This is a genomic window from Pseudomonas sivasensis (genome assembly GCF_021391435.1).
Lineage (GTDB): Bacteria > Pseudomonadota > Gammaproteobacteria > Pseudomonadales > Pseudomonadaceae > Aquipseudomonas > Aquipseudomonas sivasensis.
The window spans coordinates 115,344-171,827 of record NZ_CP090029.1 but is presented as its reverse complement, the minus strand read 5'-3'; the positions used below and the strand labels follow the sequence as shown (position 1 = coordinate 171,827).

Annotated in this window: 50 protein-coding genes and 1 pseudogene (2 of these 51 running past the window's edge); 23 read left to right on the top strand and 28 right to left on the bottom strand. The window is 60.9% G+C overall.

Going from position 1 to position 56,484, the window contains the following annotated elements:
* On the bottom strand, positions 1-427 hold the start of the coding sequence (locus LRO94_RS00755; protein ID WP_032885182.1) for a bifunctional alpha/beta hydrolase/class I SAM-dependent methyltransferase. The gene continues 1,328 nt to the left of window position 1, outside the view; only the first 427 of its 1,755 coding nucleotides appear in the window; its start codon is at positions 425-427; its stop codon lies beyond the left edge, outside the window.
* 10 nt (positions 428-437) lie between these two features.
* Complete coding sequence (locus LRO94_RS00750) at positions 438-1,055, bottom strand: CDP-alcohol phosphatidyltransferase family protein (RefSeq protein ID WP_032885184.1); 618 nt, start codon at positions 1,053-1,055, stop codon at positions 438-440.
* Positions 1,056-1,375: 320 nt separating this feature from the next.
* Here LRO94_RS00750 and hflK (LRO94_RS00745) point away from each other — a divergent pair, with 320 nt between their 5' ends.
* The 8 genes from hflK (LRO94_RS00745) to cfaB all read left to right on the top strand — a co-directional run bounded on the left by hflK (LRO94_RS00745) (position 1,376) and on the right by cfaB (position 10,527).
* Positions 1,376-3,280: a protease modulator HflK gene (gene hflK / locus LRO94_RS00745; RefSeq protein WP_179179727.1), complete on the top strand. Its 1,905-nt coding sequence runs from the start codon at positions 1,376-1,378 to the stop codon at positions 3,278-3,280.
* A 9-nt stretch (positions 3,281-3,289) separates the two neighbouring features.
* A complete protein-coding gene (hflC, locus tag LRO94_RS00740) occupies positions 3,290-4,279 on the top strand; it encodes a protease modulator HflC (protein ID WP_371260679.1) in 990 nt (329 codons plus the stop codon).
* Positions 4,276-5,310 carry a protease modulator HflK gene (gene hflK / locus LRO94_RS00735; protein WP_179179728.1) on the top strand — a complete coding sequence of 345 codons (1,035 nt, stop codon included), beginning with the start codon at positions 4,276-4,278 and terminating at the stop codon, positions 5,308-5,310. The genes hflC and hflK (LRO94_RS00735) overlap by 4 nt, the downstream gene beginning before the upstream one ends.
* On the top strand, positions 5,307-7,193 hold the full coding sequence (locus LRO94_RS00730; protein ID WP_099601796.1) for a cation-translocating P-type ATPase: 1,887 nt from the start codon (positions 5,307-5,309) through the stop codon (positions 7,191-7,193). The genes hflK (LRO94_RS00735) and LRO94_RS00730 overlap by 4 nt, the downstream gene beginning before the upstream one ends.
* Before the next feature lie 117 nt (positions 7,194-7,310).
* Positions 7,311-7,562 (top strand): BufA2 family periplasmic bufferin-type metallophore, encoded by a 252-nt coding sequence (gene bufA2 / locus LRO94_RS00725; RefSeq protein WP_032884507.1) that lies wholly within the window; start codon positions 7,311-7,313, stop codon positions 7,560-7,562.
* 69 nt (positions 7,563-7,631) lie between these two features.
* The gene (bufB, locus tag LRO94_RS00720; RefSeq protein ID WP_032884506.1) at positions 7,632-8,477 is read left to right on the top strand and encodes an MNIO family bufferin maturase; all 846 of its coding nucleotides are present in this window, start codon (positions 7,632-7,634) and stop codon (positions 8,475-8,477) included.
* Positions 8,468-9,256, top strand: a complete 789-nt coding sequence (locus LRO94_RS00715; RefSeq protein WP_095185256.1) for an HvfC/BufC N-terminal domain-containing protein — start codon at positions 8,468-8,470, stop codon at positions 9,254-9,256. Before bufB ends, LRO94_RS00715 begins: the two co-directional genes overlap by 10 nt.
* A gap of 86 nt (positions 9,257-9,342) precedes the next feature.
* Positions 9,343-10,527, top strand: a complete 1,185-nt coding sequence (gene cfaB / locus LRO94_RS00710; protein WP_032884504.1) for a C17 cyclopropane fatty acid synthase CfaB — start codon at positions 9,343-9,345, stop codon at positions 10,525-10,527.
* A 138-nt stretch (positions 10,528-10,665) separates the two neighbouring features.
* Here the strand turns inward: cfaB and cls are convergent, their stop codons facing one another.
* Positions 10,666-12,105: a cardiolipin synthase gene (gene cls, locus LRO94_RS00705; RefSeq protein ID WP_095185255.1), complete on the bottom strand. Its 1,440-nt coding sequence runs from the start codon at positions 12,103-12,105 to the stop codon at positions 10,666-10,668.
* A 130-nt stretch (positions 12,106-12,235) separates the two neighbouring features.
* Here cls and LRO94_RS00700 point away from each other — a divergent pair, with 130 nt between their 5' ends.
* Positions 12,236-12,757 carry a DUF3617 domain-containing protein gene (locus LRO94_RS00700; RefSeq protein ID WP_032884502.1) on the top strand — a complete coding sequence of 174 codons (522 nt, stop codon included), beginning with the start codon at positions 12,236-12,238 and terminating at the stop codon, positions 12,755-12,757.
* Here the strand turns inward: LRO94_RS00700 and LRO94_RS00695 are convergent.
* The 7 genes from LRO94_RS00695 to folE2 are packed head-to-tail and all read right to left on the bottom strand — an operon-like array spanning position 12,754 to position 18,373.
* Positions 12,754-14,091, bottom strand: coding sequence for a dihydroorotase (locus LRO94_RS00695; protein ID WP_179179729.1), 1,338 nt, complete (start codon positions 14,089-14,091; stop codon positions 12,754-12,756). The two genes, LRO94_RS00700 and LRO94_RS00695, sit on opposite strands and share 4 nt — an antisense overlap.
* Before the next feature lie 3 nt (positions 14,092-14,094).
* Positions 14,095-14,655: a gamma carbonic anhydrase family protein gene (locus LRO94_RS00690; protein WP_032884500.1), complete on the bottom strand. Its 561-nt coding sequence runs from the start codon at positions 14,653-14,655 to the stop codon at positions 14,095-14,097.
* Positions 14,652-15,065, bottom strand: a complete 414-nt coding sequence (hisI, locus tag LRO94_RS00685) for a phosphoribosyl-AMP cyclohydrolase (protein ID WP_122764001.1) — start codon at positions 15,063-15,065, stop codon at positions 14,652-14,654. The genes LRO94_RS00690 and hisI overlap by 4 nt, the downstream gene beginning before the upstream one ends.
* Positions 15,062-15,940 carry a metal ABC transporter substrate-binding protein gene (locus tag LRO94_RS00680; protein ID WP_032884498.1) on the bottom strand — a complete coding sequence of 293 codons (879 nt, stop codon included), beginning with the start codon at positions 15,938-15,940 and terminating at the stop codon, positions 15,062-15,064. Before LRO94_RS00680 ends, hisI begins: the two co-directional genes overlap by 4 nt.
* An 11-nt stretch (positions 15,941-15,951) precedes the next feature.
* On the bottom strand, positions 15,952-16,818 hold the full coding sequence (locus tag LRO94_RS00675; protein ID WP_032884497.1) for a metal ABC transporter permease: 867 nt from the start codon (positions 16,816-16,818) through the stop codon (positions 15,952-15,954).
* On the bottom strand, positions 16,818-17,486 hold the full coding sequence (locus tag LRO94_RS00670) for a metal ABC transporter ATP-binding protein (protein ID WP_032884496.1): 669 nt from the start codon (positions 17,484-17,486) through the stop codon (positions 16,818-16,820). The genes LRO94_RS00675 and LRO94_RS00670 overlap by 1 nt, the downstream gene beginning before the upstream one ends.
* Positions 17,483-18,373 carry a GTP cyclohydrolase FolE2 gene (gene folE2 / locus LRO94_RS00665; protein WP_032884495.1) on the bottom strand — a complete coding sequence of 297 codons (891 nt, stop codon included), beginning with the start codon at positions 18,371-18,373 and terminating at the stop codon, positions 17,483-17,485. The genes LRO94_RS00670 and folE2 overlap by 4 nt, the downstream gene beginning before the upstream one ends.
* 128 nt (positions 18,374-18,501) lie before the next feature.
* On the opposite strand from folE2, the gene LRO94_RS00660 reads away from it, so the two are divergent.
* Positions 18,502-19,713 (top strand): N-acetylmuramoyl-L-alanine amidase, encoded by a 1,212-nt coding sequence (locus tag LRO94_RS00660; RefSeq protein ID WP_179179730.1) that lies wholly within the window; start codon positions 18,502-18,504, stop codon positions 19,711-19,713.
* Here the strand turns inward: LRO94_RS00660 and LRO94_RS00655 are convergent.
* Positions 19,710-20,078: a glutamine synthetase gene (locus LRO94_RS00655; RefSeq protein WP_179179731.1), complete on the bottom strand. Its 369-nt coding sequence runs from the start codon at positions 20,076-20,078 to the stop codon at positions 19,710-19,712. The genes LRO94_RS00660 and LRO94_RS00655 overlap by 4 nt on opposite strands.
* A 127-nt stretch (positions 20,079-20,205) precedes the next feature.
* On the opposite strand from LRO94_RS00655, the gene dksA reads away from it, so the two are divergent.
* From dksA to LRO94_RS00635, 4 genes are read left to right on the top strand one after another with little or no spacing between them, the layout of a single operon-like run.
* Positions 20,206-20,610 carry an RNA polymerase-binding protein DksA gene (dksA, locus tag LRO94_RS00650; RefSeq protein WP_032884492.1) on the top strand — a complete coding sequence of 135 codons (405 nt, stop codon included), beginning with the start codon at positions 20,206-20,208 and terminating at the stop codon, positions 20,608-20,610.
* A gap of 27 nt (positions 20,611-20,637) precedes the next feature.
* Positions 20,638-21,843 (top strand): zinc metallochaperone GTPase ZigA, encoded by a 1,206-nt coding sequence (gene zigA, locus LRO94_RS00645; RefSeq protein ID WP_032884491.1) that lies wholly within the window; start codon positions 20,638-20,640, stop codon positions 21,841-21,843.
* The gene (locus tag LRO94_RS00640; protein WP_179179732.1) at positions 21,843-22,487 is read left to right on the top strand and encodes a DUF1826 domain-containing protein; all 645 of its coding nucleotides are present in this window, start codon (positions 21,843-21,845) and stop codon (positions 22,485-22,487) included. Before zigA ends, LRO94_RS00640 begins: the two co-directional genes overlap by 1 nt.
* A gap of 44 nt (positions 22,488-22,531) precedes the next feature.
* Positions 22,532-23,494 (top strand): CobW family GTP-binding protein, encoded by a 963-nt coding sequence (locus tag LRO94_RS00635; RefSeq protein ID WP_179179733.1) that lies wholly within the window; start codon positions 22,532-22,534, stop codon positions 23,492-23,494.
* Here the strand turns inward: LRO94_RS00635 and LRO94_RS00630 are convergent.
* Positions 23,488-23,883: a DUF3301 domain-containing protein gene (locus tag LRO94_RS00630; RefSeq protein ID WP_032884488.1), complete on the bottom strand. Its 396-nt coding sequence runs from the start codon at positions 23,881-23,883 to the stop codon at positions 23,488-23,490. The two genes, LRO94_RS00635 and LRO94_RS00630, sit on opposite strands and share 7 nt — an antisense overlap.
* A 117-nt stretch (positions 23,884-24,000) precedes the next feature.
* On the opposite strand from LRO94_RS00630, the gene pdxY reads away from it, so the two are divergent.
* Positions 24,001-24,873, top strand: coding sequence for a pyridoxal kinase PdxY (gene pdxY, locus LRO94_RS00625; protein ID WP_032884487.1), 873 nt, complete (start codon positions 24,001-24,003; stop codon positions 24,871-24,873).
* Between the two features lie 128 nt (positions 24,874-25,001).
* Here the strand turns inward: pdxY and LRO94_RS00620 are convergent, their stop codons facing one another.
* Positions 25,002-25,487, bottom strand: coding sequence for an acyl-CoA thioesterase (locus LRO94_RS00620; RefSeq protein ID WP_003177014.1), 486 nt, complete (start codon positions 25,485-25,487; stop codon positions 25,002-25,004).
* Positions 25,488-25,778: 291 nt separating this feature from the next.
* Here LRO94_RS00620 and LRO94_RS00615 point away from each other — a divergent pair, with 291 nt between their 5' ends.
* Positions 25,779-27,542, top strand: coding sequence for a cation:proton antiporter (locus LRO94_RS00615; RefSeq protein WP_032884486.1), 1,764 nt, complete (start codon positions 25,779-25,781; stop codon positions 27,540-27,542).
* 74 nt (positions 27,543-27,616) lie between these two features.
* Here the strand turns inward: LRO94_RS00615 and LRO94_RS00610 are convergent, their stop codons facing one another.
* The 3 genes from LRO94_RS00610 to uvrD all read right to left on the bottom strand — a co-directional run bounded on the left by LRO94_RS00610 (position 27,617) and on the right by uvrD (position 31,410).
* The gene (locus LRO94_RS00610; RefSeq protein WP_017739032.1) at positions 27,617-28,024 is read right to left on the bottom strand and encodes an SMI1/KNR4 family protein; all 408 of its coding nucleotides are present in this window, start codon (positions 28,022-28,024) and stop codon (positions 27,617-27,619) included.
* 143 nt (positions 28,025-28,167) lie between these two features.
* Complete coding sequence (locus tag LRO94_RS00605) at positions 28,168-29,037, bottom strand: Tim44 domain-containing protein (RefSeq protein ID WP_032884485.1); 870 nt, start codon at positions 29,035-29,037, stop codon at positions 28,168-28,170.
* A gap of 189 nt (positions 29,038-29,226) precedes the next feature.
* Entirely contained in the window at positions 29,227-31,410 is a 2,184-nt protein-coding gene (uvrD, locus tag LRO94_RS00600) for a DNA helicase II (protein WP_095185244.1), read from the bottom strand.
* Between the two features lie 279 nt (positions 31,411-31,689).
* Between uvrD and LRO94_RS00595 the strand changes: the two genes are divergently transcribed.
* The 3 genes from LRO94_RS00595 (at position 31,690) to LRO94_RS00585 (ending at position 36,012) form a co-directional block, all read left to right on the top strand.
* A complete protein-coding gene (locus LRO94_RS00595) occupies positions 31,690-34,563 on the top strand; it encodes an EAL domain-containing protein (protein ID WP_032884483.1) in 2,874 nt (957 codons plus the stop codon).
* A gap of 161 nt (positions 34,564-34,724) precedes the next feature.
* The gene (gene hexR, locus LRO94_RS00590; RefSeq protein WP_003177007.1) at positions 34,725-35,591 is read left to right on the top strand and encodes a transcriptional regulator HexR; all 867 of its coding nucleotides are present in this window, start codon (positions 34,725-34,727) and stop codon (positions 35,589-35,591) included.
* Between the two features lie 223 nt (positions 35,592-35,814).
* Entirely contained in the window at positions 35,815-36,012 is a 198-nt protein-coding gene (locus LRO94_RS00585) for a PA3496 family putative envelope integrity protein (protein WP_081797576.1), read from the top strand.
* Here the strand turns inward: LRO94_RS00585 and LRO94_RS00580 are convergent.
* On the bottom strand, positions 35,942-36,916 hold the full coding sequence (locus LRO94_RS00580) for a LysR family transcriptional regulator (protein ID WP_179179734.1): 975 nt from the start codon (positions 36,914-36,916) through the stop codon (positions 35,942-35,944). The two genes, LRO94_RS00585 and LRO94_RS00580, sit on opposite strands and share 71 nt — an antisense overlap.
* A 194-nt stretch (positions 36,917-37,110) precedes the next feature.
* Between LRO94_RS00580 and LRO94_RS00575 the strand changes: the two genes are divergently transcribed.
* Both LRO94_RS00575 and oadA read left to right on the top strand, forming a co-directional pair.
* Positions 37,111-38,526 (top strand): acetyl-CoA carboxylase biotin carboxylase subunit, encoded by a 1,416-nt coding sequence (locus LRO94_RS00575; protein WP_003213442.1) that lies wholly within the window; start codon positions 37,111-37,113, stop codon positions 38,524-38,526.
* Between the two features lie 11 nt (positions 38,527-38,537).
* A complete protein-coding gene (gene oadA / locus LRO94_RS00570; RefSeq protein WP_122763995.1) occupies positions 38,538-40,346 on the top strand; it encodes a sodium-extruding oxaloacetate decarboxylase subunit alpha in 1,809 nt (602 codons plus the stop codon).
* A gap of 60 nt (positions 40,347-40,406) precedes the next feature.
* On the opposite strand, the gene LRO94_RS00565 is transcribed toward oadA, so the two are convergent.
* The 3 genes from LRO94_RS00565 to LRO94_RS00555 form a co-directional block, all read right to left on the bottom strand.
* A complete protein-coding gene (locus LRO94_RS00565) occupies positions 40,407-41,717 on the bottom strand; it encodes an autotransporter outer membrane beta-barrel domain-containing protein (protein WP_179179735.1) in 1,311 nt (436 codons plus the stop codon).
* A 162-nt stretch (positions 41,718-41,879) separates the two neighbouring features.
* Complete coding sequence (locus LRO94_RS00560) at positions 41,880-42,650, bottom strand: amino acid ABC transporter permease (RefSeq protein ID WP_032884479.1); 771 nt, start codon at positions 42,648-42,650, stop codon at positions 41,880-41,882.
* On the bottom strand, positions 42,647-43,468 hold the full coding sequence (locus tag LRO94_RS00555) for an ABC transporter substrate-binding protein (RefSeq protein ID WP_032884478.1): 822 nt from the start codon (positions 43,466-43,468) through the stop codon (positions 42,647-42,649). Before LRO94_RS00555 ends, LRO94_RS00560 begins: the two co-directional genes overlap by 4 nt.
* A gap of 112 nt (positions 43,469-43,580) precedes the next feature.
* On the opposite strand from LRO94_RS00555, the gene LRO94_RS00550 reads away from it, so the two are divergent.
* Complete coding sequence (locus LRO94_RS00550; RefSeq protein ID WP_095185240.1) at positions 43,581-44,477, top strand: homocysteine S-methyltransferase family protein; 897 nt, start codon at positions 43,581-43,583, stop codon at positions 44,475-44,477.
* A gap of 3 nt (positions 44,478-44,480) precedes the next feature.
* Here the strand turns inward: LRO94_RS00550 and LRO94_RS00545 are convergent, their stop codons facing one another.
* The 3 genes and pseudogenes from LRO94_RS00545 to LRO94_RS00535 form a co-directional block, all read right to left on the bottom strand.
* Complete coding sequence (locus tag LRO94_RS00545; RefSeq protein WP_032884476.1) at positions 44,481-45,155, bottom strand: GNAT family N-acetyltransferase; 675 nt, start codon at positions 45,153-45,155, stop codon at positions 44,481-44,483.
* Positions 45,156-45,165: 10 nt separating this feature from the next.
* Positions 45,166-45,612 (bottom strand): GNAT family N-acetyltransferase, encoded by a 447-nt coding sequence (locus tag LRO94_RS00540; protein WP_032884475.1) that lies wholly within the window; start codon positions 45,610-45,612, stop codon positions 45,166-45,168.
* Positions 45,609-46,246: pseudogene (locus tag LRO94_RS00535) on the bottom strand (FMN-binding negative transcriptional regulator). Before LRO94_RS00535 ends, LRO94_RS00540 begins: the two are co-directional and overlap by 4 nt.
* 87 nt (positions 46,247-46,333) lie before the next feature.
* Here LRO94_RS00535 and pdxR point away from each other — a divergent pair.
* Positions 46,334-47,929, top strand: coding sequence for a MocR-like pyridoxine biosynthesis transcription factor PdxR (pdxR, locus tag LRO94_RS00530; protein WP_032884473.1), 1,596 nt, complete (start codon positions 46,334-46,336; stop codon positions 47,927-47,929).
* Here pdxR and LRO94_RS00525 read toward each other — a convergent pair.
* The 5 genes from LRO94_RS00525 to LRO94_RS00505 form a co-directional block, all read right to left on the bottom strand.
* Entirely contained in the window at positions 47,884-52,527 is a 4,644-nt protein-coding gene (locus LRO94_RS00525) for a dermonecrotic toxin domain-containing protein (RefSeq protein WP_179179736.1), read from the bottom strand. The two genes, pdxR and LRO94_RS00525, sit on opposite strands and share 46 nt — an antisense overlap.
* 166 nt (positions 52,528-52,693) lie before the next feature.
* A complete protein-coding gene (locus tag LRO94_RS00520; RefSeq protein ID WP_032884471.1) occupies positions 52,694-53,785 on the bottom strand; it encodes a polyamine ABC transporter substrate-binding protein in 1,092 nt (363 codons plus the stop codon).
* Positions 53,782-54,816 carry a histone deacetylase family protein gene (locus LRO94_RS00515; RefSeq protein ID WP_032884470.1) on the bottom strand — a complete coding sequence of 345 codons (1,035 nt, stop codon included), beginning with the start codon at positions 54,814-54,816 and terminating at the stop codon, positions 53,782-53,784. The genes LRO94_RS00520 and LRO94_RS00515 overlap by 4 nt, the downstream gene beginning before the upstream one ends.
* Positions 54,817-54,953: 137 nt before the next feature.
* Positions 54,954-55,946, bottom strand: coding sequence for an AraC family transcriptional regulator (locus tag LRO94_RS00510; protein ID WP_032884469.1), 993 nt, complete (start codon positions 55,944-55,946; stop codon positions 54,954-54,956).
* Between the two features lie 105 nt (positions 55,947-56,051).
* Positions 56,052-56,484, bottom strand: the final stretch of a protein-coding gene (locus LRO94_RS00505) for an asparaginase (RefSeq protein ID WP_032884468.1). Its footprint extends 545 nt past the window's final position; the window shows 433 of its 978 coding nt (coding positions 546-978); the start codon falls outside the window, past its right edge; it ends in the stop codon at positions 56,052-56,054.

The following is a 56,484-nucleotide window of genomic DNA, read 5'->3' as shown; positions in this document are numbered from 1 at the left end:
TGAACGCTGGCGAGGCGAGCACCAACGCGCGGATTTTCGGCGCGTAATCGTGCACCCATGTAGCCGCGATTACCGCACCGACGCTTTGGGCGATGACAGCGAAGTTTTCCTCTTCGATGCCGTAGGTGGCGCCGATATGGTCACAAAAGGTTTGCACGTCGCGGGCGCTGGTGGCGAAGCTGGGGCTGTCACCGCGCTCGCCGGGGGATTGGCCGTGGCCGCGGGCGTCCCAGGCGAAGAAGTCGAACTGGGGCAGGTTCAGCTCATCGACCAGATGGGCGATGCGGCCCGAATGCTCGTGGCCGCGATGGAACAGCACGATCGCCTGGCGTGGCTCGCCATCCGCAGGGGAAGTGGCCGGCCAGTGTCGGTAAAAAAGCTCGACGCCATCATGGGTACTGAAGGTGTGTGCTTGCTGTTCGCGCATCGCAAAATCCTTATGCAGAAGGGGAAGGGGTTTCTTTCAGGCCTTGGCGTACGCGGTTGACCAGGGTGTAGGCGAGCAGGGCGGCGACCAGCCACATCACCGTGTCGACCCAACCTGCGCCGAGCCAGCCCAGCGCTACACCGGTGGCCAGCACGCCGAGTACAAACGCCCGATCACTTTTGCCCATCGGCCCGTCGTAGCGCCGTGAAGCGCCGACCATGGGCCCGAGCACACCGGCGTATTCGCTGAATACCGCCAGCAATGCCACCAAGAGCACCGGCGCCAGGCTCACGCCCGGGATCAGTGCAAAGGGCAGGATCAGCGCGCTGTCGGCGATCACGTCGCAGAGTTCATTGAGGTAGGCGCCCAGGCGCGACTGCTGGCCGAATTCACGGGCGAGCATGCCGTCGATGGCATTAAGGGCCATGCGCGCAATCATCCACAGCGGGATCAACGCAAACAGCCACAGGTGTTGGGCGAAGCTGGCAATCAGCAGGCCCACCAGCAGAGAAATCACTCCGGCCAGAACGGTGATTTGATTGGCGGTGGTGCCGTTGTCGTAGAGGCGCTGCACGAGAGGACGCAGCAGGTTTTGAAAACGCGGTTTGAGCTGATAGATCGAAATCATGGGGGGTGACGCTTCCTTGTCCGTGAGCCCGCGAAAAACTGGCTTGGAGTGTGCCGATTAATCATGAGATCTACCAGTGATGGCTCGTGTTTATGGGGGTTTAGTCACGCTCTGGAGAGCACTGAGAAACAAATGTAGGAGGGGGCTTGCTCCCGATGGCGATGGATCAGCCAGCACAGGCACCAACTGACAGGTCGTTATCGGGAGCAAGCCCCCTTTCACAGGGGATGTGTGTCGTGTTCAAAAGCGCTTTTTGACGAACAAAAATTTCACGTCGCGTGTTATATCGTAACGAATTGTGTACAGGCGGGCGTGTTGGGATGCAAGTGGATCTAGAAGCTGACGGCGCTTCTGTAGAAGGCCTCGCGCGCTTTCAACAGGGGCAGTTCCATGCCCGTCGATTGCGTCAGGCCGGTATCAGCCTGACAGTGCTGGCCGTCGCCGGTTGGGTGCTGGCGCTGTTTGTCGCCTTGTTTGCGCCGCTGTCGATCTGGCCGGTGGTATTGATCAACAGCGCCTGCGCGTTGCTGGTGCTGGTGGCGGGTTTGCAGTCGGCGTGGTGGGTGGCCGATTGGCGCGCCCAGGCGCTGGAGGAACCCGCGGTTGAAGTACCGGTTGAGCAAACGGGCCGGTACGCGCGACTGGTTGGGCGCTTTGGCAAGCAGATTGGCGCGCCGGTGTTGTGGCTTGGCGGCTGGTCGCTGCTCGCGCTGGTTAGCGTTATCGAATTCTGGAACCTGGCGTTGCCGGCTGCGGCTGTAGGTCAGTCCGCCAGCATTGGCGCCGCGTTGGTCTTGGCCCTGGCGTTTGGCTTGCTGGTGTTCGAACGTCGCCTGGCCCAGGAAACCGCCGCGCAATGGCCGGAAGCTTCGCAACTGGCGCAGTTGAGCCGAGTGGCGATCAGTTGCCTGGTGGTCAGCGCGATTTGCCTGCTGTTTGCCGGTGCCGAGTCCGTGTGGCCGTTGCGTCTGGCGGTGTTGATTGGCCTGCTGCCGGCACTGGTGGCGGCGGAGTTTCTGCTCAGGGGCGCGTTGTCATTGTTCAGCCCGCGCCAACCGCATCTTGAACCCCGCCTGATGGCGCAAAGTTTTATCGCTGGTTTGCTGCGCTGGCCGCCACAACCGTTGCTGGCGTTGCAGCACGAGTTGCACAACCGCTTCGGCATTGACCTGCGTCAGATCTGGGCCTTTACCTACATGCGCCGCGCATTTTTTCCGGTGCTGCTGGTGGTGCTGGCGATCGGTTGGGCGCTGACCGGTGTGCATGAAGTGCCCCTGCAAGGCCGTGGGATCTATGAACGCTTCGGCAAACCGGTGCAAGTCTTCGGCCCTGGCCTGCATGCCGGGTTGCCTTGGCCATTGGGTCGCGTCATTAAAGTGGAAAACGGCGTGGTGCATGAATTGGCCACCAGCGTCAGCGAAACTGCTTCGCCCGAGCTGACACCTGCGGAAGGTCCGGCGCCGTTGATTGCCAATCGACTGTGGGACGCCAGCCATGTGAATGACAAATCCCAAGTCATCGCCAGCAGCAGCGCCGATAAGCAGGGCTTCCAGATCGTCAATATGGATGTGCGCTTCGTCTACCGCATTGGCCTTACCGACGAGGCCGCGCTGGCGGCGACGTATAACAGCGCGGATGTACCGACCCTGATCCGCAGCACCGCCGGCCGCATCCTCGTGCACGACTTTGCTTCGCGCACTCTCGACGAATTGCTCGGCGAACAACGCACTAGCTTGGCTGACGAAGTGGGGCGCGCGGTGCAGGCGGATCTGCAGAAACTCCACAGCGGTGTGGAAATCCTCGCCACCGTTGTGGAAGCCATCCACCCACCGGCCGGTGCCGCCAACGCCTATCACGGCGTGCAAGCTGCGCAGATCGGTGCTCAGGCCCTGATCTCCCGCGAGCGCGGAGCCGCCAGTGAGCAGACCAACCAGGCCCTGTTGCAAGCCAGCATTGCCCGCGATCAAGCCACGGCCACGGCCCATGAAGTGAATGCTGGCGCACAGGCGGCCGACCTGCGTTTCGCCGCCGAACAAAAGGCCTATGCCAGTGCAGGCCAGGCCTTCGTGTTGGAGCAGTACCTTGGCCAACTCAGCCAGGGCCTGGCCCACGCCAAACTGCTGATTCTGGATCATCGCCTGGGCGCCGATGGCGCACCGACGATCGATCTGCGTTCTTTTACCTTGCCGGCCGATCCCTCGGTGCCGCGTAAAGCCGTTCAATAAGGAGTCTGTCTGTTGAGCGCTCATTCTCACGATCACGGTCATCACCATCATCACGGCCACCACCATCATGGTGATGAGCACGCTGCTGGCCCATTCCCTTGGCGGCGCATGGGCTGGGCCGTGTTGCTCGTATTGTTTGCGGTCGCTGCGGCAAGCCTGGTGCAAGTGCGGTCCGGCGAAGCCACGGTGATTACGCGGTTCGGCAACCCGTCGCGGGTGTTGCTGGAGCCGGGCCTTGGTTGGCGCTGGCCGGCGCCGTTCGAAGCGGCGATCCCGGTGGACCTGCGCCTGCGCACCACCTCCAGCGGCTTGCAGGACGTGGGCACCCGCGATGGCTTGCGCATCATCGTGCAGGCCTATGTGGCGTGGCAGGTGCAGGGCGATGCCGACAATGTGCAGCGCTTTATGCGTGCGGTGCAGAACCAGCCGGATGAGGCGGCGCGGCAGATTCGCACTTTCGTCGGCTCGGCACTGGAAACCACGGCGGCCAGTTTTGACCTGTCCAGCCTGATCAATACCGACGCCAGCCAGGTACGTATCGCCGATTTCGAGGCGCAGTTGCGCCAGCAAATTGATCAACAATTGCTCACTACCTACGGCGTACGCGTGGCCCAAGTCGGTATCGAGCGGCTGACGTTGCCCTCGGTGACGCTGACCGCCACCGTCGACCGCATGCGTGCCGAGCGCGAAACCATCGCCACCGAACGCACTGCCGTGGGTAAGCGCGAAGCGGCCCAAATCCGTTCCGCCGCCGAGCGCGACGCGCGCATCGTGCAGGCCGACGCCACGGTGAAAGCCGCCGATATCGAAGCGCAATCGCGTGTCGAGGCCGCGCAGATTTACGGGCGGGCCTACGCGGGTAATCCCCAGCTGTACAACTTACTGCGCTCGCTGGATACCTTGGGCACGGTGGTGACGCCGGGCACCAAGATCATCCTGCGCACCGACGCCGCACCATTCCGTGCGCTGGTGGACGGACCGAAGGACGTCCAGCCATGACCGAGCGTGACAGCCCGGACAGCCCATGGATTCAGGCCGGGCGCCTGACGTTCATGGCGCTGTACGCGGTGACTGTGTTGGCGGCATTGGCCTGGGCATTTTCCAATGTGCGCCAGATCGACCCGCAGAACCGCGCCGTGGTGCTGCACTTCGGCGCCCTCGACCGTATTCAGAATGCTGGCTTGCTATTGGCCTGGCCGCAGCCATTTGAGCAGGTGGTGTTGCTGCCGGCCGCCGATCGGGTGATCGAGCGGCGGGTGGAAAACCTGCTGCGTTCGGAGGCGGCGGTGCAGGCTGACCGCGTGGCCAGTTTCGCCACGCCCTTGAGCGATGCCATGGCCGGCTCCGGCTACCTGCTGACCGGGGATGCCGGAGTGGTGCAGCTGGATGTGCGGGTGTTCTATAAGGTCACCGAACCGTATTCCTTTGTATTGCAGGGCGAGCATGTGTTGCCGGCCTTGGATCGCCTGGTCACGCGCAGCGCCGTGGCCCTGACGGCGGCGCGGGACCTGGACACGATTCTGGTGGCGCGCCCGGAACTGATCGGCGCCGACAATAGCGCCGCCGAGCGTCGTGAACGGTTGCGCGGTGACCTGGTGCAAGGCATCAATAAGCGGCTGGCGCAGTTGACCTCAAGCGGCTTGGGCTTGGGGATCGAAGTTACCCGTGTCGATGTGCAGTCGAGCCTGCCGGGCCCGGCGGTGAATGCGTTCAATGCGGTGCTGACGGCCAGTCAGCAAGCCGATAAAGCGGTGGCCAATGCGCGCACCGAAGCGGAAAAGCTCACCCAAACCGCCAATCAGCAAGCTGACCGTGTGGTGCAGGTTGCCCACGCCCAGGCCAGCGAACGCTTGGCCAACGCCCAGGCGCAAACCGCCACCGTCGCCAGCCTCGCCCAGGTCAAAGACCCGGGTTTGCTTCTGCGTCTGTACCGCGAGCGCTTGCCGAAGATTCTCGGCCAGGCGGGCTCCGTGACCACGGTAGACCCTAAAGACGACTCCCGCTTGATCATCCAGGGAGCCGAGCAATGAGCGCACCTATGTTGACGTCCGCCGAGCAGCGCAGCGCTGCCCGGCAATTGACCCTTGCCATGCTGGCCTTGGGATTACTCGTGCTGGGTCTGGTGTGGCGCTGGCTGGCGCCGGACCAGACTGGCGTCAGTCAGCTATTACTGGGTGTGGCATCACTGCTGGTGGCCGTGCCGGTGATGCGTTCGGCGTGGTACAGCCTGCGGTTTCCCAGCCTGCATGGCATTACCGATCAACTTATCGCCTTGGCCATGCTTGGCGCCTGGGCTACTGGGGATCTGCTGACGGCGGCGTTGCTGCCGATCATCATGATCTTTGGGCATGTGCTGGAGGAGCGCAGCGTGATCGGTTCCCAGGAAGCGATCCATGCTCTGGGCAAACTGACCCGCAGCCATGCGCGGTTGGTGCAGGCCGACGGCAGCATTGTTGAAGTGGACAACGGCACGCTGAACACCGGCGATATCGTGGAAGTGCGCGCCGGTGACCGTGTGCCCGCCGATGGTGTGGTGTTGTCGGGCCAGGCGAGTCTGGACACGGCGCCGATCACCGGTGAGTCGGTGCCGTTGGAAGCCAGCGTCGGCGTGCAGGTGTTTGGCGGGGCGATCAACCTCGACGGTCTGCTGCGCCTTGAAGTGACGCGCACCGGCAACGAGTCGACCTTGGGCAAGGTCATCGCGCTGATGCAGAACGCCGAGCGGTCCAAGCCGCCGATCACGCGACTGCTGGAGCGCTATGCGGGCAGTTATATGGTGTTGGTGCTGCTGCTGGCGGCGGTCACCTGGTTTGTGACCAATGACGCCCAGGCGATGCTCGCCGTGCTGGTGGCGGCGTGCCCCTGTGCGTTGGTGTTGTCGGCACCTGCCACGGCGATTGCCGGGATCGCCGTGGCGGCGCGCCATGGGATTCTGATTCGCAGCTCGGCGTTCCTGGAAGAGCTGGCGGACTTGACCTCGCTGGTGGTCGACAAGACCGGCACCCTGACCTTTGGCACGCTGCGATTACAGTCCATCGAAACCCTTGAGCCGGACCGGCAGGCGTTGTTGAATCTGGCGGCCAGCCTGGGCTCGGCGAGCAGTCACCCAGTCAGCCGCGCGCTGGCGGGGTTGGCTACCCAGCAACAACTGTTGATGCTGACCGACATCCGCGAACGCCAGGGCCTCGGCGTGGTGGCGCAGACCGAGCAGGGCGAAGCGGCCCTTGGGCGTCCGGAGTTGTTCGAGCAGTTGGGCATTGCCACCACGGGCGTGCCCAACCATGACGGCCCGATTGCCGGGCTGGCCCTGAACGGGCGATTTCTCGCCTGGCTGTTGCTGGCTGACAGCGTCAAGCCGGAAGCCCGCCTGGCGCTGCAAGAATTGCGTGAGCTGGGCCTGGGCCGCCAATTGCTGCTGACCGGCGACCGTCAAAGCGTGGCCGACAGCTTGGCCTTGGACGTGGGCATCAGCGATGTCGAAGCCCAGGCGTTGCCTGAGGACAAGCTCAACCGCGTGCTGGGCGAAATCGGCAGCGGCTTTCGGCCAATGGTGGTGGGCGACGGGATCAATGACTCCCTGGCGCTCAAGGCCGGCGTGGTGGGCGTGGCAATGGGGGCGGGCGGGGCGGACATCGCGCTGGCTTCGGCGGACGTGGTGCTGATCGGCAGCGACCTGCGCCGCCTCGGCACCTGTGTGCGCTTGAGTCGCCAGTGTCGGCACACGTTGCAGGTCAATGTGATCATCGGTCTGGGCTGGACGCTGGCGATTGTGGTGTTCGCCGCATTTGGCTGGTTGGGGGCCGCAGGGGCAATGATCGCGGCAGTGTTGCACAACCTCAGCACGTTGCTGGTGCTGGGTAACGCCGGGCGTTTGCTACGCTTCCACGAGCCGCTTTTGAAACTCGACGAATAATTTTCAGCAATATTTGCGCACCGCTGTAACGCCGGTGGGGGGCCTCACTCTAGTGGTGTGTCGAGACTGAACAATCCGTTCAGACCGACGCCACTACTGATCATGAGGAATACAACAATGAACATTAAATCCGCCGCTGCTGGTGCCGCTTTCGCGATGGCCGCCGCTACCATGTTTGCTGGTGTCGCCACCCAGGTACAAGCCGCAGACGCGCCAGTGCATTGCTACGGCGTAACCTCCTGCAAGGGCATGAACGACTGCAAGACCGCTGAAAACGCCTGCAAAGGCCAGGCAGAGTGCAAGGGCCACGGCTTCAAGGCTATGACCAAGGCAGCCTGTGACGCGGCTGGCGGCAAAGTCGGCGAATAACCGGCAAACGAGTGCAACCGCAGCGGCAGCCCCCCTCCGCTGCGGACACACTTTCCCCAGGAGTCAGCCATGTCCGCTTCCCTTCCAAGTCTGGGTTACGGCCTGGGTTTACGCAGTGAGTACTACCAGCAGATCCTTGAACAATCGCCGGCCGTGGATTGGTTCGAAGTGATCTCCGAGAATTATCTGGTGCAGGGCGGTAAAGCCTTGTACTTCCTGGACGCGATAGCCGAGCGCTATCCCCTGGTGATGCACGGGGTGTCCCTGTCCATCGGCGGGCCCCACGCCATCGATATCGATTACCTCAAGCAGATCAAACAGCTCGCCGAGCGTATTCACCCGGCGTGGGTTTCCGATCATCTGTGCTGGAGCCGCGGCAGTGCGCACCAGTTGCACGACCTGCTGCCTCTGCCTTACACCGAAGAAAGCCTCTATCACGTCGCCAGCCGCGTTCGCCAAGTGCAGGACGTGTTGCAGCGCCCGCTGGTGCTGGAAAACGTCTCCAGTTACGTGCGTTCCAAGGCAGATGAATTCACCGAGTGGGAATTCCTCAACGCCTTGGCTCATCTGTCGGGGTGCCAGTTGTTGCTGGACGTCAATAATGTGTATGTCAGCTCTCGCAACCATGGCTTCGATGCCTGGACCTTTATTCGCAACCTGCCGCCCGACAGCATTCGTCAGCTGCATTTGGCGGGGCATATGGACTATGGCGACTACGTGGTCGATACCCACGACCATCCGGTATGTGATCCGGTGTGGGCGCTGTACCAACAGACCCTGGAGCACGTGGGGCCTGTGTCGACGCTGTTGGAGCGCGATGACCATTTTCCGCCGTTCGAAGAGCTGCTCACCGAGTTGAGCAAGGCCCGCGAACTGGGCGCCACCGCCTTGGCCAGGAGAGCGGTATGCGCCTGACCGATTGGCAGTTGGCCTTCGAACAGCATTTATTAGCCCAAACCCCCGACGCCAACAGTGGCTTTGCCGCCACTTTATTGGGCGGGCCGACGCTGGACGTAGACACGGGCCTGGCGATCTATCACAACGCCTATATCGCGCGGTTGCAGGAAGTACTGCGGCACGACTTCAGCGCCATCCTCTATTGGCTGGGGGATGATGAGTTTGCGGCGCTGACCCACGCTTATGTACGCCGTTATCCGTCGGCCCATTACAGCTTGCGTTGGTTTGGCGAACGGTTGCCGGCGTTTATCCACGAGCACCTCGTGGCCGAACAAAGTGCACCGCTGGCAGAGCTGGCTAAGTTGGAGTGGGCTTTTACCCTGGCCTTCGATGCGCCGCAGGGTCAGCCGCTGTCCCTGAATGACATGGCGCTCCTGCCGCCCGAGGACTGGCCGGATTTGCAGGTTGCCCTGACGCCGTCCGTGCAGCAGCGACTGTGTCACTTCAACAGCGTGGGCATCTGGCGTGCCAGCAAAGATGGGGCGGATTTCCCAGGCAGCTACACCTTGGACCTGGCGCAGATCTGCCTGGTATGGCGCCTTCATCATGTGTGCCATTACCGCAGCCTGGAACCTGCGGAAGCCTTAGCATTGGCCGGTATGGTGACGACCGGTTGGACCTTCGCAGAACTGTGTGAGCAGCTAGCAGTCACTTATGCAGAGGGTGCGCCGCTGCAGGCTGTTACATGGCTGAAACAGTGGGTCCAGGACGGTTTGCTCCAACGCCGAGCTCCATAGAAGAGGGCTATCAAATCGATAGCCTCCTACTTTTATTGGGATGGTCTACCCTCAGTTCAGACGTCTGAAACAAGGGGGGACTACTCATGCTCGCGCAACTTCCACCGGCCTTACAGAATCTTCAGCTACCGCTGCGTCTGCGACTCTGGGACGGCCATGAATTCAACTTGGGCCCAGAGCCCAGTGTGACCATCGTGGTGAAGGACCCCACGGTCGTCTCGCAACTGACCCATCCCACACTCGACTCACTGGGCGAAGCCTTCGTCGAGGGCAAACTGGAGCTGGAAGGTTCCATCAGCGAAGTGATCCGGGTCTGTGATGAGCTGAGTCATGCCTTGATCGAGGGCGACGGCGACAGTCATCCGGTGCGCTCGATCCACGACAAGGCCACGGATGCAGCGGCGATTTCCTACCACTACGACCTGTCCAATGAGTTCTATCAGCTGTGGCTGGATCAGGACATGGCGTACTCCTGCGGCTATTTCGAAACCGGCAGCGAATCCATCGACCAGGCCCAACAAGACAAATTCCGCCACCTGTGCCGCAAGCTACGCTTGCAGGCGGGGGAGTATTTGCTCGACGTCGGTTGCGGATGGGGCGGGCTGGCGCGGTTTGCGGCGCGGGAGTTCGGGGTGAAAGTGTTTGGCATCACCCTGAGCAAAGAGCAGTTGGTATTGGCTCGGGAGCGAGTCAAAGCCGAGGGACTGGAAGACCAGATCGACCTGCAACTGCTGGACTACCGTGATCTACCCCAGGACGGCCGATTCGACAAAGTGGTAAGCGTGGGCATGTTCGAACACGTCGGCCACGCCAACCTGGCGCAGTACTGCCAGACCCTGTTCGGTGCGGTGCGTGAAGGCGGCCTGGTGATGAACCATGGCATCACCGCCAAGCACACCGATGGCCGCCCGGTGGGCCGTGGCGCCGGGGAGTTTATCGAGCGGTACGTGTTCCCAAACGGTGAGTTGCCACACTTGGCAATGATGACCGCCGAGATCAGCGAAGTCGGGCTGGAAGTCGTCGACGTCGAAAGCCTGCGCCTTCACTACGCCCGAACCCTGGACCATTGGAGTGAGCGGCTGGAGGACAACCTGGAAGCGGCGGCCAAGATGGTGCCAGAACAGGCGTTGCGTATCTGGCGGTTGTACCTGGCCGGTTGCGCCTATGCGTTTGCACGGGGTTGGATCAACCTGCACCAGATCCTCGCGGTGAAGCCTCACGCGGATGGCAGCCATGAACTGCCGTGGACGCGGGAAGACATCTATCGCTGATCTGATGTTCCAGAAAGGTGGAGATCCAACTGTGGGAGGGGGCTTGCTCCCGATAGCGGTATATCAGTCGCCACCCGTTGACTGACCCCCCGCTATCGGGAGCAAGCCCCCTCCCACATTTTGTTTTGTGTTGTCTGGTTAAAGGATTGGTGAGATCAAGCGCGCCACACGCATCCCAAGTTGTTGCAGGCGCCGTGTTTCGCGGCTTTCTTCCTGGCTGACTTCATGGGCCTGCGCGAAGTCATCGAGCAGCATATGCTCCACCTCCTGGGCGAAGGCTTCATCGACGGTCAGCAGCATCACTTCAAAATTCAGCCGAAACGAACGGTTGTCCATGTTGGCACTGCCAATGGCGCTGATCTCGCTGTCCACCAACACCACCTTCTGATGCAGAAAGCCCGGCGTGTAGCGGAACACCCGCACTCCGGCGCGCACGGCTTCGATGGCGTAGAGGCTGGAGGCGGCATACACAATGCGGTGATCCGGCCGCGACGGCAGCAGCAGGCGCACATCCACTCCGCGTAGTACCGCCAGGCGCAGGGCGGCAAACACCGCTTCATCGGGGACGAAATACGGGCTGGTGATCCATACCCGCTCGGTCGCTGCGTGGATGGCCTCGACGAAAAACAGCGAACAGGTTTCATACGGATCGGCCGGACCGCTGGCGAGCAATTGGCAGAGCACGCCGTCTTCGGGATAGGTGTCCGGTAGGATCAGCGGCGGTAGTTCGCGCGCGGCCCAGAACCAGTCTTCGGCAAACGACTCCTGCAGGCACGCCACCACGGGACCGGTGACCTGTACATGGGTATCGCGCCACGGCGCCAATGGCGGTTTTTTGCCCAGGTATTCATCACCCACGTTATGCCCGCCGACAAACCCGGTGATGCCATCCACCACCACGATTTTGCGATGGTTGCGAAAGTTGACCTGGAAGCGGTTGAGCCATCCACTGCGGGTGGCGAAGGCCTTGACCTGCACGCCGGCGTCGCGCAGTGATTGCACGTAGCGATGGGGCAGGGCGTGACTGCCAATGCGGTCGTAGAGCACGTAGATGGCCACGCCTTGGGCAGCCTTTTCTTTCAGCAGCGTATGTAATTGGCGGCCAAGTTCATCGTCATGAATGATGAAAAACTGAAACAACACAGCGGTTTTGGCGTTGCGAATGGCTTCAAAGATCGCGCTGAAGGTGGCGTCGCCATTGATCAGCAGGCGTACTTCATTGTTGGCCAGGCACGGCATGCGACCCAGTTTGGGCATGGCGCGCAACGAGGCGTAAGCACTGGAGTTGCGCGCAGCGAGCGCCTCCTCAACCCAAGGACGCCAGTTCAGCGCGGTGATGGCGGTGTGCATTTCCTGATTGGCCTGGCGCCGCGCCTGGATATACGCGTCGAAGGTGCTGCGGCCAAAAATCAGGTAGGGGATCAACGTGAGATAGGGCATGAACATCAGCGACAAGGCCCAGGCTATCGAGCCTTGAGCGGTCCTGACGGTCAGCACCGCGTGGATCGCGGCGAGAGTCCCGAGAAAGTGCAGCGTGGCGATGAAGTAGGCGAGCAGGTGCGGGCCAAAGAAATCCATGGACGACAGTACTCCAGACAATCCAATGCCTAACAGACCATGTTCGGCTGCGAATGTCGCTATTTTATTTGGCGTGCAACACTGGCGCCTTTGCAGCGTCTAACGCCCACAATTGCCCAGGAGTTACCCGATGAATGCTCGTCTGCTCTGTTTATCCATGGTTGTTGGTTTGTCGTTGCCGGTGGCAGCGCAGGCGCAGATGCTGGCGCCGGGCTTGTGGGAATTGACCACCAGCAATATGAAAGTCGATAACCAGGACCTGCCGGACCTGTCGCTGATCCTCGGTCAGCTCAAGCAACAGATGACCCCCGAACAGCGCGCGATGCTCGAAAAGCAGGGCATCACCATGGCAGGTAAAGGCGTGCAGGTGTGCCTCACTCCAGCCCAGGTCGCCTCGGACTCAATCCCTTTGACCGACCCGCAATCGGGCTGCAAACAGGAAGTGACCGACAAAACCGGCAACCAGTGGAAATTCCGTTTCAGCTGCCCGAAAGCTCAGGGCACCGGAGTCGCCACTTTCCAAAGCCAGAAAGAATTCACCACGACCGTCAACGGCACCTTCAATGCCACCGGCATTCAGCAGAAGGGCAGCCTGGACACTCACGCCCAGTGGCTGGGCAACGATTGCGGTACGGTCAAACCACGCGCTTAACGCAGAAAGTGCAGCGGCAAACCCTGGCAGCTGTCGACCACCTTGCCGTTGTGCCAGGCCAGGTGGCCGGAGACCAGGGTGGTGCTGACGCTGTGGCGAAAGCTGCGCTCTGCAAAGGGCGTCCAGCCGCAGCGGGCAAGAATCGGCTCATCCCTGACCGGCTTACCTTCGGGCTCGGGTTTGATCAGCACCAGGTCGGCCCAATACCCTTCACGCAGATAACCACGGTCCGGGATAGCAAACAGGTCGGCGACCCGGTGGCTGGTCTTCGCGACCAGCGTGGCCAGCGGCAGCAGCCCGTCTGCCACCAGCTCCAGTAACGCCGGCAGCGCATGTTGCACCAGGGGCAATCCCGACGGCGCTTCGCGATAAGCCAGGTGTTTTTGCGCCCAGGTATGCGGCGCGTGGTCTGTGCCAATCACATCCAAACGATCATTCAATAACGCCTGGCGCAACGCGTCGCGGTCGGCGCGGGTCTTGATCGCCGGGTTGCATTTGATCTGATGGCCGAGGCGGTGATAGTCCCGGTCATCGAACAGCAAGTGGTGCACACAGACTTCAGCGGTGATGCGTTTTTGTGCCAGGGGCTTGTCTTCAAACAGAGCCAATTCGCGCGCGCTGGTGAGGTGCAGCACATGCAGGCGCGTGCCGTGGCGCTGGGCTAACTCCACCGCGAAAGAGGACGAGCGATAGCAGGCCTCGGCGTCGCGGATCAGGGGGTGCGCGACGGCGGGGATGTCATCGCCGAAACGCTCGCGCAAGCGCCGCTCGTTGGCCTGGATACTGGGCGTGTGTTCGCAGTGAGCCAGGAGGATGGTCGGGACTTCGGCAAACAGACGCTCCAGGATCCGTGGGTCGTCCACCAGCATATTGCCGGTGGACGCACCCATGAACACTTTGACTCCCGCCACCTCGCAGGGGTCGAGGGCGGCGACGATGTCGAGATTGTCGTTACTTACCCCGAAGTGAAAGCCGTAGTTGACCACCGAGTGCAGGGCCGCGCGGCGTTTTTTATCGGCCAGCGCCTCCAGGTTCAGGGTGGGCGGGTTGGTGTTGGGCATGTCCATCACACTGGTGATGCCGCCAGCCGCGGCCGCGCGGGACTCACTGTAGAAACTGCCTTTGTCCGGCGCGCCGGGGTCACGAAAGTGCACCTGGTCGTCGATCATGCCCGGCAGCAGCCATTGCCCCTTGGCGTCGATGGCCAGCGGCGCATTACAGCCGGTGATGCTGCTGGCGATCTTTTCGATGCGGCCATTGGCGACCAGCACGTCGGCGTCGAAAATCTGGCCCTCGTTGACCAGGCGGGCGTTGCGGATCAGCAGGCGGCTCATGGCTTAGAACTCGTTTTGCAGGGCTTTGTAACCGCGCACCAAGTCGACGTTGGTAAGTGCCACGTCTTCGGAAAACTCCGAGGCGCTGACGCTCACCGGTGGGAATTGCGACAGGTCGGTATTCGGTCCGATGCGGGTAGTGGAGGGCACGTAGAACGCGGCGGGTAAATCACGACCGTCGACCACCGAGTTATGGCGCACCACGCACCCATCGCCCACGGCGCAGTTGAACAGCACGCTGTTGAAACCGATGAATACGCGGTCGCCAACTGAGCAAGGGCCGTGGACGATGGAGCGGTGGGCGATGGAGGTGAACTCACCGATGGTCACTGCCGCGCCGGATTTGGAGTGGATGACCACACCGTCCTGGATATTGGAATTGGCGCCGATGGTGATCGGATCCATGGCGCCGCTGGCGTCGACTTCGTCTGCGCGGATCACCGCATACGGGCCGACGAAGACGTTCTCGCCAATGATGACCTTGCCGCAGATGATGGCGGTCTTGTCGACGTAGGCCGATTCGGCAATCACTGGCAGATCGCCGGAAGGGTTCTTGCGGATCATGCGCTGGGCTCCGTGATGATGTGGACGTAGTCGCCATCAATGGCGTTGTAGAAACAGGTGGGCCGGCCTGTGTGGCAAGCCGGGCCGAGTTGGTTGACGATCAGCAGCACCGCGTCGCCGTCGCAATCCAGGCGTGCTTCCACCAACTGCTGCCAGTGACCGGAGCGTTCACCTTTGCGCCACAGTTGCTGGCGCGAGCGTGACCAGTAGCAAACTTGCCCGGTAGCGAGGGTTTCGGTAAGGGCCCGGCGGTTCATCCAGGCCAGCATCAATACCTCGCCGCTGCTGTGTTGCTGGGCGATGGCGGCAATCAGGCCATCGCTGTTCCATGGCAGGGCATCGAGTACCGGTTTGAGTGGGAAGCGACTGCCTTTGGCAGCCCCTTCCAGTTCGAGCATGCTCAGGTTCATGGCTTGCTCAGGGCGGCGCACAAGGTGTTGAGGTTGTATTCGAACAGCCCTGTAAACGTGCTGGCCGGGCCTTCGGCGGCGAGGGCGTCGGAGTACAGCGTGCCGCCGATCTGCGCGCCGCTTTCGTCGGCGATTTGCTTGAGCAGGCGCGAGTCCTTGATGTTTTCCATGAACACGGCTTTGACCTTGTCTTTGCGGATCTGTGTGATCAGCGCAGCGACTTCAGCGGCAGAGGGTTCACGTTCGGTAGACAGGCCTTGGGGGGCGAGGAACTGAATGCCATAGGCCTGGCCCAGGTAACCGAAAGCGTCATGGGAGGTGACGATGCGGCGGTTGCCTGGGGGCAGAGCACTGAACTTGGTCTTGGCTTCGGCCAGCAGGCGGTAGATTTCTTTAAGGTAGGTTTGGCTGTTGCGCAGGTAGTCGGCCTTGTTGGCCGGGTCGGCAGCCACCAGCGCCTTGGTGATGTTGTTCACATAGATTTCAGCGTTGGCCAGGTTATGCCAAGCGTGCGGGTCGGGGATGGTTTCGCCATCCTCTTCCATGGTGTGGGAGATCACGCCTTTGCTGGCGGTGACCACCGTGGCTTTGGTTTCGGTGCTGGTGACTAAGCGGTCCAGCCAGGGTTCGAAACCGAGGCCGTTCTTGATGATCAGCTTGGCCTTGAGCAGCGCCTTGGCATCGTCCGGTGTGGGCTCGTAGGTGTGGGCGTCGGCATCCGGGCCGACCATGTTGCTGATCTGAATGTGGTCGCCACCGATCTGGTGCGTAATGTCATTGAGAATACTGAAGCTGGTGACCACCTGGAGTTTGTCGGCGGCCTGGGCCATCGACAGCGGCAGCAGCAGGCTGAACAGCACGAGTAGAGCGCGCATCGGGAGACACCTCATTGGGATGTAAGCAGGGGCGGGCGGCGCATCAAACCGTGCACCGGACCGAAGACCACGGACAGCAGGTACCCAGCGCCAGCCACCAGCACAATCGCCGGGCCGCTGGGCAGTGAGTAGTAGAACGACAACAACAAACCAAGCCATACCGACAGGCATCCCAGCACCGCCGACACCGCAATCAACACCGGCAGGCGCCGGCTCCAGAAACGTGAAGCGATGGCGGGTAACATCATCAGACCCACCACCATCAACGCCCCGATGGCCTGGAAACCGATCACCAGATTCAGCACCACCAGGGTTAAAAACAGCCCATGGGCCAGCGGGCCAAGGCGGCTGACGGTTTGCAGGAACAGCGGGTCGAGGGTGTCCAGCAGCAGTGGTTTGTAGATCAGTCCCATGGCGACCAGGCTGAACCCGGACACCCAGAGCATTCCGGTAAGGGTGGTTGCGTCGACGGCCAAGGCAGAGCCGAACAGCAAGTGCAAAAGATCCAGGCGTTTACCGGCGAGGCCGAGGATCAGTACGCCAGCGGCAAGGGAAATGGGGTAGATGGCGGCGAGGCTGGCGTCTTCGCGCAGGCCGGTACGGCGAGTGATCCAAGCGGAGAGGCCAGCCATGCTCAGGCCGGCGCCGAGGCCGCCGATGGTCAGCGCCGGCAGGCTGAGCCCGGCGAACCAGAAACCCAGCGCAGCGCCGGGCAGGATGCCGTGGGCCACGGCGTCACCGATCAGGCTCATGCGGCGCAGGATCAGGAAGACACCCAGCGGGGCAGTGCTGCACGCGAGTACAAGTCCGCCGATCAATGCGCGGCGCATAAAGACGAAGTCGAGGAAGGGCATCCATAAGTGGGCGGCGAAGTGCATCAGGCCACCTGCATCTGGGGCTGCGGGCGGATCAGCTCTTTGCTATCGCCGAACACACAACCGGTGTTTTTGATTTGCAGCACTTGCTCGGTGTGGTGGCGTACGGACGCCAAATCGTGGCAAACGATGACCAGCGTGCGGCCTTCGGCATGCCAGGCGTGGATATGTTTCCAGCACAGCGTCTGGCCGTCCTCATCGAGGGCTGCGTGGGGTTCATCGAGCAGCAACACCGGCGAATCGGCCAAACTCATGCGGGCGAGTAGGGCGCGTTGCAATTGGCCGCCGGACAACGCCATCAGCGGGCGCTGTTCCAGGCCACTGAGGCACCAGTCTTCCAGCACTGCTTGCAGGCGCTGATTGCGTTGTTGCGGGGGGAGTCGGGTGCCCCAGAAACCGGCGGCGACCAGTTCTTGCAGGCTAATGGGGAATTGGCGGTCAAGGTGTTGCTGCTGAGGCAGGAACGCTAGGCCGCCCCGGCGTGGAACATCGACGACCACCTTGCCGGCCAGCGGCTTTTGCAGCCCGGCGATGACTTTGAGCAGGCTACTTTTGCCGCAGCCATTGGGGCCGATTACGCCGGTGAGGCTACCTTTTTCCAGGATGAGATCTATGGCGGGTGTGAGTGGTTGTCCGGGGGCGCCCCAGCGCAAAGCGTTGCAGGTGATCATTCAGGGTGTCTCGTCCAGCGGCTTTCAGCCACGGCATCGTGCGCGTGCAGGCTTTCGGCGTGGATCACTTTGAGGTGGAAGGCGTTGACGGCATCCGAGCGTTTCAAGGCGAGGTTCAGGCGGCGGGCGGCGTCTTCGCAGAACATTAGGTTCTGTCCGTTGGCCAGGGCGAAGGCTTGTTCGTCTGCACGTTTCACAGCGGTTTGTACGGCGGTGCCGAGTGCAGCTTCGGCGTCGTTGATGATGTCGGTCAGCGCCAGTTGCTCGCCTCGCAGGTGTACGTGCAACTGCGCGCTGCTGCGCTGGCTGTGGGGTGTGGCGACGATGCCGTCTGCGCTACCGAGCCAGGTCAGTACGTCTTCATGCTGCAACGGCGTGTCAGCGAAGTCTTCGAGAAATTGCTGCTGAATCAACTGCCTGGCCAGGGCAGCGGAACAGGGGCAAGTTGAGGAATAAGTAACGTTAATTTTTAGTTCCACGTGGAACATCTGATTTTCCAGGCGCGCTTCGATGCTGACTGGGTAGCCTTTCCAGCCAGCTAAGGGGCTGACCAGCGCCGGGCGTTTCAACAGCAAATTCGTGTGCAGACGCAGGTAGGCGTTCTTAGATAAATCTTCATGACTGTCGAGAAAACGCTGAAGTACATTGCGCAGAAGTGCAGGCGTGAGGGGCTGCTGGTCGAGCATCTCCAGTGCCAGGTAAAGGCGTGACATATGAATGCCACGGGCGGTGCCGTCATCCAGGCTCACGCCGGCATCGGCGGTGGCGGTCAGGCGCTGACCGTCGATCAGGATTGGCAGGGCGATGCCGCACATGCCGACCCAGTCGAGTGGCAAGGCTTGGCGTGAAGCCTGCGCGGCGATATCCGGCAGAGTCAGCGCGTTCATGAGCAGGTCCATCGTTGGAAATAATTCGACATGTTATAGTATAACAATAGGGTCTACGATGAATTTTCTGTCGTAGCCTTTTTTCAGTCATGTCGAGTACGGACGCTCCTTTATCTGCGGTATTTGTCATGCACAGACGTCAGCTTCTCAATCTGCTCTTGGCCAGCCCCTTTTTTGTTTTGCCGTTCACGGCCCACGCCACGCAGATTCGTAACGCGCGTTTATGGCACTCAGATGACAAGCTGCGGTTGGTGTTCGACCTCAGCGGTCCGGTGCAGTACAAGACCTTCTCCCTGACGGCGCCGGAGCGCCTGATCATCGACCTGAGCGGCGCGGTTCTCAGTGGCGACTTTTCTCAACTGGAGTTGAAGAACACCGGAATCACCTCGATTCGCTCGGGGCATTTCGGCAAATCGGATACGCGCATCGTGCTCGATCTGGCCGCACCGATGCGGCTCACCAGCTTTGTGTTGCCGCCTCAGGAGGGTCAGGGGCATCGCCTGGTGCTCGATCTCACTGGCGCCACTCAGGCGCCACGTCAAATCGCGGCTGAACGTGCGCCCTTGGTGGCGCCAGTGGAAAAGGCGCATCCCAAGCGCGACATCATGGTGGTGGTTGACCCCGGCCACGGCGGCAAAGACCCGGGCGCTATCGGCTCCAAGGGCCAGCGCGAAAAAGACGTGGTGTTGTCCATCGCCCAACTGCTGGCCAAGCGTTTGAAGCGCGAGAAGGGCTTTGACGTGAAACTGGTGCGCAACGACGATTTCTTCGTGCCGTTGCGCAAGCGCGTGGACATCGCCCGTCAGCACAAGGCCGATATGTTTATCTCGGTGCACGCCGATGCTGCGCCGCGGCTCACCGCTTCAGGGGCGTCGGTGTATGCGCTGTCGGAGGGCGGCGCGACCTCGGCCACCGCACGCTTTATGGCCCAGCGCGAAAACGGCGCGGACCTGTTGGGCGCTACCACGTTGCTCAATCTGAAGGATAAAGACCCGATGCTGGCCGGCGTGATTCTCGACATGTCGATGAACGCCACCATCGCCTCAAGCCTGCAACTGGGCAGTTCGGTGCTCGGGAGCCTGCAAAGCATTACCAGCCTGCATCAGAAACGTGTGGAACAGGCCGCGTTTGCAGTGCTCAAGTCACCGGATGTGCCCTCGATCCTGGTGGAGACGGGCTTTATCTCCAATGCCCGAGACGCCCAGCGCTTGGTGACGGCGCGTCATCAACAGGCGGTGGCGGATGGCTTGTTCGATGGCCTGAAAAACTACTTCCAGAAGAATCCGCCGATGAACAGTTACATGGCGTGGGTGCAGGAACAAAAGAATGGTCAGGCCTAACAGCCGGTAATGCGGCTGCAGGTGAACTTGGCGCTGGCCCCGCCGGAGCTGGAGAAGCGATTGATCGTGGTCCAACCCACGCGCCGCGTGTAGCCGACCCACGCCTCCCCATCTGACGCCAAACCAGTAAAAAACGTCAGTTGCCCATAACGGCTGTTGGTCTGTGCCCAATAGCGTTTGCCGATCACCTCGAAACCGCGCAAATACGTGGTTCTGCCCTCGGTCGACACACTGTAGGCGTTGCCCAGAGGGTCGACACAGGCCAGCAGGTTGGCGCTGCGCGTGCAGTTGGCCAGCAGGCTGGGCGCTTGGGCGCAAGCAGTCCCGGCCGCTGCCAGTAACAGGGCGCACAACAGGTATTTCATAAGGTTTCTCGGGGCAGGGATGCGTTCAAGCATTGCCCTCTTTGTCGAAGCGAGCAAGGGGGGATTGGATTATTTGTATTGTTATACTATAACATTGAAAAACAGCCTGACCCGTGAACCTCTCCCCATGACTGAACAAGACCTGCTGACCCAACCGCCTGCCGACTACATGAATGAAGCCCAGCATGGCTTCTTCCGCGAACTGTTGTTGGCTCAGCGCACTGAACTGCAAGCGCGTATCGAAGGCGAATTCCTGGTGCTGCGCGAGCAGGAAACCAACAGCGACCCGGCTGACGTGGGCAGCGCCGAAGAGCAGCGCCAATGGCAACTGCGCCTGCTGGAACGGGAGAAGAAGCTGCTGGACAAGATCGACGACGCCCTCGAACTGCTGGCCCGTGGCGAATATGGCTGGTGCCGCGAAACCGGCGAACCCATCGGCCTGCAACGTCTTCTGCTACGTCCCACCGCCACCCTGTGTATCGAAGCCAAAGAACGTGAAGAGCTGCGCGAACGCCACAAACGGGCGATTTGACCGGCCAACCCTGATGAGGATTACCTGATGCCCAATCGTCTCCCCGTTACCGTGTTATCTGGCTTTCTCGGCGCCGGTAAAAGCACATTGCTCAACTATGTCCTGCGCAACCGCGAAAATCTGCGCGTGGCGGTGATCGTCAACGACATGAGTGAAATCAACATCGACGGCAGCGAGGTGCAGCGTGACGTCACCCTCAACCGTTCCGAAGAAAAGCTGGTGGAGATGAGCAACGGCTGTATCTGCTGCACCTTGCGTGAAGACTTGCTTGAAGAAGTCGGAAAACTCGCCAAGGAAGGTCGGTTCGATTACTTGTTGATTGAATCCACCGGTATCTCCGAACCGCTGCCGGTGGCAGAAACCTTCACCTTTCGCGATGAAAACGACCGAAGCCTGGCCGATGTTGCGCGCCTGGATACCATGGTTACCGTGGTCGATGGCATGAACTTCTTGCTCGACTACCAGGCCGCCGAAAGCCTGGCCTCGCGGGGCGAAACCCTCGGGGAAGAAGACGAGCGTTCAATCACCGACCTGTTGATCGAGCAGATCGAATTCGCCGACGTCATCTTGATCAGCAAGATCGACCTGATCAGCAGCAGCGAACGCGAAGAGCTGATGGCTATCCTTGAGCGCCTCAATGCTCAGGCGGAAATCATCCCGATGGTCATGGGCGAGGTGCCGCTGCACAAGATCCTCAACACCGGCCGCTTTGACTTCGAGCGTGCGGCCCAAGCGCCAGGCTGGTTGCAGGAGCTGCGCGGTGAGCATGTACCGGAAACCGAAGAATATGGCATCGCGTCCATGGCCTATCGCGCACGCCGACCGTTCCATCCGCAACGCTTCTTCGACTTTATCGATCGACCTTGGGTAAACGGCAAACTGCTGCGCTCAAAGGGCTTTTTCTGGCTGGCCAGCAAGCATCAGGACGCCGGTAGCTGGTCCCAGGCAGGCGGCCTGATGCGTCACGGGTTTGCCGGACGCTGGTGGCGTTTCGTACCGAAAAGCCAATGGCCACAAGACCAAGAAAGCGTCGCGGCGATTATGGGCAACTGGCAACTGAGCACCGGCGACTGCCGCCAGGAACTGGTGTTTATCGGGCAGAACATCGACTTCGCCCACATGCGCGTCGAGTTGGATGCGTGCTTGCTCACCGATGAAGAAATGGCCCTTGGCGTGGAAGGGTGGCGCCTTTTGGCTGATCCGTTTGGTCCCTGGTATGAAGAGGCAGCCTGATGCTGGCACCGGCTATCCCCCTGCGCCCCGTGATTCGCCAGACCCGCGGTGAAACCCCGCTGGCGTTGTCCGACATCCTCGAAGACGGCGTGAACCTGGCGCTATGGCAGCGCCAGTTGCCGCTGCATATCGCTGAGTTCGGCGCCTTGCTGGTGGCACTCAACGAGCCGTTGGCTGATTCGATCGTGATCGAACTCAACAGCGAAGACGCCAAGCCGAACTTGCGAGGATTGGCGTCCAGTTGCCGCGATCTTGAAGGTTATGAAGGCTTTGTCGCCGATGTGTCGTGGCTGGTCAGTGCTTTTGCCTGTCTGCTCGGCGCCAAGCGCATAGGCGTTCGTCTGCGATTGTTGGATAAAGCCATGTGCCCGCGTTTTCACGTCGATCATGTGCCGGTGCGGCTGATCACCACCTATGCAGGTATCGGCAGCCAGTGGTTGCGTGAAGGGGTAATGGACCGGCGCAAACTCAGCCAAGCGGACGCCGAGCCCAGCGAGCGCATTGAGCAGATTCAGTGCGGTGAAGTGGCACTGCTCAAGGGCACCAAATGGCATGGCAACGAAGGCCACGGCCTGATCCACCGCTCCCCCGCGCTGAAAGCGGATGAGCGCCGATTGATTCTGACGCTGGATTGGCTCGCGTAACCGCGTAGGATCAAACGCTCTACACGGTCCGAACGATGGCACTTATGCTGCAGAACATTCCCACCCACGTGATTGCCGGGCCCCTGGGCGCTGGCAAGACCAGCCTGATCAAGCACCTGCTCGCCCAACGCCCGGCCAACGAGCGCTGGGCGGTGCTGATTAATGAGTTTGGGCAGATCGGCCTGGATGCTGCGTTGCTGACCCAGGACGACGACGGCATTGCCTTGGGCGAGGTCGCCGGTGGCTGCCTGTGTTGTGTGAATGGCGCACCGTTCCAGGTAGGCCTGGGCCGGTTGCTGCGTAAGGCCAAGCCGGATCGGTTGTTTATCGAACCCTCGGGCCTGGGTCATCCTGCGCAGTTGCTCCAGCAGTTGCGCGAAGCGCCGTGGCAGACGGTGCTTGCGGTTCAGCCTTGTGTGCTGGTGCTGGATGCCCAAGCGCTGGCTGCGGGCAAACCCTTGCCGCCAGCGCAGCAGGAAGCGTTGGCCAGTGCCGGACTGTTGGTGTTGAACAAGGATGAGGGGCTGGATGCTGAGCAACGCGAGGCCGTCGAACGACAGCTACCCGACCGTGGCATTTATTGGACGCGGCAGGCGTACGTGCCGCTCGGCAAACTGCCAGGTTTGAATGCGCAGGCTGAAGAGGCTGTGGATAACGTCGAGGTGCCCAAGGGGCTGGCTCAATTGCCGGCTATCTGGAGCGATCCGGCATTGCCGATCTGCCTGAGCCAGGCCCAGGAGGGCGGTTGGAGTATCGGTTGGCGCTGGCACCCGAGCCAGAAATTCGATTCCGTGCGTCTGCACCTGTGGCTGACATCGCTTGAGTGGCGCCGCGCCAAACTGGTTATCCACAGCCGTGATGGGTGGATATCGGCCAACGCTGTGGATAACAGCCCGCTCGCCTGGCACCCCAGTGAATGGCGCCGCGACTCACGTATCGAATTGATCTTCAGCACACCACAGGATATGGCTGCATTGCAGGCCGCGCTGACTGCCTGCCGTTACTGACGGTTTTTAGTCGCATGGTTCTGACGCCATTGGCTCAGCTCAATGACTTCAGCACTGGGCAGCGCTTCCTTGGCCTCGAACGGGTAGGGCGCCAGTTCGATCTGCGCGCTATGGGCGCCAAACTGCGTGATGGTCCCGCTGTGACGGGTCTCGCCCGTGACGGTGAACTCGAAATTATAGATACGCGCCAGACGCCGCCGGCCATTGGCGTCCTTCACAAAACCGATGCGTTTCAACGCTACGGCACCGTCGAGCAATTCGATATCGAGCTTGGCGCAATGCTGCTTCACCCGCGCGAGCGCCCGTTCGCGCAGGCCGTGGTTGTGCCAAACCCAGGCGGCGCCGGTCGCCAGCAGCATCAACACGAAGATGTTTCCCAGGGTCAGCATGCGAAAAACTCCAACAAAGTGAGAGCAGCTTAACTGTGTCGCTGGCCTGTCGTACAGGCTGTGTTTAGTCGCATACTGCGCGGCCAGAATTTCAATGGCTTTACGGAAATCCCCTGCATGAAACGCACACCTCATCTGCTTGCGATCCAGTCTCATGTGGTCTTTGGCCACGCCGGAAACAGCGCCGCCGTGTTCCCCATGCAGCGGGTCGGGGTGAACGTCTGGCCGCTTAACACTGTGCAGTTCTCCAACCACACCCAGTATGGCCAGTGGGCGGGCGAAGTGTTGGCGCCGCAGCAAATTCCGGCGTTGGTGGAAGGGATTGCCGCCATCGGTGAGTTGGGCAACTGTGATGCGGTGCTGTCCGGCTATCTGGGCAGCGCGGCCCAGGGCCGGGCGATTCTCACCGGTGTGGCGCGTATTAAAGCGATCAATCCCAAGGCCTTGTACCTGTGCGACCCGGTAATGGGTCATCCTGAAAAAGGCTGCATCGTGCCCCAGGAAGTCAGCGATTTCCTGCTCGATGAAGCCGTCGCCATGGCCGACTTCCTGTGCCCCAACCAACTGGAATTGGACAGCTTTGCCGGGCGCAAACCGCAGTCGCTGTTCGATTGTCTGGCTATGGCTAAGGCGTTGCTGGCTCGCGGGCCTAAAGCCGTGTTGGTCAAACACTTGGATTACCCGGGCAAGTTGCCGGATGGTTTCGAGATGCTGCTGGTGACCGCCGACGGCAGCTGGCACCTGCGTCGACCGCTGCTGGCGTTCCCGCGCCAACCGGTGGGCGTGGGCGACCTGACCTCGGGGTTGTTCCTGGCGCGGGTGTTGTTAGGCGACAGCCTGCTGGCCGCGTTTGAATTCACCGCAGCGGCCGTGCACGAAGTGCTGCTGGAAACCCAGGCTTGCGCCAGTTACGAGTTGGAGTTGGTGCGGGCCCAGGATCGCATTGCCCACCCACGTGTGCGCTTTGAAGCCACCCCGATCGGATTGTAAGTACACAACACCCAATGTAGGAGGGGGCTTGCTCCCGATGGCGGTGTATCAGCTACCTAAGTAATGGCTGACCCACTGCAATCGGGGGCAAGCCCCCCACATTTTTGATCGGGTTTGCGGCTTGGGACTTACAGCGCGTCTGCCTTGATTTCCTGGTAGCGCTTCTCCAGCTCCTGGCGAATCTGCCGGCGTTGCTGGGCCTGCACGAACCGGCGCTTGTCTTCACTGTTATGGGGTTGCAGCGGTGGTACGGCAGCGGGTTTACGCTGGTCGTCCACGGCCACCATGGTGAAGAAGCAGCTGTTGGTATGACGCACCGAGCGCTCGCGGATGTTCTCGGTCACCACCTTGATGCCCACTTCCATCGACGTATTGCCGGTGTAGTTGACCGATGCAAGGAACGTCACCAATTCGCCGACATGGATCGGTTCGCGAAAAATCACCTGATCCACCGACAACGTCACCACATAGCGACCGGCATAACGGCTCGCACAGGCGTAGGCCACTTCGTCGAGGTACTTGAGCAGGGTGCCGCCGTGGACATTGCCTGAGAAGTTGGCCATGTCAGGGGTCATCAATACCGTCATCGACAGCTGGGCGTTTCCGGGTTCCATAACACACTCACGGGTTGTAGGCATTGGTTGGGGTGCACCTCTGCGGGTGCTGGAATCTTTGCAGCGCCATCCCTTACGGGACGCCAGTGGGCGGCTTGCCGTCACGCCTGCACCGATCTGTTTCCATATATTGCACCGGCTTTCTGCTGGAAGTCGCGGTGTTAACCTTCAAAAGCCCATGTCAGGGCATTTCTTACGATCAAGGCAGACTTTTCCTTCCGCACTTTGCGCATTTTCATGTGCGTGGGCGGAAGTGGGAAAAGCGCCAGTACCCTCAAGGAGCCCCTCGCCATGCACGCCATCAGCTTTATCCAGGACTTGGCCGTGATCATGCTGGTGGCAGGGGTGGTCACCATCCTGTTTCACCGCCTCAAGCAGCCGGTGGTGCTGGGTTACATCGTCGCCGGCTTCATCATCGGTCCCCACACGCCACCGTTCGGTCTGATCCACGACGAAGACACCATCAAGACCCTCGCCGAGCTAGGGGTGATCTTCCTGATGTTCTGCCTGGGCCTGGAGTTCAGCCTGCGCAAGTTGTTCAAGGTGGGCGCGACGGCGTTTATCGCAGCCTTCCTGGAAATCATCCTGATGATCTGGATCGGCTACGAAATCGGCCGCTGGTTCGACTGGAACACCATGGACTCACTCTTCCTCGGCGCGATCCTGGCGATTTCCTCGACCACCATCATCGTCAAGGCCCTCAATGACCTGAAAATGAAGAACCAGCGTTTTGCCCAGCTGATTTTCGGCGTGTTGATCGTTGAAGACATCCTTGGCATCGGCATCATCGCCTTGCTGTCGAGCATCGCCGTCAGCGGCACCGTGAGCTCCGGCGAGGTGTTCTCCACCGTCGGCAAGCTCTCGCTGTTCATGATCGTCGCCTTGGTGATTGGCATCTTGCTGGTGCCGCGTCTGCTGGCTTACGTAGCTAAGTTCGAAAGCAATGAGATGCTGCTGATCACCGTATTGGGCCTGTGCTTCGGCTTTTGCCTGCTGGTGGTCAAGCTGGAATACAGCATGGTGCTGGGGGCTTTCCTGATCGGCGCGATCATGGCCGAGTCCAAGCAGTTGATTAAGATAGAACGCCTGATCGAGCCGGTTCGCGACATGTTCAGCGCCATCTTTTTTGTGGCGATTGGCTTGATGATTGACCCGCAGATCCTGCTGCAATATGCCTGGCCAATCGCGGTAATCACCGTGGCCGTGGTGCTGGGCAAGATGCTGTCCTGCGGCCTGGGCGCATTTATCGCCGGTAATGACGGCCGCACCTCACTGCGCGTGGGCATGGGGCTGTCACAGATTGGCGAGTTCTCCTTCATTATCGCCGCGCTGGGCATGACCTTGCAGGTAACCAGTGACTTCCTGTATCCGGTGGCGGTGGCGGTTTCGGCGATCACTACACTGCTCACGCCCTACCTGATTCGCGGTGCTGATCCCCTGTCGCTGAAGATTGCGGCAGTGATGCCCAAGCGCATGAGTCGGGTCTTCGGGATGTACGGCGAGTGGTTGCGCAGCATTCAGCCTCAGGGCGAGGGCGCGATGCTAGCGTCGATGATCCGCAAGATCATCCTGCAAGTAGGGGTGAACCTCGCGCTGGTGATCGCGATCTTCTTCGCTGGCAGCTTTTTTGCGGTGCGCATTGGCGGGTATCTGGAGGGTTGGATCAGTGATCCGAGCTGGCAGAAGGCGTTGATCTGGGGAGGGGCGTTGTTGTTGTCGCTGCCGTTCTTGATAGCGGCTTACCGCAAGCTCAAGGCGCTGTCGATGCTGCTGGCGGAAATGAGCGTGAAGCCGGAAATGGCCGGGCGACATACCCAGCGTGTGCGAAGGGTAATCTCGGAGCTGATCCCGATTCTGTCGTTGCTGGTGATCTTTCTGCTATTGGCAGCCTTGTCGGCCAGCATTTTGCCGACCAACAAGTTGCTGGTGCTGATTGCAGTAGTCGCGGCGGCGGTAGCGGCCGTTCTGTGGCGCTGGTTCATTCGCGTGCATACGCGGATGCAGGTGGCCTTGCTGGAGACTCTGGATAATCACAAGGACACGTCGGAGCACTAAGGTGCTGCGGTGCATTCGCTTGTGGCGAGCGAGCTTGCTCGCCACAAAAACCGGTCCGCCACGGGTGACAGGACTCAGCTTTCCAGCCAAACATCCCGCGCCCAGTGCCACACCGATTCCCACGTTTCTTCGGTGACGAGTTCTTCTTCGCCGGACCACAACACCACGGTGCCGTCTTCTTCAACGCAGTAGTAGTCGTCGCCGTCCTGGCAGATCGGGATCATGCTGCGGTCAACGCCGGCATCCCAGGCGTTGGCTGCCACATCCGGCAGGTACGTGTGGGATTGCGGGTCGGTGACGGTCACCGGTTCCAGGCTGCCGTACACCACATCGCTGACGGTCAGCAGGAATTCACGGAAGACAAACGGGATGTCGATGAACAGTTGTTCTTCGATTTCCACCAGTTGATCTTCGTCAGGCAGTTCCAGAGGAACCGGGACCGGTTCGTTGGCTTCACGCAATTGTTCGATGATTTCTTCCACGGCCGGGATCCTCTTGCTAGATGGCGCGGTTTATAGGGGCGTTTTATACAGTAGCTCGCTATAAGTGCAACCGTGAAATAGAAAACCCCGGACATGAGACATGTCCGGGGTTTTTCGTTACGGCGTGCTCAAGCGCGTGGGTATCAGCCGTTTTGGCGAATACCGGCGACCAGCCATGGCTGGTTCTCGCCTTGAGGGCGTTCCATGTTCCAGCTTTCGCTGAACACTTCGCCCTGGTCGAAACGCGAGGTCTTCGACACACCGCTGAAGGTCAGGGTAGCGATGGTCTTGTCGGCGCGATCATCCACACCGTCCAACTGAACGCGCAGGTCGTCAATGTAGGTCGACTGGAACGCGTCGCCGATCTCGGCACGTTCGCGTTTGAGGAACTCCAGCAGTTGCGGGGTCACGAACTCGGCGATCTTGTCCATTTCGTTGGCGTCCCAGTGTTGCTGCAGGGACTGGAAGTGGCTGCGGGCCGCTTCGACGAAGCGCTCTTCATTGAACCAGGCCGGTGCGTTGATCACCGGACGGGCCGCAGCAGGCGCTGCCGAACCACCAAAGATCGAGCCCATGGCTGGTTTCTGCTCGAACACTTCACGCTGCATTGGCGCGCCGGCTGGAGCCAGGTGCTCCTGCTGCTTGCGGCGACGGGCGGCGATAAAGCGGAAGACCAGGAAGGCGATGACGGCCATGATCAGGATGTCGAAGATCTGCATGCCCTCGAAGCCGCCGCCCATGAACATGGAGGCGAGCAGGCCACCGGCCGCGATACCGGCCAGAGGGCCAAGCCAGCGTGAAGCACCGCCAGCCTTGGCTGCGGCGCCAGCAGCACCGGCTGCGCCTGCGGAAGCGGCAGCACCGCCTGCACCGGCGGATGGAGCCATTTGGCTGGTCTGGTGAGTCGGTGCCGCACCCGAGCTTTTGCCGCCACCGAAGCGTTTGGCGTTGGCGTCGAGGCTCATCGTCAGGCCGATGCACAACGCCATGGCGATGCTAAGAAAACGTTTCATAAAGGGAATTCCCATTTGTGGATTGCACGCGCGCCATGTTGCACAGGTGTAGTGGCAGTGGCTAGCGGCATAATGTTTCGGGCTTTTGCGTAAGACCGATTCCGAAGGATCTGTAGGACTGATTACTGATATTGGCCCGCGCTCGTTGAATACAAGGGCGGGCCAATAAGCTTCATGTAGGCAAATGTTTCAGACTGCTTCGAGCTTCGCGTAACCCATCATCAGCCATTTGCTACCTTCGGCGAAGTTCACCTGCACTCGTGCCTGGGCGCCAGCGCCTTCGAAATTGAGGATCACGCCCTCACCGAAGACCGCATGCCTGACCTGCTGGCCCAAGCTGAACGGAGTTTCCGGAATCTCGGAACCGGCAAACATACTGCTGGAGTTCTGCTGTTGGCCGCCGCCGAACGGGCGGCTGACGCTGTTGGAAAGGCGAACTTCCTGAATCAGGCCCTTCGGTACTTCACGTACGAAGCGCGACACCTTGTTGTAGGTCTCGCTGCCGTACAGGCGTCGGGTCTCGGCGTAGGTCATGACCAGGTTCTGCATCGCCCGAGTGATACCCACGTAGGCCAGGCGACGTTCTTCTTCAAGACGGCCGGGCTCTTCCAGGCTCATCTTGTGGGGGAACAGGCCTTCTTCCATGCCCACCAGGAACACGTACGGGAATTCCAGGCCCTTGGCGCTGTGCAAGGTCATCAGCTGGATGCTGTCTTCATGCTCATCGGCCTGGGTATCACCGGCTTCCAGCGAGGCGTGCCCGAGGAATGCGGCGAGTGGGGTCAGCTCTTCGTCTTCCTCGGTGTTTTCGAACGCGCGGGCGGCGCTGACCAGTTCCTCAAGGTTTTCTACTCGGGCCTGGCCTTTTTCGCCTTTTTCCGCTTCGTGATAGGCGATCAGTCCGGACTGCTCGATCACGGTCTGGGTCATCAAGTGCAGGGGCATTTCCAGGCACTTGGCGGCCAGATTCTCGATCAGCTCTACAAACACGCCCAGCGCACCCGCTGCCCGCCCGGTCAGGCCTTTGTTGGCGATCAGCAAGCGCATGGCTTCCCACATCGACACGTCGGCGTGGCGCGCGTGGTCGCGGATTGCTTCGACGGTTTTTTCGCCGATACCACGGGCCGGGATATTGATCACCCGCTCCAGCGCAGCATCATTGCCGCGACCTTCCAGCAAGCGCAGGTAGGCCATGGCGTTCTTGATTTCCGCACGCTCGAAGAAGCGCTGGCCGCCATAGATGCGGTACGGGATGCGTTCGCGCAGCAAGGCTTCTTCCAATACCCGCGATTGGGCGTTGGAGCGGTACAGAATCGCGATATCGCTACGTGCCAGGCCGGTTTTCAGGGCGCTTTCAATGGTTTCCACCACATAGCGCGCTTCATCGTGCTCGTTGAAGGCTGCGTACAGATTGATCGCTTCGCCTTCGCCGCCGTCGGTCCACAGCTCTTTGCCCAGGCGTCCGGTATTGTTGGCGATCAAGGCGTTGGCGGCCTTGAGGATGCCAGCGGTAGAACGGTAGTTCTGCTCCAGACGGATAGTGACCGCGTCCGGGAAGTCTTCGGAATACTGGTAGATGTTCTCGATTTTCGCGCCACGCCAGCCGTAGATGGACTGGTCGTCGTCACCCACTACCATCAGGCTGTCGCCGCCCTTGGCCAGCAGGCGCAACCAGGCGTACTGCACGGCGTTGGTGTCCTGGAACTCATCCACCAGAATGTGGCGGAAGCGTTTCTGGTAATGGGCCAGCAAGCCGGGGTTGTCGCGCCACAGGTCGAGGGCGCGCAGCAGCAGTTCGGAGAAGTCGATCACGCCGGCACGTGCGCAAGCAGCCTCATAGGCTTCATAAATGCTGCGCATGGTGGCCAGGAAAAGATCGCCGCTGGCTTGAATATGTTGCGGGCGCAGGCCTTCGTCTTTCTGGCCGTTGATAAACCACTGCGCCTGGCGCACGGGCCAACGCTGTTCGTCGAGGCCGAGTTCGCGGATCACGCGCTTGACCAGGCGTTGCTGGTCGTCGCTGTCAAGGATCTGGAAGGTCTGGGCGAGGCCAGCTTCCTGCCAATGGGCCCGCAACAGGCGGTGCGCAAGGCCGTGGAAGGTGCCGACCCACATGCCGGCCGGGCTGATGCCCATCAACTGTTCGATGCGATGGCGCATCTCGGCAGCGGCCTTGTTGGTGAACGTCACCGACAGGATTGAGTGCGGAGACGCGTTTTCGACCTGGATCAACCAGGCGATACGGTGCACCAGCACTCGGGTTTTACCGGAGCCAGCACCGGCCAGGACCAACTGACGGCCAACGGGGGCCGCTACGGCCTGGCGTTGGGCATCGTTGAGGGAGTTCAGCAAAAGAGAGAGATCATCGCGCATCGGCGCATTCTAGGGTGCTGGGGGGAGTCGGGCAAATCCCAATGCCGGGTGGTCGATGGAAAATATTCAACGTGATCCGGGCCGGCTCAATATTCTGCTCAGGGTGATGACCGGTCGGTCAATGCCCACAGCCCGCGCCGGGTCTCGCTGAAGCCGTCTGGCACCGAGCTTTGCGGCGTGTGACCACGCAGTTTTTATGACGTGGAGCAGTTTGGCCCAAGCGTTTGCTTGTGTATGCTCCGTCCACGTTTCGGGCTCACCATTATAAGAACACTGCCTATGACCCTCAGCACCGACCTGCCTGGCCCCTCGATGGCGCCTGCGCAGGTTATCCATAAACACTACGCCACTGAGATGGCGGTCGAGCGCACTCGCCTGTTGTATCAAGGTTCGCTGCTGCCGACCCTATTAATGTTGGTGAACGGCCTGGTATGCGCCTGGCTGCTGTGGAACCCCAAACAATACCTGCTCGACAGCATCTGGCTGGTGTGGCTCCTCGCCCTGGTGGCCATGCGCGTGATCCAGGTGGCGGCGTTTGATTCGGCGATGCCAAGCCGACAGGCGCAGCCGGTGTGGCGGCGCATGTTCATGCTCGGTTCGGCGGTCAGTGGCCTGACGCTGGCCACTGCGGCCATCGCCCTGGCGCCGGTCAACAGCTTCATGCAGCAAGCCTGGGTGTTCGGCCTGATCGGCGCGGCGACATTATCGGCCAGCGTGGCCTACGCCGTGAGCCTGCCGGCGTTTCTATCCTTCGCTGTGCCGTGCCTGGTGCCGTCTATTGTCTACCTGTTATGGGATGGTAGCCCGCAGCAACAAGGTTGGGGTGTGCTCGGCCTGATCCTGCTGGTGTCGCTGAACCTGGTGGCCTGGCAGGTCAACCGCCTGATCCAGCGTGAACTCCTGCGGCGTTTCCAGAACCAGGCGCTGATCGAGCATCTCCAGCAGGCGCAGCAGCGCAGCGAACAGTTGAATCAGGATTTGGTGCGTGAAGTCGAGCAGCGCCGTCAGGTCGAACAAGAGCTGCGCGAAGCCCAGATCGGCCTGCAGGACCGTGTGGCGCAACGTAGTCAGGAGTTGGACGTCGCCAGCCTGGCCCTGAATAAAAGTGAAGCGCGTCTGGCCATGGCGTTGCAAGCCAGCGAACTGGGCTTGTGGGACTGGAACCTGCAAACCGACGAAGTCCATCACACCCAGCTCAAAGAGCTGTTCGGCCTGGAGCCGGAGTACGTCACGGCCATGCTCGGCCACCTCAAACCGCGCTTGCACCCGGATGACTTACCGTTGCTCAAACGCGCGTTGGTGGAGCACCTCAAGGGGCGCACCGAGGATTACCAGGTGGAATACCGCGTGCGCCATGGCGATGGTCACTGGGTATGGATCGAAGACCGTGGCCGCGCGGTGGAGCGCGCTGCGAGCGGGCGAGTAATTCGAATGCTCGGTACGCGGCGCGACATCAGTGCCGGCAAGGCGCTCGAAGAACAACAGCGGCTGGCCTCGACGGTGTTCGAAGCCGCCAGCGAAGGCATCGTGATCCTCGACCCGGATTACGCGCTGATCGCAGTCAACCAGGCCTTCAGTCGCGTCACCGGCTTTGACATCGATGACATGCTTGGTCGCAACGTGGTGGAGCTACCCAGCAGCCGCGATGCCCGCCGTCACTTCCCGGTGATCCGCCAAGCTTTGCTCAGTCACGGCACCTGGCAGGGCGAACTGGTGGAAACACGCAAGAACGGCGAGCTTTACCCGCAGTGGCTGCAATTGAATGTTGTGCGTGATGTTCGTGGAAAAGTCAGTCACATCGTGGGCTTCTTCGCTGATCTGTCGGCGCGGCGCGAGTCCGAGGAGCGCATGCGCTACCTCACTCACTACGATGAATTGACCGGACTGGCCAACCGCTCGCTGTTCCGCGAACGGCTGCGCGAAGCCCACCAGCGCGTGCGCCAGGGCGGGCGCAGTCTGGCGTTGCTGCATATCAACCTGGACCGCTTCAAGCTGCTCAATGACAGTTTGGGCCATGAGGTGGCCGATCAGTTGCTGCAAAAGATGGCCCGCCGGTTGATCAACGCCTTGCCCGAAGCCGACACCATTGCACGCCTGTCCGGCGATGAGTTCGCTGTCTTGTTTGACGCCTACGGTAGCCTGTCGAGCCTGGCGCGGGTGGCCACGCGGCTGCTGGCCAAGCTGCGAGTGCCGGTGACGGTGGAGGGGCATGAGCTGGTGGTTAGCGCTTCGATGGGCGTGAGTTTGCTGCCGGACAATGCGCGTGAAATTTCCGAGCTGGTCAACCAATCGAATATGGCCATGCAACACGCCAAGCACCTGGGCGGCAACAACTTCCAGTTCTACACCGACAGCCTGCAAGGCAGCACCCTTGAGCGCCTGCAGTTGGAAAACCATCTGCGTAAAGCCATCGAGGAGCGCCAGCTTTCGGTGTTCTACCAGCCGAAACTGTGCCTGGCCACCGGTAGGCTCAATGCTGCTGAAGCGTTGGTGCGTTGGGAGCATCCACAATGGGGCATGGTGCCGCCCTGCGACTTTATCGGCCTGGCCGAAGAAACGGGCCTTATCGTGCCGCTGGGCGAATTCGTGTTGCGCGAGGCTTGCTGGCAAGCCTGTGAATGGCAGCGCCAGGGGTTGGCTTCGATTCGGGTGTCGGTGAATCTCTCGGTTCACCAATTGCGCCAGGGCAAGCTGGTCAGCCTGGTGCGCCAAGTATTGGAAGAAACCGGCCTGGACCCGCAATACCTGGAGCTGGAACTGACTGAGAGCCAACTGCTCGACAGCGTTGAACACATCATCGCCACTTTCCAGCAACTGCGTGACCTGGGGGTGAAGCTTGCCATCGATGACTTTGGCACGGGTTACTCGTCCCTCAGCTACCTCAAGCGCATCCCTGTGGACTACGTGAAAATCGACCAGACCTTTATCCGTGGGCTTGGACAGGGGCGCGAGGATGCGGCCATCACCCGAGCGATTATCGCCATGGCCCACGGCTTGGCGCTCAAGGTCGTGGCCGAAGGCGTGGAAGATCAGCAGCAGCTGGATTTCCTGCGGGCGGAGCGTTGCGACGAAGTGCAGGGGTATTTGATCAGCCGGCCGATGCAGGCTGACGGGTTGGCAGAATTGTTACGGAAAAATGCAGATTATCCTTAGCGACGCCAAGGGCGCCGGAGTGGCTACAAAGCTCCTGGCCTTTGAATATGAGGGTGGCAGGGCAATTAAGTGATGCGTCGGACGGGCAAAACGACAATTCTTGTAGTATAACTACAAGCTTGCTACATCCCCTGGCCCTGCCAATAACAAGAGTCCGTCCTTTGAACCTGTTGCAACATATCGCCCAGTCGCGCCACCTGTTACGCAAATCGGAACTCAAGGTTGCCGATCACGTGCTGCTTGACCCTGCGGCTGTGATGCACAGTTCCATGGCCGACTTGGCCCACAGCGTTGGCATCAGCGAGCCCACCATCGTGCGCTTCTGCCGCGCCATCGGTTGCTCCGGGTTCCAGGACCTGAAACTCAAATTGGCCCAAAGCCTGGCCGCCGGTGCCAGTTTTGGTCAGTTTGCAATCCATGAAGACGACTCCGTCGCCGATTACAGCCTCAAGATCTTTGACACCACCTTGCACACCCTCATGGAAGTGCGCGAGAAACTCGACCCGGTGGAGCTGCAAAAAGCCGTGACTGCCATGTCCCAGGCCCAGCGTGTGGAGTTCTACGGCTTCGGTGCGTCCGGCGCGGTGGCGGCAGATGCCCAGCACAAATTCTTCCGCCTGCTGCTGACAGCAGCGGCTTACAGCGACCCGCATATGCAGGCGATGTCGGCGGTGACTTTGAAGCCGACGGATGTGGCGATCTGTATTTCCCAGTCGGGCCGCTCCAAGGACCTGCTGATCACCGCCAATCTGGTGCGTGAAAGCGGCGCGTCGTTGATTACTCTGTGCCCGAGCCAGACGCCGTTGGCCGAACTGTCCACAGTCAACCTGGCGATCGACGTGCATGAAGACACCGAGATCTACACGCCTCTGACGTCACGCATCGCCCATCTGGTGGTAATCGATGTGTTGGCGATGGGCGTGGCCATGGCGCGCGGACCGAGCCTGGTCAACCACCTCAAGAGTGTGAAGCGCAGTTTGCGTAGCCTGCGGTTGTCGCCCAAGTCCGTCAAAGCCCTCGACGACTGATCCAGGGCCATACACGCTCAAAATGTGGGGGGGGCTTGCTCCCGATAGTAGTGGGTCAGTCAAAGAGAAACCGGCTGATGTACTGTAATCGGGAGCAAGCCCCCTCCCACATTTGGATTGTTTACCTATTCGGAAGATTCATCGTCCTGTAACCCCCGCGCCGTTAAACCGTCATCGCTACGACCCATCCTGTACTCCCCGTACTCGCTTTGGGAGACACCAAATGGCCCGTCCCTACGAAGACAGCAACAGCACCGTAAAGACCCGTCGTCAGCAGGAAGACCAGCGTCGCATGGCGTTCCGTCGCGCAATTGAAGACCGTTGCCAGGAGCGCCAACTGCTCCAGAGCATCAGTGACTACCCAGAACTCCACTGGCAGGCACCCGCGGCTGCCCAGCGAAGCGTTCAGCCAGCGCGCTGATTTGCACACGCTCGCTGCGAATAAAGCCCAGGAACGCATGGGCCACCGGTGACAGGCGCTTGGCCTTGGCTTGCACCAGGCACCAACTGCGGTACAGCGGCAGCTCTTCCACCGGCAGCTCCTTGAGCCCGCCGGTGGCCAGTTCCATATTCACCGCATGGCGCGTCAGCAAAGCCACGCCCAAGCCTGCGCACACGCATTCACGCTGCGCCTCGGCCGAAGCCACTTCCACCGTATGGGTGAAGTGCACGCGCTTCTCCTTGAAATACTCCTCGCAGGCCAGTCGCGTGCCGGAGCCCGGTTCGCGCACCAATAGTGTGTAAGGCTCCAGGTCTTGCAGACGCAGTGGCCCCTGCAGACTCAATGGATGATCGGGTGGAGCGACGGCAACAATCGGATTGTTGAGAAACGGCAGGAATTCCAACCCCATGTCTTGGGGCACCATGGACATAATCACGAGGTCGTCGCGGTTGTCGGAAAGACGCCGGATCACCTGGGCGCGGTTGACCACTGTCAGGTGCAGTTGTACTTCCGGATGCTGGCGCTTGAACGCGGCAAACAGGTGCGGCACGAAATACTTGGCACTGGATTCAATCGCGAGCTTTAGCTGACCTTGCAATGAACCTTGCATGTCCGACAGCTGCATATCGAGGTTTTCCAGGCGCCCGAAGATGTCACGACTGGCCCGTTGCAGCGCCTCGGCGGCCTCGGTCATGTAGAGTTTTTTACCCACATAATCGAACAGCGGCTGGCCGATCAGCTCCTCCAGCTGACGAATTTGCAGGCTGACGGCCGGTTGTGTCAGAGACATTTCCTCGGCTGCACGGCTGTAAGAGCGTAAATCGCACACTTCATTGAAAATCTGCAATTGACGCAATGTCATACGCATCAATGACTTACGCATAATTCAAATACCCATCCCGGCCGTAATGCGGTTACTATAAGTCTTTACTTATACACAACCCAATAATTATTGATTTTTGTTAATCCCTGCTGGGGCTTAGTGTGTGTCTCGCGACTGTCATGAAACATTTAGTCACGCGCCGACCCAGCTCCAGGGGTCGAAGAATGCAGCAATCGGCTCAAGGGAATTTCCAAGTGATAAAAAAGATCCTGATCGCCAACCGTGGTGAAATTGCCGTACGAATCGTGCGTGCTTGCGCCGAGATGGGCATTCGCTCGGTCGCGGTCTATTCCGACGCCGACCGCCACGCGTTGCACGTTAAACGTGCCGACGAAGCTCACAGCATTGGTGCCGAGCCTTTGGCCGGTTATCTGAACCCGCGCAAGCTGGTGAACCTGGCCGTGGAAACCGGTTGTGATGCGCTGCATCCTGGCTATGGCTTCCTGTCGGAAAATGCCGAGTTGGCAGACATCTGTGCTGAGCGTGGGATCAAGTTCATCGGCCCGTCCGCTGAAGTGATCCGCCGCATGGGCGACAAGACCGAAGCGCGCCGCAGCATGATCAAAGCCGGCGTGCCGGTCACGCCAGGCACCGAAGGCAACGTCGCCGACATCGCCGAAGCCCTCACCGAAGGCGACCGCATTGGTTACCCGGTGATGCTCAAGGCCACCTCGGGTGGTGGCGGTCGCGGGATTCGTCGTTGCAACAGTCGCGAAGAACTTGAACAAGCCTTCCCCCGCGTCATCTCCGAAGCCACCAAGGCCTTTGGTTCGGCGGAAGTGTTCCTGGAAAAATGCATCGTCAATCCCAAGCACATTGAGGCGCAGATCCTCGGTGACAGCTTCGGCAACGTGGTGCACCTGTTCGAGCGCGATTGCTCGATCCAGCGTCGCAACCAGAAGCTGATCGAGATCGCCCCAAGCCCACAGCTGACCCCTGAACAGCGCGCCTACATCGGCGACCTGTCGGTGCGCGCGGCCAAGGCCGTGGGCTACGAGAACGCCGGTACCGTGGAGTTCCTGCTCGCCGAGGGCGAGGTGTACTTCATGGAAATGAACACCAGGGTTCAGGTGGAACACACCATCACCGAAGAAATCACCGGGATCGACATCGTTCGTGAGCAGATCCGCATCGCCTCGGGCCTGCCTCTATCGGTGAAACAGGAAGACATCCAGCACCGTGGCTTCGCGTTGCAGTTCCGCATCAACGCGGAAGACCCGAAAAACAACTTCCTCCCAAGCTTCGGCAAGATCACCCGTTATTACGCGCCCGGCGGTCCCGGCGTGCGCACTGACACGGCTATCTATACCGGCTACACCATCCCACCGTTCTACGACTCCATGTGCCTCAAACTGGTGGTGTGGGCGTTGACCTGGGAAGAAGCCATGGACCGCGGCCTGCGTGCCCTGGACGACATGCGCCTGCAAGGCGTGAAGACCACTGCCGCCTACTACCAGGAAATCCTGCGTAACCCGGAATTCCGTAGCGGCCAGTTCAACACCAGTTTTGTGGAAAGCCACCCTGAGCTGACCAACTACTCGATCAAGCGCAAACCCGAAGAGCTGGCCCTGGCCATCGCCGCCGCCATCGCCGCCCACGCAGGCCTGTGAGGAATACAACAATGACCAAGAAAATCTTCGTAACCGACACCATCCTGCGCGACGCCCACCAATCGTTGCTGGCCACCCGCATGCGCACCGACGACATGCTGCCGATCTGCGACAAGCTCGACAAAGTCGGCTACTGGTCCCTGGAAGTCTGGGGCGGCGCGACCTTCGACGCCTGCGTACGCTTTCTGAAAGAAGACCCGTGGGAGCGCCTGCGCAAACTGCGCGCCGCGTTGCCTAACACCCGCCTGCAAATGTTGCTGCGTGGTCAGAACCTGCTGGGCTACCGCCATTACAGCGACGATGTGGTGAAAGCCTTCGTCGCCAAGGCAGCAGTGAATGGCATCGATGTGTTCCGTATCTTCGATGCGATGAACGATGTGCGTAACCTGCGCGTGGCCATCGAAGCCGTAAAAGCCGCCGGCAAACATGCCCAAGGCACCATCGCTTACACCACGAGCCCGGTGCACACCATCGACGCGTTCGTGGCGCAGGCCAAGCAACTGGAATCCATGGGTTGCGATTCGATCGCGATCAAGGACATGGCCGGCCTGCTGACCCCATACGCCACCGGCGAGCTGGTCAAGGCGCTGAAGGCCGAGCAGAACCTGCCGATCTTCATCCACTCCCATGACACCGCCGGCTTGGCCGCGATGTGCCAACTCAAGGCCATCGAAAACGGTGCCGACCATATCGACACGGCCATCTCCAGCTTCGCCTGGGGCACCAGCCACCCGGGTACCGAGTCGATGGTCGCCGCCCTTAAAGGCAGCGAATTCGATACCGGCCTCGACTTGGAACTGCTGCAAGAGATCGGTCTGTACTTCTACGCCGTGCGCAAGAAGTACCACCAGTTCGAAAGCGAATTCACCGCCGTCGACACCCGTGTGCAAGTCAACCAGGTACCGGGCGGGATGATTTCCAACCTGGCCAACCAGTTGAAAGAGCAGGGCGCCCTCAACCGCATGAGCGAAGTACTGGCCGAAATCCCGCGTGTGCGTGAAGACCTCGGCTTCCCGCCGCTGGTCACGCCAACGTCGCAGATCGTCGGCACTCAAGCGTTCTTCAACGTGCTGGCCGGTGAGCGCTACAAGACCATCACCAATGAGGTGAAGCTTTACCTGCAAGGCGGCTACGGCAAAGCGCCGGGCACTGTGAACGAGCAGTTGCGTCGCCAGGCCATCGGCAGCGAAGAAGTGATCGACGTGCGCCCAGCCGACCTGCTTAAGCCAGAGATGACCAAGCTGCGCGGAGAAATCGGCGCATTGGCCAAATCCGAAGAAGACGTGCTGACCTATGCCATGTTCCCGGACATCGGCCGCAAGTTCCTCGAAGAACGCGACGCCGGCACCTTGGCCCCGGAAGTGTTGTTACCCATCCCTGAAGCCGGCGGCGTAGCCCGTGCAGGTGGCGAAGGTGTGCCGACCGAGTTCGTCATCGACGTACACGGCGAAAGCTACCGCGTGGACATCACCGGTGTCGGCGTAAAAGCCGAAGGTAAGCGTCATTTCTACCTGTCCATCGACGGCATGCCGGAAGAAGTGGTGTTCGAGCCGCTCAACGAATTTGTCGGCGGCGGCAGCAGCAAGCGCAAGCAGGCCAGCGAGCCGGGCCATGTCAGCACCGCAATGCCGGGCAATATCGTTGACGTGCTGGTCAAGGAAGGCGACGTGGTCAAGGCCGGTCAGGCGGTGTTGATTACCGAAGCCATGAAAATGGAAACCGAAGTGCAGGCACCGATTGCCGGCAAGGTAACCGCTGTTCATGTGGCCAAGGGCGACCGGGTGAACCCTGGCGAAATCTTGATTGAAGTCGAAGGCTGATACAGCCTTCGACACTAACGTTTAATCCTCGGGGGGCATGTGCCCCCTTTTTTTTCGCCTTTAAAACGCCATCGCCCACTGGCCCGTCAGACCCTGGTTGCGGCTGTTGCTGCCAAATTCCGCGTTGTAGGCCAGGCCGACGCTGTGTTCGGCCGACAGCGTCAGGTCCAGGCCGGTGCGCAGCGCGAGGCTGTTGCGGTCAAGAGACGTGCCGCCGATGGTGAACTCACTGTTGAAGTCCTCGCGTTTTTCATGGACGAAGGACTGGCGCACGCGGCTGTCGACATTGCCATACAGGTGTTTCCAACTGCTGCTCAGGTGCGGTTTGAGGGTCATGCGGTTGCCCAGCGCGAAGTCTTGGGAGACACGCACGCCGAAGGTATTGCTGAGGTTTTGCTGGGTTTGTGCGCCAACGTTCAGCGCGCCGTAGCCGCCTTTTTCCTCGAAACGATCACGCTGGTAGCGCTGGAAGCCGACGGCGGCATAGGGTTCGGCACGCCAGCCGGCAGCGTCCAACTGATAGCCCAACTCGGCAAAAGCGTTCTGGCTGTGGGCCTTGTATTTGCCGCTGAGCTGCTCACGATAGTCGAGCAAGCCTAGATCGACCGAGCGTTTGTTCTGCCCGCGATGGCTGCTGTAAAGCGCACCGAGGCGCATCGAGAGCGGCCCGTCCTGACGTGCGGCGTAGGTGCCGAGGTGCCAGCTGTCCACTTCACCCTTGAAACCCTTGGTGCTCAAGTCGCTGCCGGACTTGCCGCCCACCACACCGATTCGCCACGCGTGGTCGATTGACCAGTCGGCGCCGAGCAGCACGCCTTGGGTGCTTTGGCTCAAGCCGGCGCTGCCATGTTGGGCGTCGAGCCTGCCGCCGCTGTCCAGGCCCTGCAGCCAAACTCGGCCTGTCTCGCGGGTGTCCATATCTAACTGACGTACTGCCGAGAGCAGGCTGGCGTTCAACTGCTTCAGGGCGTTTTGCGTGGCGGTGCCCAGATTGGCGTTTTGGCTGCCGGCCAGTTGCTCAAGCGCGGCCCCGACCTGGCCGGGTGCAAGGCTGGACAGGTACTGGCCGTAATCGTCCAGCTCGTCCTTGGCCTGTTCGCTGATTTCGTCCGACGCGTACAGTTCATCCACGGCAGCGTCGAGCACGCGGGCGACGTTCAGGCCGTTGCGACTCGTCGCCCGATCCGCGAAGTAGAAGTCATCTGGCCCTGGGACGGCCGGTTCGAACTGTCGGCTTTTATCGGGCATGACAATCCAATCAAGCCATTCGCTGTCCGGCTCCATATCGCCCCGTGCCTGCGCGTCTTGAGTACTCGCGACACCCAGCGACAGCATGATCGCCAGTGCGAGTTGTTTGTGTATGAACGGCATGTAGGCCCACCTCTTGATATTTGAGGCGGGGAATTTAGCGATGCTCAGGCGGGATAAATGTCAGGCGCAGTGCCGCTGGATTGCAGGAGACTTCCCAGGTCTTGTGCGATAAGGCGCGCGGTTTGCAGAGGGGGGGCGGGTGCGACGCGCGCTCTACTGACTTCACCCGCGCCGAACGTAGCCCTTACCAAAGTGACGTTCCATCCGCGCCTGGATCAATTCCAGGGCGAGGGACATCACCCAGTAGATGATTGCGGCGGTGGTGAGCATCTCGATGTAGCGATAGCTTGAGCGGCCGTAGGATTGCGCGAGGAACATTACTTCCCACACGCCCATCACCGAGATCAGGGACGAGTCCTTGAGCATCGAGATGAATTGGTTAGTCGCGGGCGGAACAATGGTGCGCATGGCTTGGGGCAGGGTGACGTGCCAGAAGATCGCGTTATCGCGCATGCCCAGCGCGAGGGCGGCTTCGCGTTGGCCGTGGGGCACGCCAAGGATGCCGGCGCGGAAGATTTCGCTCAGGTACGCGCCATAGTTCAGCGACAGAGCAATGATCCCAGCCGTGATCGCGCCGGGCACCAGGCCCAGTTGCGGCATGCCCAGATAGATCAGCAGGATCTGGATCAGCAACGGCGTGCCACGGAAGAACGAGGCGTAGAAGGTGGCGATGCCAAACGCCACCGCGCTGCTGGACAGGCGCCCCAGTGCCGTGACGAAGCCCAGCGCCGACGACACCAGAATCGAACACAGGCACAGGAACAGCGTTAACGCCGCGCCCTGCAGGAAACCATTGGGCGCCAGGTGCAGACCGACCAGGTTGGGCAGCTTGTCGAGAATGATCGAGAACTTCAGGTCAAAGCTCAGGAAGAAGCTCGCAAACAGGGCGAACAGCGCCGCCCAGGTCAGGTAAAGCCGCGTGCGAAAACTCATCGGCTGATATCAGCGCCGATCCATTTTTGCGACAGCTTGCTCAAGGTGCCGTCCTGCTTGAGCTGGGCAAACACCTCACGCACTTTGCTGTCCCACGCGGCGTCGCCTTTTTCGATAGCTACCGAGTTGGGCTCCGAGTACAGCGGTTCGCCAGCAAGCTTGAAGCGTTTGTCCTGGGTCAGGCGAGGCTGTGCGGTCACCAGGTTGGTAAGGATCGCGTCCAGGCGCACGCCGGCGCCGAGGCCGAGGTCCTGGAAGGCGACGTTGTCAGTGTCGTACGGCGCGATCTGCACCTCTTCGAACGGGTACTGCAGTTGTGTGTCTTCAGCGCCTTCGATCACCAGGTTCTTGTTCAGGTAGCTTTCATAGCTGGAGGCACTGGTGAGGCCGACTTTCTTGCCGCTCAAATCCTTGGCGGCGTGAATGCGGTCGTCCTTGGCATTGACCACGATCACGGCCGGCGAAGCGTAGTACTCCACCGGGAAGTCGAACACTTCGGCGCGGGCTTTGCTCGGGGTCATCGAGCAGATGCAAATATCGTAGCGTCCGCTCCAGCGGCCAGCGGCGATCACGTCCCACGATGGCGTTTCCAAACGCAGCTTCACACCCAATTTTTGCGCCACGGCCTTGGCCACATCGACGTCAAAACCATCCAACTGGTTCTGGTCATTGAGAAACGAGAACGGCGGATAGCTTTCCATCAGCACGCCCACCAGCTCTTTTTTCTGTTCGATCCGGTCCAGGGTCGTACCGCCAAACGCCTGGGTGGAGGCAGCCAGTGTCATCAGGCCCAGGGCCAGCAGGGGTTTAAGTTTCACGAAGGACACCTTTAGAAAAAAGAGTTGGTATGAAGCGAATTGAACGTATTAAATAGTTATAAGAACGACTCTCATAGTGAGTTATTTTCATAAGCTTATGAGTAAAAAGCATATGGGCGCAGAAACAGTAATTCTCGATGGCGGCATGGGCCGTGAACTGCAACGCCGTGGCGCGCCGTTTCGCCAGCCGGAGTGGTCGGCGTTGGCGCTGAGCGAAGCGCCGCAGGCGGTGGAGGCTGTGCATGCGGCCTATATCGACAGCGGTGCCAACGTGATCACCAGCAACAGCTACGCGGTGGTGCCGTTTCATATCGGTGAAGCGCGGTTTGCTGCCGAAGGCCAGGCCTTGGCGGCGTTGGCCGGCGAATTGGCGCGTCGTGCGGTAACGGCGTCGGGCAAAAACGTGCGGGTGGCCGGTTCGCTGCCGCCGCTGTTTGGCTCCTATCGTCCGGACTTGTTTGAAGCACAGCGCGTGTCTGAGTTGCTCACCCCACTGGTGCAGGGTCTCGCGCCCCACGTCGACTTGTGGCTGGCGGAAACCCAGAGTTCAATCGTCGAGGCGCGGGCGATTCATGCCGGCCTGCCTCAGGATGGCAAGCCGTTCTGGCTGTCGTTTACCTTGAAAGATGAAGACACTGACGACGTCCCGCGCCTGCGCTCCGGCGAGCCGGTGGCAGACGCGGCCGAAGTGGCGGCGCAGTTGGGTGTGCAAGTGTTGTTGTTCAATTGCAGCCAGCCGGAAGTGATTGGCGCGGCCATCGACGCGGCGCGTCAAACCTTCGAGCGTCTGGGCGTGTCGATCCAGATCGGCGCCTACGCCAATGCCTTCCCGCCGCAACCCAAGGAAGCCACGGCCAACGATGGCCTGGATCCGTTGCGCGAGGACCTCGATCCGCCGGGCTACCTGCATTGGGCCGCGGACTGGCAGAAACGCGGTGCCAGCCACCTGGGCGGTTGCTGCGGGATCGGGCCGGAGCACATTGCGGTGCTGGCCCAGAAGCTGAACTAAGGCTTAAGCCTGGCGGCACTGCGCCAGGCTTTTTACCTGACCCGAGGCGGTTTGGTTGGACTCCGACAACCACGCCTCAAACCCCGCGCCCACCGTCGGCCATTCCGAATCCAAAATCGAATACCACGCCGTATCCCGGTTCTGCCCCTTGACCACCATATGCTGGCGGAACACCCCCTCAAAACTGAACCCCAACCGCTCAGCCGCATATTTGGAGCGGGCGTTGCCGTTGTTGCACTTCCATTCCAGGCGGCGGTAGCCCTGCTCGAACGCGTATTTGGCCAAGAGGTACACCGCTTCGGTGCTTTTGGGTGAGCGCTGCATCGGCGCGCCGAAGGTGACATGCCCGATTTCTATGCGGCCTTGGGCCGGGACGATGGACATCAGGCTGAGGATGCCCTGCACCTGGCCGGTCGCACGGTCGACGATGCTGAAGAAGTACGGGTCGGTATTGGCCGCGTGGTTGTTCAGCCACGCATCGAACGCGGCGCGCTCGGTAAACGGGCCGTACGGCAAGTAATCCCACAGCTTGGGGTCGGCGCCGGGGCCTTCGAGGGCTTGCCACAGTTGATCGGCGTGGCGCGCCGGGTCGAGTTTTTCCAAGTGGATAAAGCGCCCTTCGAGCAGTTGAGCGGTGGGCGCCGGGACGCCTTTCCAGTCGGCGAGGGAAGTAGACATGCTGCGCTCCTTAAAGACCTTTACGAAATTGAATGAAGCCAGGGCGTTCGGCGATGCGCTCGTAGAGTTGGATCGCGGTGGCGTTGGTCTCGTGGGTCAGCCAGTGCACCTTGCAGCAGCCGTCGGCCTTGGCAGTGGCGTAGACGAACTCGATCAGTTTACGGCCGACACCGGTGCCGCGTTGGGCAGGGTCCACCAGCAAATCCTGCAAATAGCACGAGTTCTCGATGCTCCAATTAGATCGGTGATAGATGAAGTTGACCATGCCCACCGCCTTGCCGTCCTGCCAGGCCAGTGCCGAATGGGTCGGCTCGCTGGCGTCGATCAGGCGCTGCCAGGTGCTTTGGCTGACGGCGTCCGGCAGTTCGGTGTTGTAGAACGTCAAGTACGCCTGCCACAGCGGCAACCAGGCGGCGTGGTCGGCTGCAGTGACCTGGCGGATGTCGATCTGGCTCATTCTGAAACTCCTTGGGGAATAAAGCGTGCGAGGGTCTGGTCGCGCACGTCCGCGCTGGCGGCGAGGCCGTCGCGCACGCCGGCGATGTCCGCCGCGCTGCGGTTCTGGCTGAGTTTGCGTTTGCCGATCAGGCGCTCGATGGGCAATGCAAAGCCGACGATGGCCTTGAGCATGCCGTCGATGTAATCAGCGGGGGCGTCGCTGACTTTCCATGGTTGCGCACGGTTACCTTCGTGGCGGTCGGTGAGGGCGCTGACCAGCGCCAGAGGCGCTCGGCATCGGTAAACACCTCGGCCTTGCCGTAGGCATGCACGGCGATGTAATTCCAGGTCGGCACCACTTTGCCGTGCTCGGCCTTGGCCGGGTAAAACGCCGGGCTGATATACGCGTCGGCGCCGGCAAAAATCAGCAGGGCGTCGTTGCCATTCTGTAAATCGCGCCACTGCGGATTGGCCTTGGCCAAGTGCCCGTAAAGCGTGCCGTTGGGGCCTTCATCGGGGTTGAGCAGCAGCGGCAAGTGGCTGGCTTGCAGGCCTTGCTCGCCAAAGGTCACCAGTTGCGCCAGGCGGGTGTGCTGGATCAATTGATGCAGTTCGGGTAAGTCGTCGAGGGCAAAGGCGCGAGGTGTGTACATGAATATTTTCCTTGGCGAATGCCAGCATCCTAGGCAGGCTAATGGTCCGTTGTAAGAGCCATCTACGGCCAATTTCATAGGTCCAATATGTCGCCGACTGCGCCGCCTCTGTCATTCAACCCCGCCGGTATCGAGCTGGATCGCGGCCAGGGCCTGACGCGCCAGCTCTATGAAGCCCTACGCCAGCGCGTACTCGATGGTCGCCTGATCAGCGGCACGCGCCTGCCGGCCAGCCGTGACCTGGCCGCCGCGCTGTCGATTTCCCGCAACAGCGTGGTACGTGCCTACGATCAGCTGTATGCCGAGGGGTTTATCGAAGGGCGTGTCGGCGATGGCACTTACGTCGCTCAACTGCCCTCGACGGAAAAACTATCCACAAAAGTACCCACAGGGTTACACACAGGCTTATCCCCAGCCTTATCCACAAAATGGGAAAATTTGCCAGCGGATCTCGATGATGAAGTTATCCACAGACCGGCCCTGGGGCGACTGCAAAACCACTATCTGTCGCAGCCACCCGCAGGGCCGCCGAAGGCGTTTCGGGTCGGTGTGCCGGCTTTCGATCTGTTCCCGTTCGAGGTCTGGGCCAAGCTGAACGGGGCATTCTGGCGCAAGCCGGACCTGCAACAGCTGTGCTATGGCGACCCCGCAGGCGATGGGCGTCTGCGCGGGCTGATCGCGGCATACCTGCGCAGTTCGCGGGGGATGCAATGTACGGCTGAGCAAATAGTGATCACCAGTGGTGCACAGCAGGCGATTAGCCTTTGTGCACAGTTGCTGGTGGAGCCCGGCGATGGCGTGGCCGTGGAAAACCCTGGCTATCGCGCCGCAGGCCATGCATTCGCCCTGGCCGGTGGGTGCCTGCATGGGGTGCCGGTGGACAGTGACGGCATCGACTGCCAGGCCCTCGATCAACTGGGCGACTGTCGCCTGGCGTACGTCACGCCTTCCCATCAATACCCTTTGGGCGTGGTGATGAGCCTGGCGCGGCGCTTGGAATTGCTGGCCTGGGCCGAGCGCCGAGGCGGCTGGATCGTCGAAGATGACTACGACGGCGAATACCGATACAGCGGCGCGCCCCTGTCACCGTTGGCCGCGCTGGACCGCAGTGGTCGCGTGCTCTACGTGGGCACCTTCGGCAAAGTCGCGTTTCCGGCACTGCGCCTGGGTTATCTGGTGTTGCCGTCGGGTCTGGTGGACGCCTTCTCACGGCGCCGCGCTGTCGATATGCGCCACTCGGAAGTCAGCACTCAGGCAGTGATGGCCGAGTTCATGGCGGCGGGCCATTTTCAACGGCACATCCGCCGCATGCGCCGCGCAGCATTAAGCCGGCGCAATGCCTTGCTGGCCGGTTGGCCCAGCGGTCTGCCGGGGGTTGGCGAGTTGCCGAGCGTAGCGGCGGGGCTGCACATGACGGTGCGCGTGGACAGCTTGGCCCGCGAACAGCAACTGCTGGAGCAGGCCCGCTCGGCCGACGTTGAGGTCAATGGTCTGAGCAGCTACTGGCTGGCGCACTCCACCACGCCGGCGGATCAACGCGCCGGCCTGGTGTTGGGGTTTGCCGCCGTGCCTGAAGCCGCGATTGCCGACGCGCTGAAGCGTCTGCGCAAGGCCTGGGGCGCCGACAAGCAGCACGGTCAGCTGTCAAAAAACAGCGATTTGGCGAGTTTCGACCCGATCTGACTGCGGTAAATCGCAATCTGGTCGTGGTCGTTCAAGCCGGTGCGCTGCAGGCTTCCCCCTTGCTTCTGTTGTTCACGCGTCTTGAGGTGCCCGGCGATATATTCTTCGGCGGCCGCTTGCGCTGAGCTGTAGTGAAAGTGGGCATACCACAGCACGTTGTGGGTTTGATGGTCGCGTATTTCGTACTCGTCCAGAAAGTCTTTGCCCGGCCCCTTGAGGCGACGCCGGGTGATGACCTTGGCAATTTCCACCAAACCCCGGTCAAACAGCCACTCCACCCGTGCCGCTGTGGGCGGTTGCTGCTTGGTCATGCTGATCCGGGTCGTGGTGCCCAGCTCGTACAGGCGCTGCGCCGCGTCGTTGAGCTGCTTGTTAGTGGAGGCTGCGGAAGGGCGGTCGCTTTCGGTCAGATTACGTTGGGTCAACGCTTCTTCGATGCGGCTGACGGCACGCTCCAGGCGAGCGGCGTATTGGTGGAACATCTCCTCGATTTCGACCGGAATGCGCCCGGCCTTTTTTGAGTGGCCCAGGGTCCGCAAGGTCGCGGCAGGCTCGTCCTGAAGCAACTGGTCACCCTCGTTGAGGCTCACGTTCAGGTCTATCGCCTGGGGCGGTCGCGGTCCGGAAGGGCGGCTGTCGCGTTCGACCCACACCCCAGGCTCTTTCTCATGGAAGGTCGCAATGACTTTGCCCGTCAGCGGCGACTTTACATCCACCAGCCCTTCTTCGGCCGCGCGCGGTTCGCCGACCACCACGCCGTTGAAGCGTGTCTTGATGATCTTGCGCTTGGGGGGTGATGCGGTTTTCGAACTGCCGGGCTTGGGCTCCAACGCTTTGCTTTCCCTGAGCAACAGGGCCAGCTCGCGAACGACGTGCTGATTGAATTCGTTGATCTGCTTGCGCAGGGTTTCCAGGGGCTCGCGCTGTACCTGCTCGGGGTATTCGGCATGCAGGTCCAGCAGGCGCTGGTCAACGATGGAAAATTGATCGACCAGGCTGTTGAGCACGTCGATACGCTCCTCCAACGAGCGAATAGCCGTGTCGGCCAGCGCCTCCGTGCAGCTCTGTATGTGAAGATCGGCGGCATCGACAATGGTGTCGAGCAGGGCGCGCGCAGTATCGAACGCTTCGCCGTCTCCCTCTTGGACGCACAGGTGACGGGCCAGGGTGACTTGAAATGCCTTCAAGTCCCGCAATTGAAGCTTGGGCAGGGCGTGTTGCGTGCTCTGAATGACCTTGTTGCCGTCGATGCCAAGCGTTTCCAGTTCATGAAAACGTGTCTCCACGTACTCCATGCGTCTGATCATTTCGCCCGTCATGTCCGACATGGCCCGGGCGGTTTGTGTCTTGGTCTTGGCATCAATGCCGGTGACCGACTCAAGGCTCGGGACGGAGCTTTCCAGGGTTTCACGGAACCGCGGTAAGCGTTGGTTGATGGCGGAGCGCGTCAACAGCAGTTGCTTGTGCAAATAGTCGATCATGGAGCTCTGGTAGTTGGGCACGTTATCGATAATGCCCAGTGACCTGAGTTGGCGGATCGGCACGTCGTAATCCAGGATTCGGGCGTCGACCTTGTCGATGAAGCTCTGGCGGCGCAATTCGGTGGAGGGGCCTGCTTCGTCGCCTATCGCCGTGTGTGCGCCGGCGATTTCCGACTGCCTGCTACGCTCATTGGCGTCGAATTCGTCGAGCTGCCTGCGCAGGTCGCCGATTCGAGACGTATTGCGGATTTGCACGGCCTTGCGCCGGTTTTTGAAGCCACCACCGCGCAGGCGCAGGCGTGTGTCCACAAACCATTGGCCCGCCTTGTTGTTGAGTAGCATGGGGCCCATTCGCGAGGGATTGCCTGGGGCGATGATGACCACGTTATCCGCTTCGTCTACGTTGACTTCGAACCAGCGCGTGCCGACCACGGCGTACCATTTCTGGGCGTTCGGGTAGAGGTGCAGATAGATACCAGGTTCTGTGACCTGAGGTTCCAGGCCCGCGGGCCTCTCGATTTTGAAGCTGTCCAGCGTGGCCTCCAGGCTTGGACGGTCGGTGGGGATGGCGCCGCGAATGTTCAGCAGGCCCTGATGCCGACTCGGCAGCTCGGTGCCCGTTACGTTGTCCAGCCGGGCCACGGAGGTTTTGCTGGGCGGCGGCTCGATTTTTTCGGCGGGTTCGACCGCTGACGATTCTGTTTTCAGCCTGGTTTCTTCGCTGGGTTTTTCGACCGGCGCGTGACGCAAGGCCCCGTGCAGCGCCAGGGCCATGCCAAGGTTGAGTAACAGGTCGACCTGGGCTATCCAGGCGCCTTCGGGGTCCGCTTCGGGGTTGTCCTGCTGGGCGATGTCCTGCAAGTCATCCATGATCTGCCAGATCCAGGCGGCGATACCGGCCGTGCGCCCCAGGAACGGCAACGTCGCATTGAAGATTTGCCAGCCTGCCTGGCGCAAGGTTGCCCAGCGTTTTTGCGCATTGGAGACTGACTGGCGGCCCGCCAGTTCGACCATGGCCTCGGCATTGGCTTTGAACAGTGCGGCCAGCGGGGCTGCGCCAAGCACCTGGTCGCTCAAGGTAATGGAGCCGCTCATGTACACCATGACCTGCGGCTCGACCAGCCCTCGAATGACCGTCCATGGCGATGGCCATTTATCGGGGAATACATACTGCGCGTAGTTGAAGCGCGCCGCCTCTGGCAGCCAGGCCAGCACCGAGTCGCGAAGTGGACGCGTGTGTTTGATGGCGTAGATCAGGTTTTGCCGTGACGGATACTGCAGCAGCGTTGGTTCCAGCAAGGGACGGTACAGCAGGCACGGGCCCGCGGCGGCGTCTTTGGCGCCGATCACGAACATATTGGCAACCACATCCTGATCATTGCCGGGGCGCAAGGTCGGTAAGAATGCCAAGGGGCGAATGACAATCTCCTGCCCGTCTACGAGTCGCCCGTGGTCTTCGTCCTGCATTACGGCAGCGACGTAGCGCGCACCGAGTTCATCGACCCCGTACTGTTGGCGAATCTTGAGTTGCAGTGCCAGCAAAGGCAGCTGTACGCGCAAATGGTTGATGTAGAGCGTTTGTCTGCCCTTGGCCTGAACCGTATCTTCCAGCAGCGTGCGCTTGATCAGCGCCGGGTAGTGCTGGCCGATATCGATGTTTTCAATCACGCCCTTCAGGTAGGTGTAAGACAGCCACGGGGGAGCTGCGCTGCCGTTATAGAGCACGCGGGGTTGGCCGGTCGGCAGGCCTGTGAGGTTTTCCAGGGCTAGGTCGATCAGGTTACGGCGTGTGATGTCCGGCGCCGTGGGCACGATGAACGTGCTTCCCCAGACAACCGGGCTTTCGATGTGAACTTCGATCTTGTCGACGTTGATGTTTGCACCTTGGGCGTGCGCACGAATCTGGCTCTGCAACTGATCGCGGGTGTATTCGCGGATCGGCGCAATATCGTCATTGAAGGACGCGCCCTTCTGGAGGGTATGCAACTCGGCAAGATCGATCAGGCGCCGACTGTAGGTGGAAATATCCAAGTCCGAGGCGTGGGCCAGCCAGTCGGGCAACCGCTCATGGATGTCACGGATATTGGATAGCGAGTGATCGCTCAAGTCCTCGACCACCGGCAGGACGTTGGCAACCGCGACCAGGGGGCTGGCGTCGGCGTCCACGTTGATCGCTTTGCGGTCGTCTTTGTCAATCGAGCCTATTGCGTCGAGTTGCAACGCAATCAGTGCGCCGGCCAGGCTGTCGAAGAAATTGCCCGGCGGTTCGTACAGCCGCCACTGCAGGCTTAGCTCATTGTTCCGTGCGTTCATTCGGTCGGGCAGTTGTTCTCCGAATTGCTCCAGCGAGTCGAATTTTTCGTAGCCGTTGACCAGTGAGTAAACCAGGACCCGCTGGCCCTGCTCATGCTCGCCAATCACTACGGCGATGTCCATGAGGGCGGTGTGAGCGGTCTGGCTGTCTTGCAGCGCATCGACGTCGATCAGGTAGGCGTGAGTGTTGTAGCTGTCCTGGGCAGAGCGTGTGGCTCGCTCCGGGAAAAGGAACAGCGACCTGGCTATGGCGCAATCATGTTCATCCCAGCCCTCTTGCGCCGTGACATTCCATACTTTGCGCAGGGATTGTGAGAACACTTTCCAGCGGTGCCCGCTTCGGCCATCGGAGGCATTCCAGTAATTGAGGTACTGCTCCTGGAAGGCAGACAGCATCAGTTCTGACAGCTCATTGATCATGCGCGCAATGGCATCGATTTTTACCGGTAAATGCACCGGTGGCCGGGCGTCGGGTTGCAGTGTCAGGAAGTGTTCGCCATCGAGGTAGATCACCGGCTTCGGGTTCAGCATCTGGCTTGCCAGCACCGAAGTGAGCGACATGGCATAGGCCGGGGCGGATAGGACTTGATCATCGACGACGCGCCAATTCGGCGTGACGACCATGGCCAGGTCCGGGTCGATGGCCAGGGTTGGATACAGCTCCTTGAGCGCCGAGCGCAGGGTCACGGCGGCCACCTCCCGGCTGTTCGGGCCGGAGGTCAGTTGAGTCAGTAGCTCATAGGTAGTAGGGGGTCGATTGTGGCTGGTGGCCGACGGATGATCAGGAAGCGTTGCTTCAGGCATAGGCAAGTCCTTTGCAGAAATGAAGGGCGCTTGAGCGTGGGTGGCTCGGGGCCCTTTCTTGGGAAGTACGGCGCCGGGGTGCGGCGCCGTTGCAGAGGACAACGGTAGTGAGGGGAGGATTGGCGCGGGCGGTAATTACTTAGCCTGAGCCTTGTGTGAGGGGCGGTCAGGTCCCCGATTTGATCTTGGTCCAGGCCCGGGTCCTGGCGCGTTCAGCTTTACTGTCCAACGGCTTCAAGGTGTACAACGTCGCCATCGCCGCCTCGGTCGGGTACAGGTTAGGGTTATTGCGGATGGTCGGGTCGACCCGTTCGGTGGCGTCCTTGTTCGGGTTGGGGTAGCCGACGAAATCGCTGATCGGCGCAATCACCTCAGGTTGCAGCAGGTAGTTGATGAAGGCGTAGGCGTCCTGCGGGTTCTTTGCGCCCTTGGGAATGGCGAGCATGTCGAACCAGATCGGCGCGCCTTCCTTGGGCAGGCGCATGTCCACGGTCACGCCGTTCCTGGCCTCCTTGGCGCGGTTGGCAGCCTGGGAGAAGCTGCCGGAATAACCGACGGCCACACAGATGTCGCCATTGGCGATATCGGCCATGTATTTGGAGGAGTGGAAGTAGGTGATGTACGGGCGGATTTTAAGCAGCAGGGCCTCGGCTTTCTCATAGTCCTTCGGGTTATTGCTGTTGGGGTCCAGGCCCAGGTACTGCAAGGCCAGCGGCAGAATTTCCGATGGCGAATCCAGCAGGGCGACGCCGCACTGCTTAAGCTTGCTGATGTTCTCTTCCTTGAAGATCAGGTCCCAGCTGTTCACGGGAGCGTTGTCGCCCAGCACGGCCTTGACCTTGGCCGGGTTGAAGCCAATCAGGATGGTGCCGTACATGTAGGGCACGGCGAATTTATTACCGGGGTCATTGGCCTCGATCAGCTTCATCAGCTTGGGGTCGAGGTGGTTCCAGTTTGGTAACTGGCTGCGGTCCAGGGGCTGAAACACACCGGCTTCAATCTGCTTGGCCAGAAACACGTTGGACGGCACCACCACGTCATAGCCGGAGTTGCCGGTGAGTAGCTTGGCTTCCAGTGCTTCATTGGTGTCGAAGATGTCGTAGACCAGTTTGATCTGAGGGTTCTGACCCTTGAAGTCTTCCAGCGCCTTGGGGGTGATGTAGTCGAACCAGTTGTAGACCCGCAGGGTTCTTTCTTCGGCGTGGACGGCGCTGCTTAATACGGCGGCGCACAGCGCAAGCGACTTGAGCATGTTCATTGGATTGACCCCTCAAAACCTTCGAGAACGTTGACGGCATTGATGCCGATTTCTTCCACCGCGTAGCCGCCTTCCATGACGAACAGCGTGGGCTTGCCCAGCCGGGCGATACGCGCACCCATCGCCAGGTAATCCGGGCTGTCGAGCTTGAACTGCGAGATGGGGTCGTCCTTGAACGTGTCTACCCCCAGGGACACCACGATGATGTCGGCGCCATAGCGCTCGATTTGCGCGCAGGCCTGATCCAGCGCGGTGCTCCAGGTATCCCAGCCGGCACCGGCCGGCAGCGGGTAATTGAAATTGAAGCCCTTACCGGCGCCGTCGCCCAGCTCATCGGCATAGCCGAGGAAGAATGGAAACTCGGCTTCCGGATGTCCGTGGATCGAGGTGAACAGCACGTCACTGCGGTCATAGAAAATCGATTGGGTGCCGTTGCCGTGGTGGTAATCCACATCAAGGATCGCGACCTTGGCATGGCCTTGATCGAGAAAGGCCTGGGCGGCAATCGCAGCGTTATTGAGGTAGCAATAGCCGCCCATCAAGTCGCCTGCAGCGTGGTGCCCCGGTGGGCGGCAGAGGGCAAAGGCACTTTGAGCACCTTGTTGAATCGCTTGTTGCGCGGTCAGCGCCACCTGCGCTGCGCTATAGGCCGCTTGCCAGGTGCCGGCGGTGATCGGCGCGCCGCCGTCGAAGCTGTAATAGCCCAATTGACCGTGCAGGCTGGTGGGCAGCACGCGGCGCAAGGTGCGGGCTGGCCACGTGTAGGGCAGCAGGTCGCCGTCCTGGCCGAACTCAACCCAGCGTGCCCAGGCCCCTTTGAAAAAATCCAGGTAGGCGTGGCTGTGGATGCGTTGCAGCGGTGCCAATCCAAAGTCCTCGGGGGCTCGCACCGGCCCCAGATCACGGTCCTTGACCCGTTGCAGTACGTGATCAGCACGGGAGGGCATTTCGAAACAGGGCATCAGTTGCCCGTCCATCAGTTCGCATCGACCGTGGTGCAGATGGTGATCGTCCGAGTAGATCGTCAGCATAGTGGTGTACTCGCAGGCGTTTGGCGGTGTCTTGCAGTGTTGCCTCGCCGACGCGGCAAGAGAACGGCAGGAGCGGCCAAAAGGGGATGAATATGGCCAAAGACACTGTCCGTATTCGCCCCGCCTGGACGTGGGGATCAGGGGCGGAACTGGCTTGGCGCGACCCCGCTCCAGCGCACAAAGGCATGACGGAAGCTGGCGGTCTCACTGAAACCCAGGTGCTCGGCAATGCGGTGGATGGGCATTGCATCGTTGGCCAGCCACTGCTTGGCCTGCTCGAAGCGCAGTTCGTCGAGCAACTCCTGATAGCTGCTGCCCAAGTCATGCAGGTGCCGGCGTAAGGTGCGTGGCGAGCAATTCAACTGCTCCGCCAGTTTATCCAGCCCTGGCGCTGCCGGCAGTTGCGCCGCCAGCAGTTGACGCACGCGGCCCAGCCAGGCCTGGCGTCCGGTGAACTCGGTGTTTTGTTTGCGGCAGCGCTCGGTCATGGCGCGATGGGTGACGGCGTCGGCCAAGGGCAGCGGTTGATCGAGCCACTGGCGGTCGAAGGCAAAGGCGTTGCTGGTGGCGTTGAATTCCAGCGGGCAGGCGAAGCGCTCTTCGTAACGCGCCTGGTAGGTTGGCGCCGGGTATTCAAAACGCGCACCCAGCAGAGGGAGCGGGCGACCGAGCAAGTCGTCGCAGATGACGTTGAGTGAAGCCAGGCACAACTCAATATTGAACGCGGCCAGCGCAGGGTCTTCACGGTAATCGCGGGCGGTGAACCAGACGCGTTGGCCGTCCTCCTCAAGGCTCAGCTCGAAAAGTGTTCCCAACAGCGCCGGGTAGCGCAGGGCCAGGCGCAAAGCGTCACCGAAGGTGGCACTGGTGAGCAGCGCATAGCCCAACAGGCCGTAAGACGACACGCGCATGCGCTGGCCCAGTTCCAGGCCGATGGCTTGGCGCAGGGCCACCGCGTTGGCGCACACCTGCATTTCCTGGCGCGTGGTGATGCGTGTATCGGCGTGGTTCAGGTCCGCAGCTGCAATACCGCTGCCGGCCAACAGCACCTCAGGGCTGATGCCCTGGGCGCTGAAAGCCTCAAGCACCAGCGAAACGGCGTTGAGGGTGGTCAGGTGCGAGTGCAGCATGGGGATGATCCCGGCCAATGAATACTTGAACCGAGCAATTCCCATGCCGTGCGCCGCCGGGATCGTGGCGGGAGTGACGCTCTACCGGATCGCTTGAATCGGATCTCAAGCCAACTCGGCGCACAGGTCCAGTTCGACCAGTCGGCGAATCTCGGCGTTGGCCAAGCCTGCGCCGATCAACGCATTGAGCTTGCCGAACGCGGCCTCGCGGGTCATGCCGCCACCGGACAGCACGCCCACGCCGCGCAGGCGGCTGCCGGCTTCATACACATCCAGCTCCACGCCACCTTCATGGCATTGGGTGATTGCGACCACGACCACGCCCTGATCCTGCGCGCGCTGGAGGCTGGCGAGGAACGCCGGGTTGTCGCTGGGCCCGGTGCCGCTGCCATAGCATTCAAGCAGCAGCGCTTGGATGCCACTGTCGACCAGCGCATCCAACTGCGCGGCGGCGATGCCCGGCACCAGCGGCAACACGCCGACGTTGGCCACGGCCTTGGGCTGGCGATAATCCAGAGCGGCGGGCAGTGCCTCGGCC

Bases quoted from the DNA above. Each gene is read 5' to 3' on its own strand.
- bufA2 (WP_032884507.1), top strand. From the start codon at position 7,311: ATGAACATTAAATCCGCCGCTGCTGGTGCCGCTTTCGCGATGGCCGCC.
- LRO94_RS00640 (WP_179179732.1), top strand. From the start codon at position 21,843: ATGCTGGCACCGGCTATCCCCCTGCGCCCCGTGATTCGCCAGACCCGC.
- pdxR (WP_032884473.1), top strand. From the start codon at position 46,334: ATGTCGCCGACTGCGCCGCCTCTGTCATTCAACCCCGCCGGTATCGAG.
- hflK (WP_179179728.1), top strand. From the start codon at position 4,276: ATGACCGAGCGTGACAGCCCGGACAGCCCATGGATTCAGGCCGGGCGC.
- LRO94_RS00655 (WP_179179731.1), bottom strand. From the start codon at position 20,078: ATGAAATACCTGTTGTGCGCCCTGTTACTGGCAGCGGCCGGGACTGCT.
- zigA (WP_032884491.1), top strand. From the start codon at position 20,638: ATGCCCAATCGTCTCCCCGTTACCGTGTTATCTGGCTTTCTCGGCGCC.
- cfaB (WP_032884504.1), top strand. From the start codon at position 9,343: ATGCTCGCGCAACTTCCACCGGCCTTACAGAATCTTCAGCTACCGCTG.
- LRO94_RS00520 (WP_032884471.1), bottom strand. From the start codon at position 53,785: ATGAACATGCTCAAGTCGCTTGCGCTGTGCGCCGCCGTATTAAGCAGC.
- LRO94_RS00620 (WP_003177014.1), bottom strand. From the start codon at position 25,487: ATGGAACCCGGAAACGCCCAGCTGTCGATGACGGTATTGATGACCCCT.
- LRO94_RS00670 (WP_032884496.1), bottom strand. From the start codon at position 17,486: ATGATCACCTGCAACGCTTTGCGCTGGGGCGCCCCCGGACAACCACTC.
- uvrD (WP_095185244.1), bottom strand. From the start codon at position 31,410: ATGCGCGATGATCTCTCTCTTTTGCTGAACTCCCTCAACGATGCCCAA.
- oadA (WP_122763995.1), top strand. From the start codon at position 38,538: ATGACCAAGAAAATCTTCGTAACCGACACCATCCTGCGCGACGCCCAC.
- LRO94_RS00715 (WP_095185256.1), top strand. From the start codon at position 8,468: ATGCGCCTGACCGATTGGCAGTTGGCCTTCGAACAGCATTTATTAGCC.
- LRO94_RS00545 (WP_032884476.1), bottom strand. From the start codon at position 45,155: ATGTCTACTTCCCTCGCCGACTGGAAAGGCGTCCCGGCGCCCACCGCT.
- LRO94_RS00730 (WP_099601796.1), top strand. From the start codon at position 5,307: ATGAGCGCACCTATGTTGACGTCCGCCGAGCAGCGCAGCGCTGCCCGG.
- hisI (WP_122764001.1), bottom strand. From the start codon at position 15,065: ATGAACCTGAGCATGCTCGAACTGGAAGGGGCTGCCAAAGGCAGTCGC.
- dksA (WP_032884492.1), top strand. From the start codon at position 20,206: ATGACTGAACAAGACCTGCTGACCCAACCGCCTGCCGACTACATGAAT.
- LRO94_RS00510 (WP_032884469.1), bottom strand. From the start codon at position 55,946: ATGCTGCACTCGCACCTGACCACCCTCAACGCCGTTTCGCTGGTGCTT.
- LRO94_RS00660 (WP_179179730.1), top strand. From the start codon at position 18,502: ATGCACAGACGTCAGCTTCTCAATCTGCTCTTGGCCAGCCCCTTTTTT.
- LRO94_RS00690 (WP_032884500.1), bottom strand. From the start codon at position 14,655: ATGATCCGCAAGAACCCTTCCGGCGATCTGCCAGTGATTGCCGAATCG.
- bufB (WP_032884506.1), top strand. From the start codon at position 7,632: ATGTCCGCTTCCCTTCCAAGTCTGGGTTACGGCCTGGGTTTACGCAGT.
- LRO94_RS00675 (WP_032884497.1), bottom strand. From the start codon at position 16,818: ATGCACTTCGCCGCCCACTTATGGATGCCCTTCCTCGACTTCGTCTTT.
- LRO94_RS00630 (WP_032884488.1), bottom strand. From the start codon at position 23,883: ATGCTGACCCTGGGAAACATCTTCGTGTTGATGCTGCTGGCGACCGGC.
- LRO94_RS00595 (WP_032884483.1), top strand. From the start codon at position 31,690: ATGACCCTCAGCACCGACCTGCCTGGCCCCTCGATGGCGCCTGCGCAG.
- LRO94_RS00560 (WP_032884479.1), bottom strand. From the start codon at position 42,650: ATGAGTTTTCGCACGCGGCTTTACCTGACCTGGGCGGCGCTGTTCGCC.
- LRO94_RS00550 (WP_095185240.1), top strand. From the start codon at position 43,581: ATGGGCGCAGAAACAGTAATTCTCGATGGCGGCATGGGCCGTGAACTG.
- LRO94_RS00565 (WP_179179735.1), bottom strand. From the start codon at position 41,717: ATGCCGTTCATACACAAACAACTCGCACTGGCGATCATGCTGTCGCTG.
- pdxY (WP_032884487.1), top strand. From the start codon at position 24,001: ATGAAACGCACACCTCATCTGCTTGCGATCCAGTCTCATGTGGTCTTT.
- hflK (WP_179179727.1), top strand. From the start codon at position 1,376: ATGCAAGTGGATCTAGAAGCTGACGGCGCTTCTGTAGAAGGCCTCGCG.
- LRO94_RS00515 (WP_032884470.1), bottom strand. From the start codon at position 54,816: ATGCTGACGATCTACTCGGACGATCACCATCTGCACCACGGTCGATGC.
- cls (WP_095185255.1), bottom strand. From the start codon at position 12,105: ATGGATTTCTTTGGCCCGCACCTGCTCGCCTACTTCATCGCCACGCTG.
- LRO94_RS00585 (WP_081797576.1), top strand. From the start codon at position 35,815: ATGGCCCGTCCCTACGAAGACAGCAACAGCACCGTAAAGACCCGTCGT.
- LRO94_RS00695 (WP_179179729.1), bottom strand. From the start codon at position 14,091: ATGAGCCGCCTGCTGATCCGCAACGCCCGCCTGGTCAACGAGGGCCAG.
- LRO94_RS00750 (WP_032885184.1), bottom strand. From the start codon at position 1,055: ATGATTTCGATCTATCAGCTCAAACCGCGTTTTCAAAACCTGCTGCGT.
- LRO94_RS00700 (WP_032884502.1), top strand. From the start codon at position 12,236: ATGAATGCTCGTCTGCTCTGTTTATCCATGGTTGTTGGTTTGTCGTTG.
- LRO94_RS00615 (WP_032884486.1), top strand. From the start codon at position 25,779: ATGCACGCCATCAGCTTTATCCAGGACTTGGCCGTGATCATGCTGGTG.
- LRO94_RS00680 (WP_032884498.1), bottom strand. From the start codon at position 15,940: ATGCGCGCTCTACTCGTGCTGTTCAGCCTGCTGCTGCCGCTGTCGATG.
- LRO94_RS00540 (WP_032884475.1), bottom strand. From the start codon at position 45,612: ATGAGCCAGATCGACATCCGCCAGGTCACTGCAGCCGACCACGCCGCC.
- folE2 (WP_032884495.1), bottom strand. From the start codon at position 18,373: ATGAACGCGCTGACTCTGCCGGATATCGCCGCGCAGGCTTCACGCCAA.
- LRO94_RS00525 (WP_179179736.1), bottom strand. From the start codon at position 52,527: ATGCCTGAAGCAACGCTTCCTGATCATCCGTCGGCCACCAGCCACAAT.
- LRO94_RS00580 (WP_179179734.1), bottom strand. From the start codon at position 36,916: ATGCGTAAGTCATTGATGCGTATGACATTGCGTCAATTGCAGATTTTC.
- LRO94_RS00605 (WP_032884485.1), bottom strand. From the start codon at position 29,037: ATGAAACGTTTTCTTAGCATCGCCATGGCGTTGTGCATCGGCCTGACG.
- LRO94_RS00635 (WP_179179733.1), top strand. From the start codon at position 22,532: ATGCTGCAGAACATTCCCACCCACGTGATTGCCGGGCCCCTGGGCGCT.